Here is a 56,860-nt window from a genome sequence, read left to right as displayed (position 1 = left end):
CCCATTCTCGGTGCCGAGGGAGCCCACCCGCAGCGTCTCGATGGGAAGCTGCGCGTAGTCGATGGGGGAGGCCGGCGAGGCCATGTTGAAGACGAAGTCCACGGGCCCGTTGAAGCTGAACGGCTCGGTGATGTCGTGGTGCAACGACACGAAGCGCTTGTTCATCCGGAGCCCGGCGAGGTTGCGCTCATCACCGGTGATGAAGTTGTCGACACTGATGACCTCGGAGGCTCCATCCGCGAGCAGCCGCTCGCACAGGTGAGATCCGAGAAAGCCCGCTCCGCCTAGAACGACCGCCCGCTTCCCATGGAATCGATTCATGTGCGTAGGCTGGGGCCGGGCACCGGGCCGAGGGAGCGGCGGTCGATGACCCCCCTAGACCCTTCGTTGATTTTCCTACGGACCGGGCGCCGGCCGCGTCCGTCAGAAGGCAGCGGCGACGTTCTCCTGTTCACGGCTGGAGCATGAGGCCACGTAGGTCGCTTGCCTGGACGCTGGCTCGATCACACTTCGCCCTTCCACTCACCCAGACACAGCGAGGCAACATCAGATGGAGGCGGGAATGTCGAACGCGACGATGGCGGCGGCGGTGATCGCCGGGCCAAAGGGCGCGCGGGTCGAGCGCGTGGCGCGGCCTGAGCCGGGTCCGAACACCGTGCGCGTGAAGCTCGAGGGCTGCGGGTTGTGTGGTTCCAACCTGCCCGTCTGGGAAGGGCGCGAGTGGTTCAAGTACCCGATGCAGCCCGGAGCTCCCGGTCACGAGGGCTGGGGCGTGATCGACGCCGTGGGCAGCGGCGTCACTGGCTTCAAGGTGGGCGATCGCGTGGCCACCCTGTCCTCGGCGGCCTATGCCGAGTACGACGTGGTGAACACGGACTCGGCGGTGTTGCTGCCGCCGTCGCTCGCCGGAAAGCCCTTCCCGGGTGAGCCGCTCGGCTGCGCGATGAACATCTTCCGCCGCAGCGACATCCAGCCCGGACAGACGGTGGCCATCATCGGCATCGGCTTCCTCGGGGCGCTGGTGACGCGGCTGGCGGCGAACGCTGGAGCGCGGGTCATCGCCATCTCTCGTCGGCCCTATGCGCTCGAGCTGGCCCGTGCGTACGGTGCCACCGAGTGCATCCCGATGGATGACCACCACAAGATCATCGATCGCGTGAAGTCGCTCACGAATGGCGCCTTCTGCGAGCGGGTCATCGAGGTCGTCGGCGAGCAGTGGCCGCTCGACCTGGCCGGCGAGCTCACGCGCGAGCGCGGCAAGCTCATCGTCGCGGGCTACCACCAGGACGGGCCGCGCCAGGTGAACATGTGGCTGTGGAACTGGCGTGGGCTGGACGTCATCAACGCGCACGAGCGTGATTCCAAGGTCTACATCGAGGGCATCCGCATGGCGGTCGACGCGGTGGCCTCCGGCAAGCTGGACCCGTTCCCGCTCTTCACGCACCGCTTCGGGTTGGACGAGCTCAACAAGGCCTTCGAGACGATGCGCAGCCGTCCCGAGGGCTTCCTCAAGGCGCTCATCACGGTATGAACGGACACTCCATTCAGAAGACAGCGCCCCGTCCGAGGCTCGGCTTCCTCGGCGTGGGTTGGATCGGCCGCAACCGCATGGAGGCCATCGCCCAGAGCGAGATGGCCCAGGTGGTGGGCATCGCGGACCCAGTGCCGGCCGCGGCTGAGGAGGCTCAGAAGCTCGCGCCAGGCAGCCAGCGGGTGGACTCGCTCGACGCGTTGCTCGAGCTGGGGCTCGACGGACTGGTCATCGCCACACCCAGTGCGTTCCACGCGGAGCAGTCCGTGCGGGCTCTGGAGCGCGGCGTGGCGGTGTTCTGCCAGAAGCCGCTCGGTCGCTCGGCGGAGGAGACGAAGCGCGTGGTGGACGCCGCGAGGGCCGCGGATCGGCTCCTGGGCGTGGACCTCAGCTACCGCTTCACCACGGGGATGCGGCAGCTGCGCGAGCGCATTCAGGGCGGCGCGTTGGGTGACATCTACGCGGTGAACCTCGTCTTCCACAACGCCTACGGCCCGGACAAAGCGTGGTTCTACGATCCGAAGCTCGCGGGTGGCGGATGCGTGATGGACCTGGGCATCCACCTGGTGGACCTGGCCTTCTGGGTGCTGGGCTTCCCCGAGGTGCGCCGCGTGTCGAGCCAGCTCTTCGCGCAGGGGCGCACGCTGGGCAAGCGCGGTGAGGCCGTGGAGGACTACGCCGCCGCGCAGCTGGAGCTCTCCAGTGGCACGGCCGTCCAGCTCGCGTGCTCATGGAAGCTGCCCGCCGGGTGCGATGCCGTCATCGAGGCCTCGTTCTATGGGACGAAGGGCGGCGCCGCGTTCCGCAACGTGAATGGCTCGTTCTACGACTTCACGGCGGACCTGTTCTGGGGCACGCGACGCGAGCGCCTCGCGGATCCGCCGGATGCGTGGGGAGGCCGCGCCGCGGTGGACTGGGCCACGCGCCTGGCCCATGGGGCCCGCTTCGATCCGGAGTCCGAGCGTCTCGTCCAGGTGGCGAGCGCGCTTGATCGCATCTACGGCTGAGTCCGGGCCGTAGCCGAGCACCCGCTGGTGTCACTCGCCAGCGGGCTCGGGTTTCGGACGCTCGATGAGGCCCGCCCGGTCGAGCAGCTTGCGCACGCGTGCGGTGAATGCCACGTGCTCGGGGTTGCTCGCCGTCATGGGCTCGGGGGAGAGGATGAGGAGCCAGCCCAGCGCGCCCACCGGCTCGATGCGCACGGGCGCGGGCAGCGGCGGCACCTTGCCCAGGCGACGCGACAGGTACGTCAGCCAGCCGACCCGCACTTCCCCCTTCCGCCTCTCCACGAGGTCCACCATTTCCGATGAGCTGACCATGGCGAAGTCGGGGTCCCACGCCGTGGCCATGCAAGTGAGCACCTCGGTCAGTACCGGCACGCGCAGGAGCCGCTCCAGTATTGCGCCCTGCCTGGGTGGCTCGAGCAGGCACAAATTGGGCCCCCCCCAAGGGGAGTATTTGCCGCATGAAAGGTGGAGGTCGGTGGCCTCCCTCTTCGCGTTCCACACCATTTGTCTGAAGCCCAGATCCTCGATGACCTCCTTGCCGACGTCCGTGCGGTGCCTGCCATGCAGGAGGAACGTTTCCAGTTCCTTCATCTCCGGGTGGACGGGCCAACCTGGCAGCTCGCGAGGGGAACCTCGGCCCGCCCGGTACCATTGGGTGAAGGATGGGTCACACCGCGCCAGCATGTGGAAGAAGAGTTCAGCTCGCCGGGCACACTCCAGAGCGGTCTCCTTTCTCGGTCCCCAATACGCGCCCACGTAATAGTCTTCTTTCATGGGTACTCCTCAGCTTTTTACGGCGTTGGTCGCGTATGGATGACAGTTGTGTTCTTCCATCCGTTTCTCGCGAATTCCTTACGAAGGAAATCCGCGACCTTGGCATCGGCGACATGCCACGTTAGTGGCATCCCCAGTTGTTGTGCCATCTTCGATTGGTTCTCGGCTTGTTGCATCATCTCGTTGAACTTGCCGGATTTCCTGTACCAGTACTTAGGCGAGCCATCCGCGTTGAAGAAGGAGCAGTAGCCAGGACCCTTGGCTTCCAGCAGTTTCCCGGCCTTGATGCCGTCGAACTCCACCCTCCCAATCATGTAGACCCACCAGGCGGGCCGTCCCGTTACCTGCTCCTGGTAGTCCAGGGAGCGTTTCGAAGAGGTGGTGGGCTTCTTGTACGTCCACCTGCCGGCTCCTTGCGTCGAGGCTGTCTTGGAAGGATTCCCCGCCTTGCTCTCGCTGCCGGTGTTCCCCTGGCGTCGACCCGCCATGTGGAGGACGGAGAGGGCGTTCAGGTCCAGGCCCACGGCGGTCGTCGTGCCTCCCGCCACCACGGCTCTGCTCAGTACCATCTCGCCCTTGGCTGTGAGCGACAGCCTCGGCAGCTCCGCTCCGAGCCCGCTGATTCGTCCCACGGTGGCCTTCGTGCCCCCGAGCATCATGAGGACGTGCGTGGACAGGCGCGCGGCCTCGCGTACCTGATCCTCCCGGGACATGGCGCCGTAGCGCGCGAAGTACTCAGGTGAAGAGGTGATGAGGAGCGCCACCGTGTCGGGCAGTTGCGCGAGGTCCTCCACAGTTCGGATGGGGTGGAGGATGGACTGCGCCAGGGCTACCGCCATCTCCGCCATGGCCTCCTGGGCCCCGTCGAGCGCGGCGTTGAGTGGGTCTCTCCCCAATCCCAACTCGGCCAAGGGTGGGCTGTCCGCGCGTCGTAGGGCTTCGGTGACTGGGTAGAAGACGCCACCGTGCGAGAAGTAGAAATCGCCCACCACGAGGCGGCCCACCTTCCACTCGCCCTTCACAAGAGCGAGTGGGCCCAGGCGTTGAAGAGGAGTGCCAGTGAGCGCGGCCACCAGGTATCCGTCTGGGCGTACCAGCACCAGGAACCAGAAGCGCTCGGCACGCCACTGCAAGTCCGCATACTCCACGCGCTCGCCACCCTCGAGCACCTCGCGTAACAACCAGGACAGCACTCGGCGCGGGGCGAAGCTTCCCTGCGTCACGGGCGTCTTCGCCAACTGACCAAGCAGCTGACGTGCCTGCTCCTGGTAGAGCGCCGCGCCCGCCGGGTGCCATGCCTCTTCCGCCAGGCCGCTGGCTTCCTGTGCCACCTGGAAGGCGTCCTTCGTCGGCTCGGGGAAACCGCCCGCGCCTCCTGGCTCCGCTGATGAGAGTGGAGCGGTTGGCTGCGAGGGGCCGACGCCATGGCGCAACGAAGAGGGTCGCGAGTGGAGTCCGAAGCCGCTCGTCAGGCTCCCTCGTGGATGGCCGGTGGCGCACCCTCCGAGACACATGGCCACTGCCAGGATCAGGAGGAGTGCTCCGCGTTGACGGCTCGGCGTAAGAGGCGCCGCGGAGAAGGCATGCACTTCAGTGAGACGAGTGGCCATTCTGTATCCCCCACAATTGCCTGCCTGCTCACCTGACAGCAGGCTACTCCCCGCTGGGACGCATATCCCCCTGACGCTCGTACTCGGTGTCACTCTGGCCACCTGTGAACGGAAGGGAAGAAACGTCGCGGGCGTTCAGGTCGCGACCATGCAGACCCCTTTTGTCTCTCGTGGAGCGCTGTGGCGTGCGATGGGTTTCCTCCGCCCGCACCGGCGCGCGGTCGCTACCATCCTCCTGCTCGTCCTGACCTCCGCGGGCTTGAGCGCGATCGAACCGCTGGTGCTCAAGCATGTCTTCGACCAGCTCGGCTCGGGTGGCGCCTTGAAGGCCGTGCTCATCGCCGTGGCGGGCCTGGTGGGCATCGGCCTGGCGCGTGAGGTCCTCGGCGCCACGTCCAACTGGCTCACCTGGCGCACGCGCATCGCCGTGCACTTCTCTCTCAACGAGGCCACGGTCACGCGTCTGCACCGGCTCCCGCTGAGCTTCCACCGCGAGGAGGGCGTGGGCGCCATCATGACGAAGCTCGACCGTGGCATGCAGGGCTTCGTGGGTGCCATTACCGAGCTGGCCTTCAACGTCATCCCAGCGGCGACCTACCTCATCGTCTCCGTGACCATCATGTTCCGGCTGGACTGGCGTCTGGCGTTGCTCGCGCTGGCGTTCGCGCCCATTCCGGTGCTGATCGCCCGCAGGGCGGCACCCGTGCAGACTCAGCGTGAGCAGACGCTCATGGACCGCTGGACGAAGATCTACGCCCGCTTCAACGAGGTCCTCTCGGGCATCGTGACGGTGAAGAGCTTCGCCATGGAAGAGCGGGAGAAGCAGCGCTTCCTGCACGACGTGCGCGAGGCCAATGCCGTGGTCACCCGCGGCGTGGCCTTCGACGCGACCGTGGGCGCCAGCCAGAGCATCACCGTGCTCATCGCGCGTGTGGCGTCGATCGGCTTTGGCGGCATGCTCGTGCTTCGCGGGGAGATCACCGCCGGTACCCTGGTGGCGTTCCTCGGCTACATCGGAGGTCTCTTCGGTCCCGTTCAGGGCCTGAGCGGCGTGTACAAGACGCTACGGACCGCTTCCGTGGCGATCAACCAGGTCTTCTCCATCCTCGATGCCCAGGATCATCTCGGTGACGCTCCGGATGCCGAGGAGGTTACGGGCGTGCAGGGCGAGGTGGAGTTCGAGAACGTCCACTTCACCTACCCGTCCTCGTCGGGCCCCAACAAGCCGCTCATCAACGGCATCACCCTCAAGGTCAAGCAGGGTGAGACGATCGCCCTGGTAGGCCCGAGCGGCGCGGGGAAGACGACGCTGATGAGCCTGCTGTGCCGCTTCTACGATCCGGTGGAGGGCGTGGTGCGCATTGACGGCAAGGACATCCGCTCGCTCAAGCAGATGTCGCTGCGGCGCCACATCGGCGTGGTGCTGCAGGACTCGCTGCTCTTCAACGAGAGCGTGCGCAACAACATCGCCTACGGGCGGCCAAACGCCTCGATGGAGGAGATCGAGGCCGTGGCTCGCGCCGCGCATGCGCACGAGTTCATCACGCGCCTGCCGCAGGGTTACGACACCGTGGTGGGCGAGCGTGGCAACCGCCTGTCCGCGGGCGAGCGCCAGCGCATCTCCATCGCGCGCTCGCTCCTGAAGAATCCGCCGATCCTCATCCTGGACGAGCCCACCAGCGCGCTCGATGCGGAGAGCGAGGCGCTCGTGCAGGAGGCGCTGGGCAAGCTGATGAAGGGCCGCACCACCTTCGCCATCGCGCACCGGCTCTCCACGGTGGTGGACGCGGACCGTATCCTCGTGCTCAAGGGCGGGCAGATCATCGAGGAAGGCAGCCACTCGCAGTTGATGCGCCTGGATGGCTACTACGCCTCGCTGGTGCGCCGGCAGACGCGTGGATTGCTGCCCGAACTGCCCTCGTTCCCCGAGCCGCACCGCCCCACCTCCGCGGTCGCCTAGAGCGCCGAGTCAGCCTGTTCTTCACGAGGCCCCGTTCAGGGCGCGTGTGGGGTCCCCGACGGGCCGCACGGCGCTCTGTCCGGGGCCTTCGTGTTGCATGCGCTTGTATGTGTTTCAAAGTGACATGAGAGGTAGGGTCTGGAAAACAACGTTTCGGGTGGGAATGTGTTCGCTCTCGTGACGATTTGCCCCCTGGTTCTAGGCCTCCAGTACCATTGCGCGTGCACTCGGTGCGCGACGTAAACGACAGTGCGATGGAACCGCCGGACCAGGGGTACCGCCAAGCAGCACGGTGCTTACTCTTCCCGCGGAACGAAGGAGCCGTCGCACATCGGGCTGGCTCCTGACCACGCAACCACCAGAGCGCGCGCGGATAGGGCGCTGCGGCTGTCGGGAGGGAACATGAGGCGCAAGCAGGTACTCATCACCGGAGGCGCGGGCTTCATTGGTTCGCATCTGGCGGATGAGCTCATCGCACACGGTTATCGCGTCAGGGCTTTGGACGCGCTGCTCCCGCAGGTGCATGGGGAGAGCCGGTCGCGCCCGTCCTACCTCAACCCGGACGTGGAGCTCATCGCCGGTGACGTGCGCGACCGCGAGGCCGTCAGGCGCGCGCTCGAAGGAGTGGACGCGGTCTATCACTTCGCCGCGGCCGTGGGCGTGGGCCAGAGCATGTACGAGGTGGAGCACTACACCTCGGTGAACAACATCGGCACCGCCGTGTTGATGGAAGCACTCATCGAGCGTCCGGTGGAGCGGCTGGTGGTGGCCTCCAGCATGAGCGTCTACGGCGAAGGGCTCTTCCGGACGCCGGACGGTCGCCTTGTGCCCGGCACCGACCGCACCCTGGAGCAGCTCCAGTCCGGCGACTGGGAGCTCCGCGGCGCCAACGGCGAGCTGCTCTCGCCGCTGCCCACGCCCGAGACCAAGGTTCCGGCGCTCTCATCCGTGTACGCGCTCTCCAAGTACGACCAGGAGCGGCTGTGCCTCATCACGGGCCGCGCCTACAACATCCCCACGGTGGCGCTGCGCTTCTTCAACGTCTACGGCCCGCGCCAGGCGCTCTCCAACCCCTATACCGGGGTGCTCGCCATCTTCGCCTCGCGGCTCATCAACGGGAACTCGCCGCTCATCTTCGAGGACGGCATGCAGCAGCGCGACTTCGTGAACGTGCACGACGTGGCGCTTGCATGCCGCCTGGCGCTCGAGGTCCAGGACGCGGCCGGTCACGTCCTCAACATCGGTAGCGGCCAGGCGGTCACTGTTCGGGATGTGGCCAAGGCCATTGGCGAAGTGATGGGCAAGCCACACATCCGGCCGGCCGTGACGGGCAAGTACCGGATGGGCGACATCCGCCACTGCTTCGCTGACATCTCTCAAGCCCGCAAGGTGCTGGGATACGAGCCGCAGATCGGCTTCCAGCAGGGTCTGGCCGAGCTGGCGCAGTGGCTCGAGGGTCAGGTGGCCACGGACCGTGTGGCCGAGGCGAGGGCGGAGCTCGAGGCTCGAGGGTTGACCGTATGAGCAAGACACGAGCGGGTCATCATAAGAACGGTCACGAGAAGCGGGTGGTCATCTTCGGTGGCGCCGGGTTCATTGGTTCCAACGTGGCGGACCACTACCTGAGCGAAGGCCGCCGGGTGTTGGTGTTCGACAACGTCTCGCGTGCTGGCGTGGAGCGCAACCTGCGCTGGCTCAAGTCGCGCCACGGCGAGCTGCTCAGCGTGGAGGTGGCCGACATCCGCGATGAGAAGGCGGTGAGGCGGGCGGTGCGCGGCGCCGAGGAGGTCTTCCACTTCGCGGCCCAGGTGGCGGTGACCACCAGCCTCGAGGGCCCGGTGCACGACTTCGAGGTGAACGCGCGGGGGACGCTCAACGTCCTGGAGGCCCTGCGGGCCATGCAGGAGCCGGCCCCGCTCATCTTCACCTCGACGAACAAGGTCTACGGCGGGCTGTCGGGGATGGAGTTCGCCAAGAACGGCCGCCGCTACGAGCCTCGGGATGAGGCGACGCGCTCTCACGGCATCAGCGAGCGATGCCCCCTCGACTTCGAGAGCCCCTACGGCTGCTCCAAGGGCGCGGCAGACCAGTACGTGCTCGACTACGGGCGCTCCTTTGGGCTGAAGACCGCGGTGTTCCGCATGAGCTGTATCTACGGTCCGCGGCAGTTCGGCACCGAGGACCAGGGCTGGGTGGCGCACTTCCTCATCCGGGCGCTCGAGGGCAAGCCCATCACCCTCTACGGTGACGGCATGCAGGTGCGCGACATCCTCTTCATCGAGGACCTGGTGCGTGCCTTCCGTCTCGCGCAGGCGAACATCGACCAGCTCCGCGGACAGGCCTTCAACATCGGTGGTGGTCCGGAGCGCACCGTGAGCCTGCTGGAGCTGCTCGACCTGATCGCCCAGCGCACCGGGCGCAGCCCCGAGGTCCGCTTCGAGGGGTGGCGCACCGGCGATCAGCGCTACTACGTCTCCGATACCCGCAAGTTCCAGCAGGCCACGGGCTGGGCGCCGCAGGTGGGCGTCGAGCAGGGCGTGGCCCGGCTGCACACGTGGCTGGAGGCGATGGCGGAGGAGCGGGCACGCCAACCATCCGCAGGAGGAGCTGCGCTTGAAGCGTTCGCAGGGTAGCCCGAGCGTGAGTCTGTCGCCGCCCGTCCGGCGGGTGTTGATGACCGCCGATACGGTGGGCGGCGTGTGGACGTACGCTCTTGAGCTCTGCCGGGTTCTCGCCGAAGACGGCGTGCAGGTGGAGCTCGCGACCCTGGGCGCACCGCTGTCCCTCGCGCAATGGGCGGAAGCGCGCGAGGTTCCGGGCCTGTCCATTCACGAGAGCAGCTACCAGCTCGAGTGGATGGACGACCCTTGGGAGGATGTCCGCGCCTCGGGGGAATGGCTCCTCGAGCTGGAAGCGCGGCTCTCCCCCGACATCATCCATCTCAATGGGTATTGCCACGGCTCGCTTCCCTGGAAGACGCCGGTGCTGGTGGTGGCGCACTCGTGCGTCCTCTCGTGGTGGGAGGCCGTGAAGGGAGAGTCCGCCCCCGAGCGCTACGCGCGTTACCGAGAAGAGGTTGCGCGGGGGCTGCGCGCGGCGGATCGCGTGGTGGCGCCCAGTGAGGCGATGCTCGCCGCCGCCGAGCGGCTCTACGGCCCCTTTCGCGCGACGCAGGTCATTGCCAACGCGAGGCGGGCGGAGTCCTTTCCTCCGGGGGAGAAGGAGCCCTTCGTGCTCGCCGCCGGCCGGCTGTGGGACGAGGCCAAGAACCTGGCGGCGCTGGATGCCGTCGCGCCGCGGCTCCCGTTCCCGGTGCGGGTGGCGGGGGAGACGCAGCACCCGGGCGGTGGGGATTCGGCCCGGGCTCATCATGTCCAGCCGCTCGGGCGGCTGACACCTTCGGAGCTCGCCGGGTGGATGGCGCGAGCCGCTGTCTATGCGCTGCCTGCGCGCTACGAGCCCTTCGGTCTGTCCGTGCTGGAGGCCGCCCTCGCCGGATGCGCACTGGTGCTCGGTGACATTCCGAGCCTGCGCGAGGTGTGGGGCGATACCGCGCTCTTCGTGCACCCGGAGGATGGGGACGGGCTCGCCGAGGCGCTGAAGCGCTTGATGGCGAGTCCCGCCGAGCGCGAGCGCCTCGCCGCCAGGGCCCATGCCCATGCACTGACCTTCACGCCCCGCCGCATGGCGGAGGCCTACCTGGAGCTCTATGCCGCGCTCCGCTCGCGGCCCTCGGAGACGCGGGTCCTTCCCGCGCTCCACGCTTCTTGAAGACCGGAGAGCCAACCGCCGATGCGTATCGTCTTCTTTTGTCACTCCCTCCTATCGGATTGGAATCACGGCAACGCACACTTCCTGCGTGGCGTGGTGACGGATCTCGCACTGCGTGGTCACGATGTGCGTGTGTTCGAGCCCGTGGATGCGTGGAGTATGCAGAACCTCCTGGCAGAGCCCCTCGGGGCGGAGGCGCTGGGCGAGGTTCGCACCGTCTATCCGCACGTGGTTCCCGAGCGCTATGCGCTCGACACGCTGGACTTGGATCGCGCGCTCGAGGGCGCTCACCTGGTGATCGTCCACGAGTGGAGCGCGCCGGAGTTGGTGAAGCGGCTCGGCGAGCGGCGCAAGGCGGGCGGAACCTTCCGGCTGCTCTTCCATGACACGCACCACCGCAGCGTGAGCGCCCGGGAGGAGATGGCCCGCTACGAGCTCACCCACTACGACGGCGTGCTCGCCTTCGGTGAGGTCATCCGGCGCATCTACCTGGACGCGGGGTGGGCCCGCCAGGCGTGGACGTGGCACGAGGCCGCCGACGCGCGCGTGTTCCACCCGCAGCCGCACGTGAAGCCTGAGAGAGACCTCGTCTGGATTGGCAACTGGGGTGACGACGAGCGCACCGCGGAGCTCCACGAGTTCCTGTTGGATCCGGTGAAGGCGCTCGGCCTGAAGGCCCGCGTCCATGGCGTGCGCTATCCGGACACCGCCCGTGCGGCGCTGGCCGAGTCGGGCATCGAGTACGCCGGCTGGTTGCCGAACCACCGCGCGCCCGTGGCCTTCGCCCAGGCGCGTGTCACGGTCCACGTGCCTCGCCGGCCCTACACCCGGGCGCTGCCTGGCATCCCCACCATCCGCCCCTTCGAGGCGCTCGCCTGCGGCATTCCCCTGGTGACGGCGCCCTGGTCGGACGCGGAGGGGCTCTTCACTCCGGGCCAGGACTTCCTCGTTGCCAATAATGGCCAGGAGATGCAGCGACACCTGCAGGCGCTGCTCGCCGACGAGGGGCTGCGGCGCGAGCTCGCCGAGCACGGCCGGCGCACGGTGCTCGCGCGTCACACGTGTGGACACCGGGTGGATGAGCTCCTGCTCATCTGCCAGCAGCTCGGCATCGAGGCTTCCGAACTGAACCCGATCACACGGGAAAGGGTCATCGCATGAGCAAGGGTCTTCGCATCGCCTTCTTCGGCTCGAGCCTCGTCTCGGCTTACTGGAACGGGGCGGCCACGTACTACCGGGGCATCATCCGCGCGCTGTATGACCGCGGGCACCGCGTCACCTTCTACGAGCCGGATGCCTACGAGCGCCAGCAGCACCGCGACATGCCGGACCCGGACTGGGCGCGCTCGGTTGTCTACTCCGCGCAGGGGACGGAGGAGCTGGATCGCTGCCTGAAGGAGGCGGCTGACTCGGACGTCGTGGTGAAGGCGAGCGGCGTCGGCGTGTTCGACGCGCTGCTCGAGGAGCGCGTGCTGGAGTTGCAGCGCCCCGCTACCCAGGTGGTGTTCTGGGACGTGGATGCGCCTGCCACGCTCGAGCGCGTGGAGAAGGACCGGAACGACCCGTTCCGAGCGCTGATTCCCCGCTACGACCACATCCTCACCTATGGCGGCGGCGAGCCGGTGGTGTCCGCCTACAAGGCGCTCGGCGCGAAGGAGTGCGTGCCCATCTACAACGCGCTGGATCCGAGCACCCACCACCCGGTGGCGGCGGACCCTCGCTTCGCGGGGGACCTGGCCTTCCTGGGCAATCGGCTGCCGGACCGCGAGGCCCGTGTGGAGGCCTTCTTCCTGAAGGCCGCCGAGCTCCTGCCGCAGTCGCGCTTCCTGCTCGGAGGCAGCGGGTGGGGAGACCGTGCGCTGCCGGAGAACGTGAAGTACCTCGGCCACGTCTACACGCAGGACCACAACGCGCTGAACTGCTCGGCCCGGGCGGTGCTCAACATCAACCGCGATAGCATGGCGCGCTTCGGCTTCTCGCCGGCCACGCGTGTCTTTGAGGCCGCGGGGGCGGGTGCCTGCATCATCACCGACGCCTTCAAGGGCGTGGAGCTGTTCCTGGAGCCAGGCCAGGAAATCCTCGTGGCGCACTCGGGCGAGGAGGTCGCCGAGCACGTGCGCAAGCTGAACGAGACCGAGTCGCGGCGCATCGGCCAGGCGGCGATGAAGCGCGTGCTGTCCGAGCACACGTACGCGCACCGCGCCTCGAAGGTGGAGGAGGTGCTCGGCTTCCAGAAGAGCGGTACTCGCGAGCGGGTGGCTTGAGTCATGAAGACGGAGACGGAGCGGATGCAGATCGTCATTCTGGGGCTGTCCATCACGTCGAGCTGGGGCAACGGACACGCCACCACCTACCGGGGGCTGGTGCGCGAGCTGGTGCGGCGCGGGCATGACGTCCTGTTCCTCGAACGGGACGTGCCCTGGTACGCCTCCAACCGCGACATGCCACGGCCTCCCTTCGGGCGCACCGAGCTGTACAGCAGCCTCGATGACCTGAAGGAGCGCTTCACGAGCGAGGTGCGCCGCGCGGACCTGGTCGTGGTGGGCTCGTACGTGCCCCAGGGCGTGGAGGTGGGCAACTGGGTGCAGCACACGGCTCGCGGTGTCTCGGCCTTCTACGACATCGACACGCCGGTGACGCTGGCGAAGCTCGCGCGCAAGGACTTCGAGTACCTCACGCCCGAGCTCATCCCGGGCTACCAGCTCTACCTGTCCTTCACGGGTGGCCCCACGCTCGAGCGTATTGAGCGCGAGCTCGGCTCCCCCGCGGCTCGGCCGCTCTACTGCAGCGCCGATCCCGAGCTGTATGCGCCGCAGCACCGCGAGCCCCTCTGGGACCTCGGGTATCTGGGCACGTACAGCGATGACCGGCAGCCGGTGCTGAACCGCCTGATGCTCGATGCCGCGCGGGAGTGGAGCTCGGGCCGCTTCGTGGTCGCCGGGCCCCAGTACCCGGCGGACATCCAGTGGCCCTCCAACGTGTCGCGCGTGGAGCACCTGGCTCCGCCCGAGCACCCCGCCTTCTACAACTCCCAGCGCTTCACCCTGAACGTCACGCGCGCGGACATGGTGAGAGCAGGCTACTCGCCGAGCGTGAGGCTCTTCGAGGCAGCTGCGTGCGGCGTGCCCATCATCAGTGATGAGTGGGCAGGGCTCGACACGCTCTTCGTCCCGGGGAAGGAGATCTTCATCTCCCACTCAGGCGAGGAGACGCTGCGCTTCCTCCGGGAGGTCTCGGAGTCGGAGCGGCAGGCCATGGGCATGAAGGCGCGCGAGCGGGTGCTGGCCGAACACACCGCGGCGCACCGGGCCGAGACCCTGGAGCAGTACGCTCGGGCGGTGAGCTCGGGTCGGAAGCCGTAGGGCTTCGGTTACAACATCAGAGGCGCGCGCTGCTCGGCGGCGGCGCCCGGGCGTTGAGGACGAGAGGCGGGACTCATGAAGATCGCGGTCATTGGAACGGGATACGTGGGGTTGGTGGCAGGCACCTGCTTCGCTGAGTCGGGTCATGACGTCACGTGCATCGACGTGGACCTGAAGAAGATCGAGGCGCTGAAGCGTGGGCAGATCCCCATCTACGAGCCGGGGCTCGAGGAGCTGGTCCACCGCAACATCGCCGCGCGGCGGTTGCACTTCACCGACGATCTGAATGCCGCGGTGGGTCCCTCTCAGGTGGTCTTCATCGCCGTGGGCACGCCGGAGGGCGAGACGGGGCGCGCGGACCTCCAGTATGTGCTCAACGCCGCCGAGCAGGTGGGCCGGGCGTTGCGCCACTACACCGTCATCGTGGACAAGAGCACCGTGCCGGTGGGCACCGCGGACAGGGTGTCCGCCGCGGTGGCGCGCAACACCCAGTACGAGTTTGACGTGGTGTCCAACCCCGAGTTCCTCAAGGAGGGCGCCGCGCTCGAGGACTTCCTCAAGCCGGACCGGGTGGTGATTGGCACCAACTCGGAGCGGGCGCGGAAGATCATGGGCGAGCTGTACGCGCCCTTCGTGCGCACGGAGAACCCCATCCTCTTCATGGATCCGCGCTCGGCCGAGCTGACGAAGTACGCGGCCAACGCGATGCTCGCCACGCGCATCTCCTTCATGAACGACATCGCGGCCCTGTGCGAGCGCGTGGGTGCGGACGCGGAGATGGTCCGCAAGGGCATGGGCTCGGACAAGCGCATCGGCTACTCGTTCCTGTACCCGGGCATTGGCTACGGCGGGAGCTGCTTCCCGAAGGACGTGAAGGCGCTGATGGCCACGGCCCGGGACGTGGGCCTGGAGTTCGACCTGCTGCGCGCGGTGGAGAACACGAACGCGCGACAGAAGCGCTGCCTGCTCACCAAGGCGCTCAAGCACTATGGTGATGTGTCCAACCGGACCTTCGGGGTGTGGGGTCTGGCGTTCAAGCCGAAGACGGACGACATGCGCGAGGCGCCTTCGGTGGAGCTCATCGAGGGCCTGCTAGGCAAGGGCGCGCGCGTGCAGTGCCATGATCCGGTGGCGACGGAGGTGGCGCAGCGCTACTTCGGCGACCGCGTGCTCTACGCGCCCACCTGCTACGACGCGGCGGAGGGTGTGGATGGGCTCTTCTTGGTGACGGAGTGGAACGAGTTCCGCCATCCGGACATGAAGCGCCTCAAGGCGCTGATGAAGAGCCCGGTCATCTTCGATGGCCGCAACGTGTTCGACCCGCGGCGCGCGCGCGACGAGGGCTTCACGTACTTCGGTATCGGCCGCGGCCAGTAGGCACCGCGCTCACTCGGTGTACAGCGTCACGCCGAGCCCAGGCTGGAAGGTGCCGATGACGGTGCCGTCCACGTCGGGCACGAACGCCAGGCCGAACAGCAGGGTCGTGTTCACGGAGAGCTGAGGGGCGAGCCAGTACTCCAGGCCGCCACCCGCCGCGATCGACAGTGCGCTGGCGCTCGAGTCCGTGCTCCCGCTCTCGGAGCCCACCTGGTTGATCGCGCCCTCCAGCGCGAAGAAGGGGCGAAGAGCCTTGCCTGGAGTGCCTCCATAGGCGTTCAGACCGAGGCCCAGCGACAGGCCCGTGATGGACGCTTCCTGTACCGAGGCGAAGGCGAAGCCGGCGTTCAGGTTGACGCCCACCGAGTCACTGAAGAAGTAGCGGAGGCCCAGGCTCGAGCTGGTGCCCGCTGAATCTCCCAGGGCCAGGGTGCTGCCGAGCAGGTTGGCACGGATGCCGAACAGGCCCGTGCGCGGCCCCACCGGGAGCGCGGGCGTGGCCGGAGCCGCCGGAGTCACTTCCGGGGGAGTCGTGGGCGCCGCAGTTGAGGGGAAGTCGGGAGTCGCGGGCGTAGCCGAGGGGGTTTCACCTGCCTCGTCCGTGGCGGTCTTGGATTCATCCGGCAGGATTTCGCCCCTCGCGATGGCCTGCTTCTGGGCTTCCTCCTTGGCCGCTTCCGACGCCTTTTGCTGGCGATAGCGCTCGACTTCGGCGGCGCGTTGCGCGGCGGTCTTGCCCGTTGTCGCGCAGCCGGTGGCGGTCAGGACGAGCAGGGCGATACTCAGGTTCTTCATTGGGGTGTGTCCTCCAGGAAAGGCGCGTGCACATACCATCCACGCGCCTGGGAGGACCACCTGCTCCGAGTACTCCCTCTCCCTCTGGGAGAGGGTGGGGGTGAGGGTATCTGAGCCCGTTCTTCAACCCATCGTCCTCAGTGTGGACAGGGGTTTCAACCCGGGTTCACTCGCTACCCTCACCCCGTCCCTCTCCCGAAGGGAGAGGGATTAGTGACCCGCGTCCTTCGCGGAGCTCTTCGGTGGCGGCGCACCATCTTCGCCTCCGACGTCTCCGCCCTCGACCAGCTCCTTGTCCTCTTGCAGGAAGTCCTTGGCCACCTGATCCACGTCTTCGGGCTTGAGTCCGGTGAGCACCACGCTGGCGGCCCGCGTCCGGCTGACGAGCGCCGTCTCGCCGAGCGCTCCGTGGATGCGCATGAGCGCGATGTGGATCTCCGGGTCGAACGGGTCCGCGGCCAGCGCCTCCAGATACGCCTGTCGCGCCTTCGGGTAGTCCTTGCGGAACAGCAGGATGCGGCCCAGGTGCACGTTGGTGCTCGGTGAGCCCGGGTGCACGCGCAGCGAGCCGCGCAGTACCTGCTCGGCCTCGTCCAGCCGCCGCAGCTCCAGCAGCGCCAGCGCGTACTTGTTGGACACGGACTCGTACTTGTCGCCCACCAGCTTGTGGGCCTTTGCGTACTCCTCGGCGGCGGCCTTGATGCGGTTGCGCTCGCGCATCAGCTCGCCCAGGTGCGCGAACTTGCGCGCCGGCACCTCCGTCACCTCCGCGAAGTCGCCGAAGGAGATTTCACGCCCCTTCTTCTTCTCGTCCTGGTCCTTGGCGTTCTCCTTGAGCACCACCTCCTCGCGCGGCAGCAGCTCCTGAGGGAAGGGCTGCTTCTTGATGTGCGCGAGCCAGCTCTTCTCGAACAGCGCGAAGGGCATCCCCGTGGCCGCCTCCACCGCCTTCCTGTCCTGCTTGCCGTCGCGCAGGCCGAGGATGATCTCCCGCAGGCCCTTGTTGCCCTGCGTCGAGTACACGTAGTCGATGGCGTAGTAGACCTCGGCGAAGGCGGTGGCCGCGTCCTCGGCCGTGGGCAGCATGGCGATGGACGGGTGCATCTTCTCGAAGGGGATGAGCTTGTCCTCCTTCACCCGCCGGCCCAGCAGCGCCAGCGTCGAGGGCGTCATCGCCAGCCCTGGCTTGCCGCGCCAGCGCGACTCCAGGAACTTGGCCAGGCCCTCGTGCAGCCAGATGGGCACCGTGTTGTGGCTCATCTGGCTCACCACCAGGTGGATGTACTCGTGCGCCAGCGTGTCCTGCCAGTCGTAGCCCCGCGCCACGGCCTTGGGGCTCGTCACCATCAGCTTGTTGAACTTGCAGATGGCGATGGTGCCCGTGGTTTGGATCTGCTGGTAGGTGAGGGTGCTGACCTTCGACAGCTCGCGCGCGTTGTTCACCACCTCCACGCGAATCTTCCCCGGAGGCCGGTGCCCCAGGTCCTCGGCGAGCGCGCGGTGGATGGACTCCAGTGTCTCCAGCGCATAGGGCGCCAGCACCTCGTCCTTCCCCTTCGGGTAGTAGAAGATGAAGTGCTCGCTCTCCACGCGCACGTGGTCCTTCACGATGTCGCGCGTCTCCTTCGCCAGCCGCAGGTAGCTGCCCGGCTTGTCCTCGATGTTCGCCGCTCGCAGCAGCTCGATGGCCTCGTCGTAGCGGCCCTCCTCGAAGGCCACCCGGCCCTGGAAGTACTTGAGCGGCTCGATGTCCTCCGGGACGATGCTCTCCAGCGCCTGCAGCTCGCGCCGCGCGCCTGGCACGTCCCACCCATCCAGCGCTGCCTCCACCTTCCCCAGCCGCTCCTTGGCCTCGTTCTTCAGCGACTCCTGGGCCTGGGCGCCCGTGGCCAGCGACAGGGAGAGGGCGAGGGCCAGGACCCTCATGGTGCTCGCAACCCGGGTCATCACTTCACCAGCTCCTCGTAGTAGCGCTTCACCTGGTCCCGGTATTTCTCCGGCGTCCCTTCCTTCATCGCGTCCAGCAGATCCTTCCGGAACTCCTTCGGCGCCTGGTAGGCCTCCTCGTCCGGAATCTCCACCTTGTCGCGGGGATCCCTCCCGTTGCCCTCGCTCTTCCCCATGCCCATCGGCAGCGGCAGCCCACGTCCCTTGCCCCGGCCCTTCTGGCTCTCCTTCATCTGCTGCTGGAACTGCTTGAGCCCCTCGAGTGCCGCCTGCTGCTCGCCGTAGCCCCGGTTCGGGTCCTTGCCCTGCATCCGCTGCGAGGCCTCGCCCATGCGCCGGCCGATCTCCTCCATCTGGTCCCCAGCCTCCTGCCCGAAGATGGGTGCCATCTGCTCCATGTCCTGCATCTGCTGGCGCAGCTCCCGCGCCTTCTGCTCTAGCGATTGCTGCTGCTGGGCCAGTTGCTGCAACTGCTGCTTGTCCTGCTGGCTCATCTGCGAGCCCGGCGGCGGGAAGAGCGACTGCAGCTTGCGGTTCACGTCCTCCACCGACTTCGCGTCCTTCTCCAGCCGCTCGGCCAGCTCGGCGGACTGCTGCCGCACGTCGTCGGGGTTGCCGTACAGCTCGTCCAGCGAGCGCTGCTGTTCACCGTAGCTGGCGAGCTGTTGGGCCGCCTCGGAGGCCCGCTGTGCCGCCTCGGCCGCCAGGTCGTAGTCGTCCACCTTCAGCGCGTTCCTTGCGTTCTCCAGCTCGGCCTGGGCCTCTTCCAGCGGACGCGAGGCCCGGCTGTTGAGATCCTCGGGCCGCAGCTTCTCGTAGTCCTTCTGCACCTGCTCGAGCTGGCGCTGCAGCTCATCCTTCATGGCCTTGCCGCGCTCGGCCAGCCGGTCCTTGTTCTGCTGCCGAGCCTGGTCGCGCAGGGCCTTGGTGGCATCGGCCACGCGCTGCTGCTCTTGGGCCGTCTGCTCCAGCTCGTTCATGAAGTCGCCGAACTTCTTCGCCAGCTCCGGGTACTGCTCGTTGCCGAACTCGTCCTGGGCCTCGTTCAGGCCGTTGAGCATCTCGTCCATCTGCATGGACAGCTCCTGCAGCTTGGCGAGCGCCTCGTCCGTCTTGCCCTCGCGCATGAGCCGCTCCACGTCGTCGAGCGCGCTCTGCATGTCCTGGTCCTTCATCATCTCCTGAAGGGCCTCGGCGTTGAGGTGCTCGTCGCGGATGCCCTGGCGCATCTCGGCCATGCGCTGCATCAGCTCCTGGATGCGGTTGCGCACCTCCTGAATCTGCTGCATCACCTGCTCGCGCACCTGCTCATCCGGGTTCTGCTTGTACTGCTCGATGAGGTTGGCCAGCTCACGTCGCTCGGCGGCCAGCTGCTTCGCCAGCTCCTGCAGCGCCTCCAGCTTCTGCCGGTCCAGCAGGGACTCCAGGTAGAGGATGTCCTTCTCCAGCTCGGCGATTTCGTCTTCCACCAGGGCGCCCAGGCGGTTCCCGGTGCCAAAGTCGTCGCCCGCGCGGCGCTGCTGGGTACGCAGGTAGATGCGGCGCAGTTCCGAGGTGGCGCGCACCCGCTGGCCCAGCGTCTCAGAGATGTTGGCGAGCGCGGTGATGAGCTCGGCGGGGGTGTCCCGCTCGCGGCGCAGTTCCTGGGAGAGCGCGCGCATGTCCGCCACCAGCGTCAGGCCACTGGTGTCCACTGCCTGCCCCGAGGCCACCTTCTGCGGATCCTTCACCCGATCCCGGTCCGCTCCCTCCAGCCGGTCGGCCAGGTGGTCCACCATGCGGCCCCAGAGGGCCTCGGCCTTCTCCAGGGCGGCGCGACGGTGCTCCGCGGCGCTGTAGACGCGCAGCACCTGGGTGCGGCTCACGCCCCGCTTGGGGCCCTCCACCGCGTCGTTGTCCTTCGCCTCGACGTAGTAGGAGATGCGGTCTCCCGGCTGCACCTGCAGCGTGCCCAGGTTCCAGGTGTAGGTGCCCTTGTCCCGCCGGCCATCCTCACGGGGCAGCGGGATGCGCGTCTCCTCCTTGGCGCCCGGCGTGCGGAAGACGAGCGCCAGGCCATTGAGGCCGTAGTCGTCACTGGCCTCGTACTTGAGCGTCACCTGCTGGCCCGGGTCGATTTCAATCTCCGCCGCGGGCGTGAGGAGCTGGACCTGGGGTGGGGCGTCTGCCTCCACGTTGAGCGGGATGTCTGGCCCGGTGGCGATGGGCTTGCGGCTCGTGCCGTAGAAGACGAAGTGGTAGGTGCCCGCCTTCTTCGCGATGAAGGTGCCGGTGAGCTCGCGCTTGTCGTTGACGGTGAGCGGGAGCGTCTCGCCATTGACGACCAGCTCCGCGCGCTCCACCTCGCGGTCCGAGCGCGTCTTGAGCTGCACCTCGGTGCCGGCTGGCGCGCTCACCTCGCCATTGGTGCCCGGCACGGTGCGAGGGGCGAGCCCGGTGTAAGCCGGGTAGCGGTACGTCAGCTCGATGTCGCCGGTGATGGGCTCGCGCTGCTCGGCCAGGGGGGCCAGGCGCGCCGACTCGAGCGCCTTGGTGAGTCCCGCGCGCCAGGAGGTGCCCGCCAGGCCCAGCACCACTGTCATCACGAGCGCCACGCCGCCCAGCACCAGGGCGGCGTGCTTGAGGCGGGTGTCGTCCACCACCGTGCCCACGTCCACCTGGTCCGCACGCAGGTCCATCTGCCGCAGGAAGGCCTCGGCGAGCTCCTCCGAGTACTGAGCCTGGGCGCCCTGCTCGCGTGACAGCTCCACCGCGGCGAGCACGTCCAGGGACAGAGCCGGCTGGCGTTCGCCGATGAGGCGCGCCGTGCGGAAGTCATCCCCCACGGTGCGCAGGGAGAGCCAGACGCCGAAGACGCAGGCCACGAGCGCGCCCGCCACGGGGGAGAGCAGCAACAACCAGCGACCAGCGGCCGGGGCGACGAGCGCCAGGAAGCCACCCGCTCCTCCCAGTACGAGCAGGGTGGCGAGGCCCAGCATCGCGCCCTGGAGCCAGAGCTGGCGGCGTTGGCGGGTACGTACCGCGGCGAGCAGTCGCTCCACGCCATGCGAGCGGGGCTCGGCGAGAGGCTCCGACGGCGGAGCGGGAGGCTGCGGGGGTGGCGGAGGTGGGAGCTCCGGGCCTGGGGTCTGCGGGGATTCGAGATTCACGCTGTCACGTCCGCTCGGTCGTGTGGCAACCCATGGCCGGGCCACCTATTTCCCAAATCTGTAGCAGGCCCAGGCGCGCGGCGCGTCCCCCAGGACTCCGGGCGGGTGGCTTCTCCGCCCCGGTGTCCGCAGGTGGAAGCTTGCCGGGTGGGCTCAGCCGACAGGGAGTCAGCGGCTGGCGCTCTTGCGCGAGTCGGCCTCTTCCCCCTCCGTCACCGGCACCTGCTCGTCCTCCTTGTGGGGGGCGGTGCCGTTGGGGTTGTCGGCCGAGGGCTCACCGGCGCCCAGCTCCTCGGCGAGCGCGGTCAGCACCTCCTGGGCGGCCTGGAGGCGAGCCCGGGGCAGGCGGGTGATGGCCCGCTCCACGGCAGCCTCCACCGTGCCCGTGGTGGGCACGTCCATCCCGCGGCCCGCTTCCGTGAGGGAGAAGAGAGCCTTGCGACCGTCGAGCGGATCCGACTTGCGCTCGAGCAGCCCGCGCTTCTCCATTCGCTTGAGGACACCCGTCAGCGTGCTGGGGTGTACGTGCATGATCTGCGCGAGCCTGCCCGCGGTGATGCCGGGGAAGCGGCCCACGAGCCGTAGCACCAGCCGCTGTGGGCCGGTCAGCCCGAGCGTGGACTCCATGCGCTTGGACGTGGACTGCAGGCCGTGATCCACGGCCCACAGCAATCGCATGAACTCCAACACTTCCCCCAGAGGGGGCCTCTTGCTCTTGTCCGCGTTGAGCTGCTCGCCGAGCTCTTCGTTTGGCTTCATTTCTACACTGTCCCCTGAATTCTACCTTGCTGTCGCCCGTCTCTGTCCTTGGACAGGTAGTGCGTGCGGGCTCTACCTGCTTGCAAAATCAATCATCGGACCGATGTCCGCGAGCCAGGGCGCACCAGCGCCTGGCTGGGGACGGACCATGTCATTGTTTGGTTCCCTACTTTCCTTTTTCAGCACCAAATGAAGGATGACGCATTGCGTTATGGCGTCTGGCCAGACGGAGGAAGCCCGCCTGCTGGCTCGCCGTCGTGGCGGGCCTGCTGCAGCACCTCCAGCGCCTTTTCCAGGACCTCGTCCCGGCCGGCGCGCAGCCCCGCGAGCGTGGGGCGTACGGGCACGTCCGGTTGCAGGCCTACGCGCTGGAGTGGACGGCCATCGGCATGGAGGATGGTGGCGCCGCTGAAGATGAAGGTGATGCCGCCGGGCAACACCGTATCCGTGATGTCGCCGTTGGCGCCCGCGGTGGGGCTGCCCACGAAGAGGGTGCTGCTCGTCTCCTTCAACATCATGCCGGTGCTCTCCGCCTGGCTGATGGCCCGTCCGTCGATGAGCGTCACCACCCGGCCCTGGTAGCGAGGAACGTCCGCTTCGGGGACGGCCGACGCGTAACGGATGCGCGTGCCCATGCTGTCACCCAGGAGCAGGCTCACTTCTGCCTGGGACAGGAGTCTGGCACCGCGCGCGTTGAGATAGGGCGCCAGGGGCCACAGCGTCCCATTCGGGTAGCCGCGCAGGTCGAAGACGAGGGCGCGCGTGTCTCCGAGCTGCTCGAACATCCCGGGGACGTCCGCCGGCTTCAGGAGGGAGAGGGACACCAGTCCCACGTTGCCCGGAAGCCGCCGGTACGCCGGGCCTCCCTCGACGGTCGCCAGGTCGAAGTTCTGGAAGGCGTAGCTCACCTGCACCTGCTTCGTGCGGTCCTGGGCGTCGCGCACGGTGAGGGTGCGGGTGGAGCCGTCCTTGCCCGAAAGGGCGCGGCGCAGAATCTGGATGCGCAGGTGCTCGGGTGTGGAGGCGCTGATGTAGGGGGCAATCCGTTCTAGCAGGGCTGGCAGGGGCTCTCCGTCCACGGCCTCCAGCACGTCTCCCACGGTGAGCCCCGGCGCGGCGGACGGCACCTGGACCTTCACCACCACGGACTTGCCCTCGACCGGGAGGGCGGAGAAGGGCGCGGTGACGTTTCCCCAGAGCCGGAGGTATTCGGGATGGTCGCGCAGGTAGTTGTGGCCATCCTGGACGAGCGCGGCCATCTCGGCCACCGCGTGTGCGTACTCCGCGGCGTCTCGCGCGGCCTCGAGCTTCGGGAGGAAGCGTACGAGCGCCCCATTCCAGTCCGCATCGAGCAGCTCCAGGTTCGGATAGAAGAGGCGGATGACGTTCCAGAGTCGGATGGCCGCGAGCTGTCGGAGCGGCCGGGTCGGGTAGGGGCTCTCGTCGTAGGTCTTGTCCGGCTGCCACACGGCGGGAGGCAGCTCCGCGAGGTTCATCTTCCGCGGCTTCGCCCGGACCAGGCGCACCTGCTGGAGCGCGGTCTCCAGGGCCACATCCTTCGTGGCACTGGTGGTGGGCTCGGGCACCCGGGCGTCCGCCACAAGGCGGACGGTGAGCTCACTGGTGCGCACTCGTGCGATGAGCCCCTCGCCCAGGGAGACGCGCATCGATTCTCCTCCTGGTGAAGGGCCGAGGTCCCCCTCGGTGATGAGGCGCGCGAGCCCCTGGGCGTGGAGTGCTGGCACCAGGGGGGGCACGGGGGAGCGGGCATCGAGGAGGAAGACGAGAGGCGGCTTGCGGCCAGGCGTGCCGGTGAGGACATCCGTGGTGCCGAAGGAGAATCGGACCTCGTAGGCGGAGACGTCGTTGCGCTGGGCGCGGTAGCCGATGCGCTCCACCTGTCGTTGCGCGGGCCCGTGCAGTCGGCCCTCGAAGAGGAAGGGGCCGATGACGGAGAGCGCGTTCTTGATACGGCCGGGGGCGTTCGGGTCCTTCAGGTGGAGCGCGCGCAGGTCCACCACCACCGCCTTGGCTTTGGGTATGTCCGCTTCCACGGCCGAGCGCTCGGAGCGGATGCTGCTCAGTCCTCCGGCACCGGCCACCGCGCCGAGGTTCAGGACAAGCACCGCGCCCTTCTCCCAGCGACGGAGGGGCTGGGGCGTCACTTCGGGCAGCGCCGTTGCTTCCGGGGCTTCCCTGGGGTCGAGTCGTGTCGCCGGGTCCTCCAGCACGTCCAGCATCACTTGCACGGCTCGGGCGTAGGACTCCTGATCTGGCGCGGTCTCCACGCGGGGCAGCGCCGCGAGCAGCGCCGCGTCCCAGTCGAGTTCGGGAGTGGTGAGCAGCTTGGGGTGGCGGTAGCGCACCTCGCCCCAGAGCTCGGCAAGACGGTGCAGGCGCTGGAGGCGCACGGTCTCAGGCTCCGGGGCTGCCTGTTCCCCGGCCATCGCGGGGAGTGGACGGACGGCGGAGAGGGTGGCGAGCAGCAGGACATGGAGGAACCTCATGTGCCTCCTCGATGGGATAGGGGCGCTCACTCTAATGCTCCGTCCCATTCGCGGGTCGAGGGCCCTGGAGGTACTGGGGTAGGTTCTCCCCCATGCTGAAGACCCCGATCGGACGTCTGCGTGCCGTTGCCCTGCTCGAGGGCGTCTCCTTTGTCGTACTCCTTTTCATCGCCATGCCGTTGAAGTACCTGGCCGGCATGCCGCTGGCGGTGAAGCTGGTGGGCTGGGCGCACGGGCTGCTGTTCGTGCTCTTCATCCTCGCCCTTGCGGAGGCCGCCGTGACGCACCGCTGGTCGCTGCTGCGCGTGGTGGGTGCGTTCATCGCGTCGCTGCTGCCCTTCGGGACGTTCGTGCTCGACGCGCGGCTGCGCCGTGAGGAGCAGGCCGCCGTGGAGCCGGCCACGAGCTGAGGCAGCGCGCCGGGCCTGTCACTGCGTCCCTGCGCTTAGATGGCGAAGTCGCCGAGGAACACCTTGGCCATGCGCACGTCGGCGTGGACGTGATCGCCCTCAACGACGCCCAGGTTCTCGAACTCGGCGCGAGGCACCTCGACAGTCACCGTCTCTCCGGAGGGAAGCTTGAGCAGCACCTTCACGTAGCCACCCACGGACTTGAACCGCTCGACGAGCACCGTGCTGGGTCCGCTGGCGCCGTTGGCTGGCCTGATGATTTTGATGTCATGCGGGCGGACGAACGCGTGCACCGCCTCGCCCTCCCGAGCGCTCTGAGGCGCCTCCACGACGAGGGTGCCCACCTCGGCCCGGCCCGAGCGGACACGTCCGCGCAGGATGCTGGTGCCGCCCACGAAGGAGGCGACGAACGGCGTGGCTGGCTGGTCGTAGATTTCCTCCGGTGACCCGGCCTGGGCCACGCGCCCGTCCGAGAGCACCACCACGTGCTGCGAAATCTCTAGCGCCTCCTCCTGATCATGGGTGACAAGCAGGGTGGTGACGCCCGTCTGCTCATGGAGGGACTGGAGCCACTCGCGCAGCTCCACGCGCACGCGGCTGTCGAGCGCGCCGAAGGGCTCGTCCAGCAGCAGCAGCTTGGGGCGGATGGCGAGCGCCCGCGCGAAGGCCACGCGCTGCCGCTGTCCTCCAGAGAGCTGTCCGGGGTAGCGCTGTCCCAGCTCCTCCAACTGCACCAGACGCAGCATCTCGTCCACACGTGCTTCGATGTCGGCACGGGGCAGCCGGCGCGTCTCCAGCCCGAAGGCGATGTTCTGCCGCACCGTCATGTGCTTGAAGAGCGCGTAGCTCTGGAAGACGACCCCGATGCCGCGCTTCTGCACGGGCTGGTGGGTACACTCCACGCCCTCGATGCGCACGGAGCCCGAGTCCGGCAGCTCGAGCCCGGCGATGAGGCGCAGCAGCGTGGACTTGCCCGCTCCCGAGGGCCCCAGCAGCGTGGTGATGGCTCCAGACGGTGCCTGGAACGACACATCCGAGACGGCGGGAGTCCCCCCGGTGGTGAATCGCTTGGTGAGGTGCTCGACGATGACGCTCATGGGGACTCGGCCCTCCACTCGACGTACTTCTTGACGGCCAGGGTCACCAGCGCGAGCACCGTGAGCAGTGAGGCCACGGCGAACGCACCGGAGAGGTTGTATTCGTTGTAGAGGATCTCCGCGTGCAGCGGCAGGGTGTTGGTCACCCCGCGCACGTGGCCGGAGACGACAGACACGGCGCCGAACTCGCCCATCGCGCGCGCGTTGCACAGCAGCACGCCGTACAGCACGCCCCACTTCACCTTGGGTAGCGTCACACGCAGGAAGGTGCGCCAGCCGCTCGCGCCCAGCGTGAGGGCAGCCTCCTCCTCGTCCTGCCCCTGGGCCTGCATGACGGGCAGCACCTCGCGCGCCACGAAGGGGAACGTTACGAACACGGTGGCCAGCACGATACCGGGCACGGCGAAGATGATGTGGACGTCATGCGCGTCCAGCCAGGCGCCGAACCACCCCTGCCGGCCGAAGAGCAGCACGAAGATGAGCCCCGCGATGACTGGCGACACGCTGAAGGGCAGGTCGATGAGCGTGAGGAGCACGTCGCGGCCGGGGAAGCGGAAGCGGGCGATGAGCCACGCGGCGGCGAGCCCGAAGACCAGGTTGAGCGGCACGGCGATGGCGGCGGCCAGCAGCGTGAGCCGGATGGCGGACCAGGTCTCGGGCTCCTGGAGGGTGGCAACGTACGTGCCCACGCCCTTCTGCAGGGCGTAGGTGAAGACGGCCACCAACGGCACGACGACGAAGACGCCCAGGAAGGCGAGCGCCAGGCCAATGAGCAACCAGCGTACGGGCGCCGGGCCGGAGACGGTGCGCCGGTGCCGGCGCGGAGCGTACGAGGTTGGGTGCATGGCAGGCGTCCTATCCGGTCCGAGCCTCGAGCCGGCGTTGGCTCCAGCGCTGCAGCAGGTTGACGGCGAGCAGGAGCGCGAACGAGGCCGCGAGCATCACCCCGGCGATGGCCGTCGCGCCGGCGTAGTCGTACTGCTCGAGCCGGGTGATGATGAGCAGCGGAGCAATCTCCGTCTTCATGGGCATGTTGCCGGAGATGAAGACGACGGAGCCGTACTCGCCAATGGCCCGCGCGAAGGCGAGCGTGAAGCCGCTGAGCAGGGCGGGGAACACACTGGGGAAGAGGACGCGGGTGAAGACCTGCCAGGGCGTGGCACCGAGCGTGGCGGCGGCCTCCTCCACGTCGGCGTCGATGTCCTCGAGTACAGGTTGCACGGTGCGCACCACGAAGGGCAGCCCGATGAAGGTGAGCGCCACCACGATACCCAGGGGCGTGAAGGCCACCTTGAAGCCGAGCGCCTCCAGGTACTGCCCGTACCACCCGTTGCGCGCGTAGAGGGTGGTGAGCGTGAGCCCCGCCACGGCGGTGGGCAGGGCGAAGGGCAGGTCCACCAGTGCGTCCACCAGCGCCTTGCCGGGGAAGCGGTAGCGCACCAACACCCAGGCCACGAGCAGGCCGAAGACGGCATTGGCCAGCGCGGCGAGCAGGGCCGCGCCAAAGCTGAGCCGGTACGCCGCGAGCACGCGAGGTGAAGCCACTATCTCCCAGAACTGCGCCCAGGAGAGGGTGAATGTCTTGAGGAAGAGGCCGGACAGCGGCAGCAGGACGATCAGGGCCAGGTACAGCCAGCTGAGCCCCAGGGTCAGTCCGAAGCCCGGCAGGACGCGGCGTCGTGCGCTCGGGTTCATGGAGGCGGCTCCGATCATTGCGCCTGGGGGACGTAGACCTGATCGAAGGCGCCGCCGTCGTCGAAGTGCTTCTTCTGTGCCTGCTTCCAGCCGCCGAACACCTCGTCGATGGTGAACAGGCTCACCGTGGGGAAGTGGCTCGCGTGCTTCGCCGCGACCGCCTGGGAGCGGGGCCGGAAGTGGTGCTTCGCGGCGATCTCCTGGCCCTCCTCGGAGTAGATGAACTGGAGGTAGGCCTCGGCCGCGGCGCGGGTGCCCTTGCGCTCGACGTTGCGGTCCACGATGGCGACGGGCGGCTCGGCGAGGATGCTCACCGAGGGGACGATGATCTCAAACTGGTCCTTGTTGCCCACCTCCCGGGTGAGCAGGAAGGCCTCGTTCTCCCAGGCGATGAGCACGTCACCGAGGCCGCGCTCGGCGAAGGTGGTGGTGGCGCCGCGCGCGCCCGAGTCCAGCACGGGCACGTTCTTGAAGAGCTGGGAGATGAACTCGCGCGCCTTCGCCTCGTCACCGCCAGCCTTGCGCAGCGCGTAGCCCCATGCGGCCAGGTAGTTCCAGCGCGCGCCCCCGGACGTCTTGGGGTTGGGGGTGATGACGGACACGCCGGGCTTGAGCAGGTCCTCCCAGTCGCGGATGCCCTTGGGGTTGCCCTTGCGCACCACGAAGACGATGGTGGACGTGTACGGCGAGCTGTTGTGGGGCAGCCGCGACTGCCAGTTCTCCGGCACGAGGTTGCCCTTGTCGTGCAGCATGTCGATGTCGTACGCGAGCGCGAGCGTCACCACGTCCGCGTCCAGCCCGTCGATGACGGCGCGCGCCTGCTTGCCGGAGCCGCCGTGGGACTGCTTGATGACGAGCTTCGTCCCGTTCTTCGCCTCCCACTGCTTCGAGAAGGCGGCGTTGAGGTCCGTGTAGAGCTCGCGCGTGGGATCGTACGAGACGTTGAGCAGGGTGACCGCTTCCGGTTGCGAGCCGCTTGGCTTCGAGCAGCCACTCACCGCGGGCACGGCGGAGAGCAGAAGGGTTAACAGGGTGACAGTGCGCTTGAAGGGGGACAATGACTTCATGAGGTACCTCGATGCGGAGGGAGGCGGCGAGGTCTCGGTGAGTCGAGTCTCTTCAAGCTCGAAAGCCCACCATCCCCTCGCGGGTAGTGGGCTCTCCAGAGCACGCAGCCGTCAGCCTTGGGGCCTCCGGCGGGCGAGCGCCCACCCGTGGTGCCAACAACGACAAGGCTTCATGGGGCGGGGGATGAGCATGAACGGGCAAGAAAGTGCCCGGGAGGCATCCGCTTGTCAAGCGGTTCGTCCGCTATAGCGGATGGCGAGGCCTCTCGTGGCGCTCGGGGTGGGGGACTCTCGGTCCGTGTAGGGTGTAACGAAAGAAATCCAGGGGGACTGCTCTGGGGGGTGGGGGCGTGGTATTCGAGAGCGCGTCGGCGGTGCCCGTGAGCCAGGGCCCGTGTTGCAGACATGGATGGGGGGATTACGGGAGGCACGATGTGGGCGAACTCGGAAGTCTGTGAATGGCGGTCGGGCTGGGGGAGGGGACGATGATGGACTGGCGACTTCCGAAGGGCGTGACACGCATGGTGCTGGTGCGGCACGGACAGCCAGTGGAGGAGACGCGGGGCCGCTGCTACGGACGGCTCGACGTGGGGCTGTCCTCCACGGGGGTGCTGCAGGCCGAGCGCGCCGCGCGTTTCCTGGCCGAGGCGCCCCTGCTGCGCATCTACACGAGCCCCCGTCAGCGGGCGCGGGAGAGCGCGGCACCCCTGGCGGAGCTGAAGGGCATGGCGGTGGATACGGAAGAGGCGTTCCGGGAGATCGACTTCGGTCTCTTTGAGGGCCTCACGTATGAAGAGGCGGAGAAGCGCTACCCGGAGATCTACGCGGAGTGGATGGCGCATCCGGCCCGGGTGCAGTTCCCGCAGGGCGAGAGCTACTCGGAGATGCGCGAGCGGGTGCGGTCCGCGGGCCGGGCGCTGCGGACCCGGCACGCGGGCGAGACGTTCGTGTTGGTGTCGCACGGTGGCGTGAACCGGACGTTGCTGGCCGAGGCGCTGGGCATGCCGGACGACAACCTGTTCCGGCTGGAGCAGGGCTACGCCGCGGTGAACATCATCGACTTCTACGGCGACGAGCCCATCGTGAAGATGATGAACGTGACGTTCGGCTAGAAGCTGGCGTCGAGCTGGATGCGGGCAAGGTGTCGCCCCTCTCCCGTGGAGCCGAAGATGTAGAAGTAGTCGCCTTGCAGTTTGAAGGCGTGGCCGTTGAGGTAGAGATTGACGCCTGCCCCGAGCTGTTTGCCTTGGGTCCGGGCGAGCTGGATGAGCTGAGGGTCGGTTCCGCTCCGGGCGAAGAGCTTGTCCCACCGCGCGGTCACCTCCAGCTGCCGGGTCACCATCATGCCGCCCTGCACGAAGTAGCCGTAGCCCGAGCGGGTCGACTCGCGGGTGACGGTTCCGTTGAGGGTCCGCTCGAGCACGTCCTCGCTGGCCTCGCGCCACAGGCCCTCGGCGAGGAGCGAGAAGCCCCGGTACTTGAACACCAGGTCCGCGGCCAGGTGGGTGTAGTCCGTCGTGCCGGCGGTGAAGGCCGTGCCGATGGTGCTCTGCGCCCGCGAGGTTCGGAAGTTGTAGGCGCCCGCGACACCCAGGCTCAGCCGAGGCCTCGCCGCGCGGGTCAGGTCTCCCTCCTGATCATCATCGAAGGTGCCGAAGGGCCGCAGCGTGAGTCGGAGGACGGTGAGCGGTCCGGGCTCGTACGCAGCGAAGCGGTTGCGCCCATCGCCCCCTCCGATGAAGAGCTGGTAGCCGAGCAGCTCCTTCAAGCCAAAGAGGTTGTTGGACGAGAACATCACGCCCACATCGCGGTCGAGGTTCAGCTCGCGCACCACCAACTGCCGGTCGACGAACTGCAGCGCGAACTCGCGGATGGTGCGGGCGCGATCGAAGGGCACGAAGAACTGGCCGACGCGGATGTTCAGGTCCCGGAAGCGGGTGTAGTCCACGAAGGCGTCGAAGATGGGCGTGCTGCTGCCCGCATCGAAGTCGTTGCCGCCGAAGGCGAGCTGGATGGTGTAGCGGAGCTCCGGCGTCAGCACGTTCCCGAACGCCGTAAGACGGACCGTCCTGATCTGAATCTCGTTGGTATCGCTCTCGCCGGCGTGGAGGAACGTGTTGCGGAACTGGAGCCGCGCCCGGATGCCGAAGGAGTAGCGGTCGTCGGCCGTCTTCACGAGGATTCCGCGTCCGGGCTCCGCGATGATGATGGGCGATGGGTTGGCCGGTGCATCCGTTGTTGGCGCGGGCCCCTGCGCGGCGGCGCTCCCGATACCAAGGCACAGCGTGAGAAGGATGCTGAATACACCCGGGGCGTGCTTCGAGATGTTTGGAGGCATGAAGGATTCCGAGAGGCCTACGACTGTTGCGACGTTCGTTCCCTACCGCTCCGGCGCACGGTTCGCGCCAGGACGGCAACTCACTCAAGGGGGGACGGACGACAACAGCGGCAACAGGCCTTCATCATGGATGTGTCCAATATAACGGATGTCTCCTAGGGCCAACAAGCGTTAACTTGTCCGCTATAGCGGATGAATCCTGTCTCCATGACTCTCGGGTAGGCTGGCCCTCCATGGAAGCCGCTGCTGCCCGAGTGCCGCACTCTGCCCGGCTGTTACAGGAGTACCTGGACCAGGACGTCGTCCCGCGCGAGATGGCCATTGCGCGCTTCATGCGCGGCATGATGGTGCTCGGCTGTACGGCCTCGCTGCTGCTCATGGGCGTGATTGGCAAGGGCCTGTCGCTGAGCCTCGCGGGACTGACGGGCGGGCTGTGTATCTATTACGCCCTCATGCTGCGGACACTGCAGCAGGGCGGCTTCCACCCGGCGATTCAATGGGTGGACAGCGCCATCACCGTGTCCATTCCGGCGGTGGCGTGCGCCACGGACGTGTACTTCCACGGGGCCGAGTACGCACTCACCACGCCCCCGGCGCTCGCCTGGGGCGCGCTCATCGTGGTGTGCGCGCTGCGGGCGGGCAAGACGCTGGCGTACGCGGCGGCGGCGCTCGCCGCGGTGGAGTACATGGCGCTGTTCCTGCTCGTGATACAGCCGCGGCTCCCGCCCGAGCCCCTGAGCACCCTGACGTTCCCCATGGTGCTGCTGCGCTGCGTGTTCCTCTTCGCCTATGGCCCGCTGGCGGCGACGCTGGCCGGCCTCATCGTGAGCAAGGCCGAGGACGCGCTGCGCGCCATCCGCGAGAAGGACGTGATGGGGAAGTACTTCCTCCACGAGCGGCTGGGCTCGGGCGGCATGGCCGAGGTGTTCCGCGCCACCTACAGCCCGGAGGGCGGCTTCGAGAAGCAGGTGGCCGTCAAGCGCATCCTCCCGGCCTACGCGGACAACGAGGAGTTCCTCGCCATGTTCCGGCGCGAGGCCGAGCTGGGCTCGCTGCTCATCCACCCCAACATCGTGCAGGTGCTCGACCTGGGGCGGCACCAGGGCACCGTCTTCCTGGCCATGGAGTTCGTGGATGGCATGCCACTGAGCTCGCTGCTGCGGCGTCTCCCCGCGAGGCGGTTGCCTCCGGCGGCGGTGGCCTACCTCGGCGCGGAGGTCGCCTCCGCGCTGGCGTACATGCACGGGCGCACGGGCCCCCGGGGTGAGCCGCTGGGCCTGGTTCATCGGGACCTCAACCCGCCCAACGTCCTGTTGTCGCGCATTGGCGAGGTGAAGCTGTCGGACTTCGGCATCGCACGGGCGGCCAATCAGCTCTCCATCACTCGGGCGCAGACGGTGCGCGGTAAGGCGGGCTACATGGCGCCGGAGCAGGCCTATGGCCAACCCCTGGACGGTCGCGCGGACCTCTTCGCGCTGGGCCTCACCCTGCACGAGGCCCTCACGGGTGAGCGCGCCCTGCAGGGAAACAGTGAGACGGCGCTGATGGTCGCCGCCACCAAGCAGGAGCTGCTGCCTCCCTCCCACTTCGTGCCCGGCATCTCGCCCGCGCTCGACGCCATCATCATGGGGTTGCTCGTGCACGACCGGGAGCAGCGCACCCCCTCGGGCGAGGTGCTGCAGCAGCAGTTCCTGGCGCTCACGGGCTCCGAGGCACCCCATCCCCATGGCCGGCGGCAGCTGGTCGATGCCATGCGTCTGGTCATGACCCAGCCCTCCGTGCCCGTTCAGCCCCTCCAGCTCACGCCCGACATGGCGCTCACGGAGAAGGCCGAGTCGCCGCTTCGGCCTCGTGCTGTCCGCCGGTAAGGGACGGCGAGGAGGTGGGAGAGAGGAGGCCAGGGACTCTGGCAACCCTCTCTCCCGAGCGCTCAGGGTTTCGCCGGCGCAGGGGCGGTGACGCGAACCTCGCCCATCTGCACCAACGCCTTTTCCGCCTTCAGCGTCGTTGGGCCCTGAAGCGTCAGGTACGGCTTGAGCTTCAAGAACTGCTTCTTGCCGAAGCCTTTCACCCGCACCAGCTCCTCAATGCGTTTGAAGGCCCGCTTCTCCCGCCAGGTGACGATGCGTTGCGCGGCCTTCGGGCCCACGCCCGGAAGCAGATCCAACTGGGCCACTGTCGCCTCATTCAGGTTCACCACGCCTGTGTACTGGGTCCGCGTCTTCGGGCTCGCCGCGCCCGCGCTCCCAGCCCCGAGCAGCACCAGTCCCAGCACCGCGGCCGCCCACATCCCCCTCGCGCGCCCGCTCACGAGTGACCTCCCACCGGCAGCGAGTCCAGCCCACCGTCGACCCCGTAGCGCCCGCCGCCGCCCGCCTGCACCGTGTCCTTCTTGTCCCCCGCCTCGCGCACGTGCAGCTTGCCGTCCAGCGGCAGCACATCCAGCAGCACGTTGAGCGAGCCGTCCTTGTTGACGAAAGCACTCCCCGCCCGCACCCAGATGCTCCCTCCCTTACCCTCGCGGATGGAGAACACCGCCAACCGCTTCCCCGCCGTCAGCATCGACTACCTCTCTGCTTCACCTTCGCGCCTCCATTGGCGCGCTCGCTGGACTCCAGAGCAGACGTCATGCCAGGGGCTCTTCCCTCGGAGCTCGCCCCCTTGGAGCGTGCAGGTGCGATCAGATCGTCCCGAGGGCGGGACGGCGTGGGTTCGCCGGACAACCCTCACAGGGGCTGTCCGCGCTCCAGGAGACACCTGCGCGCCCAGGGTGCTGGCGGGTTCCTCGCGTGGTATCGAGGATACGTTTAGGGCCGGAGACTCATCGACGAGGAGGCGCACGCTCATGCGCTCTGCGGTTCTTGCGGTGGTGGTGCTGTGTTCCCTGGCCGGTTGTTCCGCTGACAAGGGACGGCTCCGTCCCATTGAGGCTCCCCAGGTGATCCTCTCGAGTGACGGCCGCGTCGCCGCTGCCGAGGACGGGGGCGTGCGCCTCGTGGCGAGCGGGGACTCCTGGAAGGGCAACCCCTTTGATCTCGTGCGCTACCTCGCGCCGGTGGAGGTCGTCCTGGAGAACAACAGCGGCCGGACCCTGCGCATCCAGTACGAGGACTTCGAGCTGGTGGGGGAGGCGCACTACGCCGCGCTCGCACCCCATACGCTGGCCGGGCTCGAGCCCAGCTCGGGCTCCGGGGTTCGGATGCCGTCGCCACCTCCCACCTACAGCCCGTATGGACGTTTCAACGAGGAGCCCCGCGTCAACTGCTATACCTGCCCGCCCTCGGGCGCCTCGCGGCTGCCGTCGGAGGACATGCTGCGGATGGCCTTCCCCGAAGGCATCCTGAAGGATGGGTCCTCCTGGACGGGGTTCCTCTATTTCCAGAATCCCGGTGCCCATGAACGCCGGGCCACGCTCCAGGCCCGTCTGGTGGACGCGACCACCGGAGAGCGGTTCGGCACGCTGAGCATCCCCTTCCGGGTGCACGGCTCCTCCCGCTGACAAAGGGGGGACTGGCCGCTCCCGCCCTCCATGCACACCCTGCGCGTCACTCGTTCGTGTGCTGGAGGGCATTTCCGTGCACCTGAAGTTCTCCGTGCTCGCCTCACAATTCCTCGACGATCCTCAGGCCGTGCGACGCTCGGTGTGCTGGCCGGTGCTGGTGTGGGAGGCGCCTCCTGTGGGAGTGCGTCCCCTCTTTACTCGCAGCACGCTGACCGGGCTCTCGCTGCACCGGCCCACCGTGGCCGAGCCGCTGGTGCTCGAGATGCGCAAGCGCCCTCAGGGCGTCCTCCCCGAGGCCTCGGGCATCACGCTGGGGCGCACACCCGACAACGACATCGTCGTGGAGGACCCCACTGTTTCTCGGGTGCACGCCACCTTCCGGGAGGAGAAGCAGACGGGCGTCTGGTACGTCTCCGACAGCGGCAGCCATAACGGCACCTGGCACGACGGCACCCTGCTCATCCCCGGGCGGCCCGCGCCGCTCTTCGATCGCGCCTCGCTGCGCTTCGGGGACATGCTGGCCACCTTCCTCCACTTCTCCGCCTTCAATCAGTTCATCCTCGATTGGCTGGCCCGCCATTCCCGGGCCGCTCGGGGGGCGTACGTCAGCGAGGGTGGCTTGACGCGCGGGGGTTGAGCCCCTAGGAAGGCCTGCCGCCGGAGAGAGCGGAAGGCGGGTTCATGCGGTGGTCGCACCTCGCCGGGCAGTGGCTCTGCCTGGCGCTCAGCACGAGCGGGTTCGCGTTTGCCCAGCAGGCAGCGGAACCTCCTACTCAGGACACAGCCAGCTCGGAGCCCTCCGAAGGCGAGCCCCTGCTCGTCCCCACCGTGGAGGTGGAGGAGGCGCCCGTTGCCGCCGAGCCCCCAGACTCGGCGACCAGGCGTGACCCGAGCGGCGCCCTCACCCTCATCCGCGTGGACGAGTTCGGCGGCGCGGCCCGTGACACCGCGGCGATGCTGTCCACCGCGCCTGGCGTCACGCTGCAGGACCTGGGGGGCTACGGGCAGAGCAAGAGCGTCGTGGTGCGAGGCGCGTCCTCGAACGGGACGCTGGTGCTGCTCGACGGCATTCCCCTCAATGGGGCGGGTGGAATCGCGGACCTGTCTCGCGTGCCCGCGGCCCTGGCCGAGCGCTTCGAGGTGCTGCGTGGCGGCGCGGGAGCGCGCTATGGCTCGGGCGGGCTGGGGGGCGCCATCAACATCATCACCCGCCGTCCCGGCGCGAACGCGCGTGTGGCGGGGGAGCTGTCCTACGGCAGTTGGGACTCGGGGCTCGGTTGGCTGTCGGCCTCGGGGCCGCTCGCGGGAGGCGAGGCGCTGCTGCTCCTCCATGGGGGCACCTCCAGTGGGCGCTTCCCGTACCTCTTTGATCCAAGCCCCACGCTGCCCGGGGACGCGCTGCTCGAGCGCCGGCGCACCAACAACGACGCGCGTGGGGCAGGGGGACTGCTGAGGCTGCGGCGCGAGCTGGGGAAAGGCATCTCCGCGGATCTGCTGGGCGAGCTCTCCTTCGACGAGCGAGGCCTCGCCGGCACCGCGCAGAACCCGAGCGAGGATGCGCGCCAGTCCGGAGGGCGCGGCTCGGCGAACCTGCGCCTGTCGGGCACGCTGCCGGGGGGAGTCCAGACGAACGCGCGCGCGTACTTCCGGAGGGAGCGGGTGGCGCTGTCCGGCGGCGGGCCCTGGAGCGAGGCGGACCCGCAGGTGCAGCAGGTGGGCGGGGTGGAGGTGGAGGGGCAGGTGCTGCTGGGCGGGTGGCACTCGGTGTCCGCGCTGCTGGGCGTGGGCGGTGAGTCCGTGACCGCCGCGGAGACGACCGAGGACTCGGAGGGCGAGCCGACGTGGTTGCGCGCCAGTGTGATGGCGATGGACGAGGTGCTGCTGTGGGACGGGCAGCTCACCGTCGCACCCTCGCTGCGCGTGGAGCAGGCGGGCCCGTACACGCTGCTGTCCCCGAAGGTGGGCGTCACCGCGTTGCTGCCCTTGGGCTTCGAGCTGCGCGCCAACGCGGGCCGCTCCCATCGTGCGCCCTCGTTCCTGGAGCTGTACGTGCGTCAGGGCACGCTGCTGCCCAACCCGGACCTGCGCCCTGAGCGAGCGTTGTATGCGGACGCGGCGGTGGTGCACCGCTCGGAGGTGTCCTTCGCCTCGGTGGGGGGCTTTGCCAGCCTCTACGAGGACCTCATCTCCTACGAGGCCTATCCGCCCGGCGCGGCCAGGCCGTACAACTTCGCCAATGCACGTGTGATGGGGCTGGAGGCCGAGGGCGAGTGGCGGCCCCACCGGCTGCTCTCCGGCGCCTTCAGCTACACGCTCACCCTGTCGAGCGACTTGCAGCGGGATGGGCGCTTCTACCTGCGCGAGCTGCCCTACCGACCGCGCCACAAGCTGGCCGCGCGCGTCCTGGGGGGACCCCGATGGCTCACGGGGCGCGTAGAGTGGGTGGCCCAGTCGGCGCACTTCCTCACTCGGGATGGTGCGATGTCGCTGCCTGGGCGCGCCTTCGTCCACGCGGGCGTGTCCAGCACCTTCGGCTCGGGCACGGAGCTCACGGTCTCCTGTGAGGTGAAGAATCTCTTCAATGCTCGCGCCGAGGACTTCGTTGGTTACCCGCTCCCTGGCCGCGCCGTGTATGTGTCGGTGGCGGGGGCATTCGAGAGGGAGGCACGATGAGAGGAGGAGCCTTCGCGGTTCTGTTGCTGGTGATGGGGTCTGCGCTGCTGGTCGGGTGCCCGTCGGATGAGTTCCTGTGCTCCGAGGGGTTGACCCGCTGTGACAATACGTGCGTGGACCTCTCCAGCACTTCCTCCGACTGTGGTGCCTGTGGCGTGGCCTGCTCCGTCACAGAGGTTTGTATCGAGGGCGCCTGCCGCTGCCGCGCGGGGGCCTCGCTGTGTGGTGGGCAGTGCGTTGTCACCGCCTCGGATCCGTCCCACTGCGGCGGCTGTGCGGGAGCAGGGGGCACGGCGTGCGCTCCGGCTCAGGTATGCGAGCAGGGGCAATGCAAGGACTCCTGCACCGGGGCGGATTTCGAGCGCTGTGAGCGCTCGTGCGTGGACCTGGACACGGACGCCTTCAACTGTGGTGCCTGCGGAGACGTGTGCGCGGACTCCCGGAGCTGCCGGGGGGGCGTCTGCACTTATGACGTCGTCGCCGCGTGCTTCAACACCGGGCAGGTGGTGGGCATCCATGCGGGGGCGGACGTGAAGGGGCCCGCGATGGCGGTGGGGACCAGTCCCCTGACCGTCGCGCGCATGCAGGATGTGCTGCTGGTGCTGGATGCCTCCTCGCGGCTGCTTCAGGCCCGGCTCACCGACTATGGCGAGCTGCAGGCTCGGAACACCACGGGCCAGGTCCCCAATCACCTGCTCGTCGAGGAGCCTTACGTCTACATCCTCAACTCCACGAGCAACACCCTGCAGGTCCTCCAGCGAGAAGAGAAGTCCTCCTTCGACCATCGCCCGCAGTTCCCCCATGGCATCACGCTCACCGACGTGGGCAGCGTGAACTTTGGTGCGAACACCAACCCCTATGCGTTCGCGTTGCAGGGCTCGGATGCCTACGTCACGCTGCTGGGCAACCTTCAGACGGCTCCCTCCGCGGGTGGCAAGGTGGTCCGGGTCTCGCTGACGGACCCCACCCGGCCCGTCATTACGGATACGTTCGAGCTGCCCAAGGGCGACGCCCTGAATCCCTTTCCGGGTCGCACCACCGTTGCCGCGCCCGCGGGGATCGCCACGCGCCGGGGCTGGATGTTCGTCGCGCTCGGCAACCTGGACTCTCGGGACTTCTCCGTCGGAGGCCCCGGCTTCCTGGTCCGCATCAATCTCACCACCCGCGCGATGCGCCTCATCGCGCTCGGCGAGGAGTGTCTCAACCCGTTCTGGGTTGTCCCCGTGGGCGAGCGGCTGCTCGTGAGCTGCGGTGGCGCGGCGACCTATGACCGCAACTTCAACCTCATCGACGTGAGGGGGACCGGGCTGGTGCTGCTCAATGCGGAGGACCACGTGGTCGCCTCGCATGCGCTGCGGTGCCCGGAAGGGACCTCATGCCTGCTCGCCTCCGCGGGCCGGTTCTCCGTGGTGGGCAACCGCGCCTACGTGGGCGACAACAACGCGGGCCGCGTCTTCGTCATTGAGGTGGTGGGCGACTCGCTCGTGGAGCGGCGTGGGCTGGGGCCTGGCTCCGAGCCGCCTCTCCTCGTCTGCCCTCGGAGCAATGGGCCCTCCCTCGTCGGTGACGTCGTCGCGATTCCCTGAGCCTCTTCATGAAGACCCGTCTCGTCCCGTTCGTCCTGCTCGCCGCGCTGTGCCTCGTCACCGCGGCGCATGCTGCCCCTCCGAAGGGCGGTCCTCGCTTCCTGGGCCCCAAGCCTCCCGAGAAGGTGAAGCGCGTGGTGACGCTCGCCCCCTCGTTCACGGAGACGGTGATGGCGCTCGGCGCGGGGAGCACCCTCGTGGGCGTCTCCCGCTTCGACGAGGCGAAGGAGGTGGCCGGGCTGCCTCGCGTGGGCGGCTTCATTGATCCGTCCGTTGAGGCCGTGGTGGCCCTCGAGCCGGACCTCGTGCTTGTTCAGCCGGGGCCGGGCAATCAGCGGTCCGTGGAGAAGCTGGCCGAGCTCGATATCCCCGTGCTGTTGCTGCCCCTGCACACTGTGGCCGATACCCTGGCGGCGCTCCGTGCCGTGGGCAAGGCGCTCGGGAAGGACAAGGAGGCCGACGCCATGGTCCAGCGCATCGAGTCCACCCGCGTCCGAATCCGTGAGGCCTCCAAGACGCTCGAGTCGCCGCGCGTCCTGTTCGTCTATGGCTTCACGCCGCTCGTCGTCGCTGGACCCGGCTCCTTCGCGGACGAGCTGCTGCGCGATGCGGGCGCTCGCAACGTGGCGGCGGACGCGGGGGGGGCCTACCCCGTGTACCCCGTCGAGCGCGCGGTGGGTGTCTCTCCGGACGTGGTGGTGGATGCCTCGGACGTGGACATGGGCAAGGACAAGCTCCGCACGCTCCTCTCTGAGTCCCGCTGGGTGGAGGTGCCGTCGATGGCGCTGCTGCAGCCGGGGCCTTCGCTGGGCCGCGGGCTGGAGGAGCTGTTCCGGCTCTTGCACCCCACTGTGAAGCCCGATGCGAAGCCCGATGCAGGGACTGCGCGCTAGCCATGCGTGAGCGGGGCAAGGGCTTCACGTTGGCGCGGGCGCTCGGGCTCTGCGGGGTGTTCCTCGTCCTGGTGCTCGCGGCGTTCCTCGTGTCCGTCCGCTTCGGGGATCAGTCCATCTCCCTGTACACGGCCTTTTTCGGGAAGCCCACGTCCACGGACGCTCGCATCTTCTGGTCCGTCCGAATGCCGCGCGCCGTGCTGGCGGCCCTCGTCGGTGCGGGACTCGCCGCCTCCGGGACCACGCTGCAGGGCGTGTTGCGCAACCCGCTGGCGGATCCCTTCATCCTCGGAGTCTCCGGGGGCGCGGCGCTCGGGGCCACCTTGGCTTTGGCCGTGGGGCTCGCCACCGTGGGCGAGGTGGCTCCGAGCCTCGGGGGCGGGCTGGCGCGCCTGTCCGCTCCGACTCTGTTCGCCTTCGTGGGCGCCGTGGCGGCCACGCTCTTCGTGCTCGCCGCGAGCCGGGGCCATGCGGGCCGTACGCCTGATTCTGCGCTTCTCATCGGAGTCGTCTTCAATTCTTTCGCCTCCGCGGTCATCACGCTCATCAAGGCACTCTCCGATCCGAACCAACTGGGGGAGATCTTCCACTGGCTCGCGGGAACCCTCGGCCATGAGCGCGCCGGCACGCTCGTTCTGTCTGTGCTCCTCCAGGTCGCGGCCATCGGCGTGATGCTCGCGCTCTCGGGGCGGCTCAACCTGCTCACGTTGGGAGATGAGGACGCATCCTCGCTCGGTGTGTCCGTGGCGAGCACGCGGCGGTTGCTGCTCCTCGCCGCGAGCGCCAGCGTGGCCGGCGCTGTGGCGCTCTCGGGGCTCATCGGCTTCGTGGGCCTCATCGTTCCGCACTTGCTGCGGCTCGCCTTTGGGCCGGACCAGCGGCTGCTCGTGCCGCTCTCCGCGCTCGGGGGCGCGGCGTTCCTCATGCTCGCGGACCTGCTGGCGCGGCTGGCCTTCCCGCTGTTTGGGGGAGAGCCTCCGGTGGGCGTGGTGACGGCGCTGCTCGGTGGTCCGCTGTTCCTCTCGCTCCTGTACCGACGCGGGCGGCTCATGGCGGGCTAAAGGTCGCTGTCAGGAATGAATTTCCGACGCGTCTTTTCTCGATGAAAGGAGCGGTGACCATGACGACGGTGACGACGCAGAGCCCGATGAACCTCAAGCACCTGAACGACGCTGATACTGGCATCGACGCGCTCTCGCGTACCGGTCTGGATACCGCTCTGGACCTCCTGCTCGGCCTGGAGCTGCTTCTCGGCCGACCGCCCGGACTCTGATCTCCCGCGTCCTCGTTCCAAGGCGAGGCACGGACTCAGAGGCCGGGCTCCCAGAAAGGGACCCGGCCTTTTGCTTTTCCGGGTCCTGCTCTCTGCCCCGTTCGTCTATCGGCGAAGGACACCGCGCTCTCAATGCGGAAAGACGGGTTCGACTCCCGTACGGGGTACTCGCAGCACGCCGAAGTAGCCCAACTTGGTAGAGGCCCCAGATCGAGAGTCTGGTGGTTGCGGGTTCGAATCCCGCCTTCGGCACTCGCAGTTGAAACACACGCCGCGGTAGCCCAACCTGGTAGAGGTGCTGCGCTCAGAACGCAGAGGTTGCGGGTTCGAATCCCGCCCGCGGTACTCTTCATTGTCGTCCATTCTCCACGCGAGGCTTGCTCCTGGTGTGAGGTGGACGGAGCATTTGACAAAGCCTGCCCCGCCGCCGTATCCGCGCCCCTCTTCGGTTACTCCACGTGAGGAGCAGGACGCGCATGAAGACAGCAACGATGGGTTTGCGAGGGGTCGGTCGCTTCGTATGGGTCCTGGGCGCCTTGTCGCTGGGGCTGCTGGGCACCGGCTGCACTCAGGAGTGCGTCGATCCGTTCGACTGCGTCACCCAGAACGGCACGCCTCCCAGGGGGCGGGAGTACGTGTGTGAGGACAACCGCTGTGTGGAGCGGGACGTCCCGGATGCGGGCTCCGAGCCGACGGACGGAGGCAACGAGCCAACGGACGGAGGCAACGAGCCGACGGACGCGGGCACCGACGCGGGAGTCGCGTGCGCGGACCTGCCGCATGACGCGAAGCTCGGCACGCTGCAGCTTCAGACGGGCTACGCCGCCGCCGAGTCCGCCGCGCTCCCCGAGGGAATCAGCGCGGTGACGGCCCTCCAGAGTGGCACCGACTTCAAGCTGTATGGCCTGAACGGGATCGACAACAGCATCTACGAGCTCGGCACCTGGCCGAACGTTGTCGCCAGCACGACGCCCCTTCAGCCCGTCATCCCCGAGGCAGATCGTGGCAGCGGCACGTTCTTGAGCGGCTTCCTGGCCAATGACGGCACGCGGCTGCTCGCCGGCTACACGAAGTCGGGTCCCATCGAGAACATCCCTGGCTCGGTCCTGGTGTACGACACGGCCAGCCCGGATAAGTCCGCCCACGTGTCCGCGAACGGCAACTTCTCCGCAGTTGGTGTCTCCGGGGCCTTCCTGTTCAGCGGCCAGGGCGTCCAGGGGTCCTCCGAAGGGGGGAGTGGTATCTACGCGCTGAAGACCGCGTCCGCTCCCTTCCAGGGAGTGAAGCTGGCGACCTTCCCGGTGGCGGCTCCCTCCAGCGGCTACACGGCGGCGACGAGCCAGGAGATCGCCGTGCTCGGTTACAGCGTCCCCAGCCCTTCGGGCCCGTTCGACCCCTACATCAACCACCTGCTCGCGGTGGCTCCCGCGACGTACACGCCAGCGCTCTCGGGCGGTACGACCCTGGCGCTTACCGCGGAGAATGCTCCGGAGATCTACGCGGGCAGTGACCTCTTCGCGGTGGCGGGCTTTGGTCAGGGCGTGGCGCTCCACCGTGCCCACTTCGATGAGTCGTACAAGACGATCACGAACGATGTCTCGCGCATCGAGCTGACGACGGGCATCGACCCGAAGACCGTCATCAAGGGCGAGCTCTCGCCCGTGCTCACCACCCAGAACACCTGCACCAACGTGGTGTTGATGGCTCCGCAGGGCACGAATCTGCTCGTGGGTGTGACGGACAAGAACGGCAGCCGGCTCGTTCTCCTTCAGAAGCAATAGCCATGGGAACTCACTGCACCCCGGCGCGCTGGAGCGCCTGTTTCGTGACAGCCCTGCTCGCCACCGGCTGCGGAGGTCCCTCTGACGAGGAGAACCCAAAGACTCCGGTGGTCTGCGCGAGCGAGAACAACCCGTTCGCCGACAAGGTGGTGTCCTTCTCGCCCGGTCCGTTCGCTGGCTTCGGCCAGGATGGCTATCCGAACATCGTGCTCGGACCGCCCCATGGGGGGGGCTCCGGCATGGGCTCGCTGGACGTGCTCTCGCTCGGCGAGGGGGGGCAGATCGTCCTCGAGCTCACCGACATCGGCGTGGAGGACGGGCCCGGCGTGGACCTGCTCGTCTTTGAAAACCCCTTCGGCAACTTCACGGAGACGGGCTTCGTCTCCGTGAGCGAGGACGGTCAGACGTGGCACGACTTCCCCTGTGCTCCCACGGACAGGGCCAACGGCTCCCCTGGCTGCGCGGGTGTGAAGCACGTGTTCTCCTCGCCGGAGAACGGCATCAGCCCCACGGATCCTTCCGTGGCGGGCGGTGATGGCTTCGACCTGGCTACCCTTGGCGTTGCCCGGGCGCGCTTCATCCGCATCCGTGACAGCGGGGAGAACGCCTATGGGTCCACGTCGGGCGGGTTCGACCTGGACGCCATCGCGGTGGTGAACGGCTCTCCCGTCTGCGAGTGGAAGTGATGGGCGACTCCCCAGAGGGCGCGAGGACTCCGTGGGTCCTTGCCGACTACCCCGAGGATCCACCGGCCGGGGGCACTCCGCGGTCCCTGAAGGATTCAACTCCGGGTATCAATCTGCGGCTCGTATGCGAACGAAGCGCCCGGGTCGTGTAATCTCCCCGCCGCGATGTGGCAGATCATCATCAACGGCCCGGGTTACTTCGACACTGCCTACGAGCTGCCTGAGGGCGTCACGCACCTCGGCCGCGCGGATGAGAACGACATCGTCCTCGGCGGGGACCTCGTCTCGCGACGCCATGCCCGCCTCGTGGTGGAGGGGGACAGTCTGCTTATCGAGGACCTCGGCAGCCGCAACGGCAGCCGCGTCAATGGCGCGCCCCTTCAAGGCCGCCTCAACCTGCACCCCGGCGACACCATCTCCCTGGGCGAGAACACCCTCTCGGTGCGCCAGCCCCACCAGGCGGAGACTGCCGCCACCGAGATGGTGGACCTGGGCGCCGGTGGTGTGCGCCGCTTCGGCCACGGGGATGACGTAGGGTCCTCCGTCATCCTCGCCAAGAACATCAAGAACGTGGACCTGTTGCGGGCGCTCGACAACTTCTCGAGCCCCTTCGATAGCGTCCCCGCCACTGCCGCCCCCCTCGCTCCTGCGCCTCCCTCGCCTCCTCGTGGCGCCTACGAGACGCTCGTCCTCCTCTTCCACGTCGCGGAGGCGCTCGCCACCGCGTCGAATCTGACGGCCTTCCTCGAAGTCACCATGGACCGGGTGCTCGAGCGCATTGGAGCCACCACCGCCGTGGTGCTGCTGCGCCATCACACCGGGGTGCTGGTCCCCGCCGCCGTGCGCCACCGCGGCAAGCTCGCCAAGGGCGAGGTGCCCGTCTCCGATGGCATCATCGAGGAGGCCCTGCGCCAGGGTCGCGCGCTCCTGGTGGGCGACGTTCGCGATGACCGCCGCTTCGCCGGCCGCGAGAGCGTCATCCTCTATGGTGTGGACCGGGTGCTCTGCATTCCCATTGGCATCGAGTCGCCCTTCTCCGGCGTCCTCTACGTCAACACCTCCGCGAAGAACGACACCGAGCTGGAGGTCATGCTCGACGCTTGCACCGCTGTGGCGCACCTGGTGGCCACGGGCGTGCAGAAGTTCCCCGGTGCCTCGGCCGGGCAGGCCTCGCGTCACCACCTGGAGCGCTTCCTCTCGCCCGAGGTGGCCGAGCGCCGCGCCGTCGAGCTCCAGCAGCGCCCGGGCGGAAAGCTGCCCGGACTGGAGGAGCGCAACATCACCGTTGTTCACGCCGAGCTCGTCGGCTTCGGCGCGCTGTGCGCCCGCATCGGCGCCGAGCGCGCCACCGTGCTGCTCAACGACTTCCACGCGCGCCTGGGGGGCCTCGTCTTCAGCTTCGAGGGCACCCTGGAGGCTTTCGTCGGCGAGTCGCTGCGGGCCCTCTTCGGCACACCCTTCTCCAAGCTGGATGATCCGGTGCGTGCGGTCCGCGCCGCGCTCGCCCTGCGCGCCGATTGGGAGCGCTACATGGCCCGCCGCCCCATGGACGAGCGGTGCGAGCTGCGCATCGGCATCACCACCACCCGGGCTCTCGTAGGACTGGTGGGCCCCGAGTCCCGTCCCTCGTACACCGCCGTGGGCGAGGGCGTGCAGGTTGCCTCCTGGCTGGCCGGTACCGCCATGCCGGGCCAGGTGCTCATCACCGGCAAGACGCTGGCTGTCATCGGCGCCCGCTTTGACGTGGTTCCTCTTGGCGAACGCCTCATCCGCCCCCCTCGCGACAAGGTCGCCGCCTTCGAGGTGGTGGACGAGGACATCCCCCAGCTCACCAATCCCGGTGTGCGCTGAGGTAGGACTTTGTGGTGGAAAGTTGGGATTGAGGCTCGCGCTCGGACCCGGATCAATGCGAGCATGGATGCCCCCCCTGCGAGCATGAGCGCCCCTCGTCCGGCATGAACCCGTCGTCATCGAACGCTCGACTGCGTCCATTTCGGCCGGTGCCGTTCGGTCGTTACACGCTGCTGACCCAGCTCGCTACCGGCGGCATGGGAGAGATCTTCCTCGCCCGCCTGGAGGGGGTGCAGGGCTTCGAGAAGCTGTGCGTCATCAAGAAGATCCTGCCGCAGCTGGCGGAGGACCCGGAGTTCGTGGAGCGCTTCGTGGGCGAGGCGCGCACGCTGGTGAAGCTGTCGCACGGCTCCATCGCCCAGGTGCTGGACATGGGGCTGCACGAGGGCGAGGCGTACATGGCCCTCGAGTACGTGGACGGCAAGGACCTGCGCAAGGTGGCGGCGCGGGCGCGCGACAGGCAGAAGCCGCTGCCGCTCACCTTCGTGCTGTTCGTGATGGGCCGGGTGCTGGACGCGCTCGCCTACGCGCACCGCAAGAAGGGCGATGACGAGGGGGAGCTGAACCTCGTCCACCGGGACATCTCGCCGCAGAACATCCTCATCTCCTACGAGGGGGAGGTGAAGGTCATCGACTTCGGCCTGGCCAAGAGCCGGCTGAGCGCGGCGAAGACGAACCCGAGCATCATCCTCGGCAAGTTCCTCTACATGTCACCGGAGCAGGCTCGGCACCTGCCGGTGGATCGCCGCAGTGATTTGTACGCGGTGGGCCTGTGCCTCTACGAGCTCATCTCCGGGAGGAACCCCTTTGATCAGCTGCCTCCGGGCGAGCTGATGTCCGCCGTGAGCCAGCCGAGCATTCCGCCGCTGAGCCAGGTGGTGCCGTCCGTGCCGCCCGAGCTGGAGCAGCTGGTGATGAAGGCGCTGGCGGTGGACCCCGCGCAGCGCTTCCAGACGGCAGAGGAGCTGCGCGCGAGGCTGAACGCCTGCCTGCTGGAGATGGATCCCTCCTCGGGGCCCGAGAGCGTCAGCCGGTCCATGCACGAGCTGTTCGGCTCGGAGTACCAGGCCGAGCGGCGGTTGCTCGCGAGCTTGCGCGAGGTGGGGCGCGCGCCCGAGCCGGAGCCCGTGGTGATCGGCATGCCGGAGGGAGTGCCACCGAGGCCCACCTCGACGCTGCCTCCGAAAACCATCCGGCTGGATGGCCCCGTTGAGCCGCTCTCCTTCAGGCCCACGCCGCGCGCTCGCGAGGGGGGCCCGGTGCGCGAAGAGGGTGAGACGCGGCCGGCGGTGACGGTGATGGAGGAGCCTACGCGGCCCGCCGTCGCCGTTGAGGCCATCGAGGAGTCCAGGCGCGAGCGACACTCACCTCCGGGCGGCTCACCTACGGTGGATGTGTCGGGGCTCACGGCTCCTTCGGTGCCGCCCAGGCCTGTTGCGCCTCCCGTGCTGTCGGCGGAGCCGGGCTCTGGCACGGGACGAGGCACGGGGGCGCACCGGGCCGTCGCTCCCTCCGTGCCTCCGGTGCTGTCGGCGGAGCCGAGCTCTGGCGCTCGGCGAGGCACGGGTGCGCACCGAGCCGTTGCTCCCTCCGTGCCCCCGGTGTTGTCGGCGGAGCCGAAGGCTGGCCAGGCGTGGGCGTCCGAGCTTGGCTCCCAGGCAGAGACGTTGCCCTCCGTGCCCGCGGCGGTGCCGGCGCCCCCGGAAGTGGTCTCCATCGAGGACACACCGATGTGGTCGGAGCCGCTCCGCACGGACGAGGGGCCGCGCTCCCTCGCGTCGTCGCCGGAAGCGCGCGAGGTTCCCCCAGTACTCTCCGAGACGGAGGAGCTCGGGCTGGAGGCCTCTTCGCCCGAGGCGGCTGATGCCCGGCTCGCGAATACGGATGAGATACCGCTCGATGGCACCGAGGACGCGGGCGAGAGGTCCGTGGACGTGGGCCTGGAGGACACTCAGCCGCGCATCCATCTTCCGCGCGAATTCCATGAGGACACGCAGCCACGCGTGTCTCTGCAGGACGTCTATCGCCAGGACACGCAGCCGCGCGTGGTGCTCGATGAGTCGCTTCTCCGCGACTCGCCGGAGGAGGAGGTAACGCAGGAGGCCAAGAAGAAGCCTCGTCGTCGTGTGACGTCGACGGGTGTTTCCGTGGTCTCCCCGCGTCAGATGACGTCCTCCTCGCACAGGGCCGTGCCTCCACCCGGTCAGGACAAGGAGATCACCCGTCGCACCTCCGTCCCGACCCGGCCGGGGCTTCCTTGGGGGCGGATCATCGTGGTGCTCGCGTTGCTGCTGACGGGCGCTGGCGTGGGGGCCGCCGCCTTCTTCCTGCAGCACCCCGCGGACCCGGAGCTGGTGGAGCCTCCGCCAGCGCGTCCGCTGAGCCCCTCGGTACGCAAGACGGCCCCCTCGCCGTCCGTCGCCACTCCGCCCGCTCCTACTCCTGAAGCCGGGGCACCTTCCCCCGCCGCTGGGACCGCCCCTGTCCCGGGGGATACGCAGCCGGCCCCTCCTGCTCCCAAAGAGGCGCTCGCCGCAGCTCCCGCTCCCGAGGAGGAGGCAGAGACCCCGGACGCAGGCTCCTCCACCGCCGAGCTCTCTCCAGAGGAGACCCTGCTCGCTCCGCTCGACGCACCGTCTCCCACTCCTAGTAAGCGTCCACCGGCGCGCAAGCGCGCTACGCGCAACCCATCGACTCTGCAGAAGGAGTGGGCTCGCACGCGCAGCGCCTACAAGGCGCTCACCCGCGTCTATGCGTGCGAGAGCCTCAACTTCCTGTGCAGCCGTTATGAGGATCTCGAGGCCGAGGTGGTGGGCATGGGCGACGTTGAGAACCCCGAGCTGCTCAGCAAGGTGAAGGCGCTGTACCGGGAGATCCAGAAGAGGAAGGGCGGGCCCTGACGCTCCTCGACATCCAGGGACTCAGCGCTGGTTACGGGCCCACTCCCGTGCTGCGGGACGTGGACTGTGTGGTGCGCGCTCGAGAGCTATGGGTGGTGCTTGGACCCAACGGCACGGGGAAGAGCACGCTGCTGCGCGGTGTGCTCGGGGCGATGCCGTGGACGCGTGGAGTCATCCGGCTGCTGGGCCGCGAGCGCGGGGAGTGGGAGGCGAGGGCGCTCGCCCAGAACGTGGCGTGGGTGCCGCAGACCGTCGAGCCCGCCGAGGGCTTCAGCGGGCTGGAGCTGGTGCTGATGGGGCGCAGTCCGCACCTCGGGCTGTGGGGCCTCACCTCGGCGAGCGACGAGGCGCTGGCGCGGGAGGTGTTGGAGGAGCTCGGGGTGGCGTACCTGGCGGAGCGCCCCTGCGAGGCCATGTCCGGAGGCGAGCGCCGGATGTTGCTGCTGGCCCGCGGGCTGGTGCAGCAACCGAAGCTGCTGCTGCTCGACGAGCCCACCGCGTTCCTCGATGTGGCTCACCAGGTGGGAGCGCTGGAGCGAGTTCGAGTGCGGGTGGACGCGGGCCTGGGCGCGGTGGCGGTGCTCCACGACGTCAACCTCGCGGCGGCCTTCGCCACCCACGTGCTGCTGATGCGCGACGGGCATGTTCTGGCGCAGGGCCCCGTGTCGGACGTGCTGCAACGCGAGCGACTCGAGGCCCTCTACGGCGTGCCCATGGAGATGGCGAGCGCTCCCTCGGGAGCGCGCCTGTTCGCGCCTCGCGCGCGTTGGACGGCCGCGAGGGATTAGCGCGAGTCTTGGTTCTTGAGCTGATCCATGGCCATCTTCCTGGCGTTGTCTGGACCCCCGCCCACGCCCAGCGGGGCGTTCCGACGCTCTCGGGGAATCTCCTGGGGTCGGTTACTGAGGTAGGGCCCTCCCTGGCCTTCACCTTCCCGGCTCTCGCCGTAGGTGTGCTGCTCCTGCCAGTTGTCAGGCGTGGCGAGCCCCGAGCCTGCTCCACCCGTACCGGACTCCTGACCGCTCTGCGACTCCGAGGCGGACGGGCTCTTGTACTTCTGTTGGATGGGCGTGTACGGCTTGCCCACCTGCTGCCCATCCTCCGTCTGACGGGAGACGCAGCCCACGGCGAGCGCCCCACCCACGCCCAGAACGATCGTCCATTCCAACCAGCGCTTCATCGTCTCTCTCCTGGCGGAAAGCGGTTTCCTGCTGTCCCTTGAAGGTAGGAACTCAGAGGCGGGCGACCACGCCAGGAGGCAGCGCTCGACTGGTTGGCCGCTGGGGATGCCTCGCCTGGGCTACGCTGCGACGTCCAAGGTCCAGCCATGCTTCGTTACGCCCTCACCCTGTTTCTCAGCGCCTTCCTGCTTTTTGGAGTGCAGCCGCTCGCGGGGAAGTACGCGCTGCCGTGGTTTGGCGGCACGCCGTCGGTGTGGACGACGTGCATGCTCTTCTTCCAGCTCATGCTGCTGGGCGGCTACGCCTATGCGTACGTCAGCGTCCGCCGGTGGAGCCCGAGGCGGCAGGCGCAGGTGCACCTGGGGCTGCTGGGGTTGACGGTGGCGGTGTTGGCTGGGCGCGCGCTGTGGACGGGCTCGCCGGTCGCCCCCGGTCCCGAGTGGCGCCCCGCGGCGGACGGCATCTCCACCGCGAGGCTGTTGGCCATGCTCGCGGTCTCCCTGGGGCTGCCCTTCTTCACGCTGTCCACCACCGCGCCGCTGCTGCAGAGCTGGTTCAGCCGGGTCCGGCCGGGCACCTCGCCCTACCGGCTCTATGCCCTCTCCAACACGGGCTCGTTGCTGGCGCTGCTGGCGTACCCCTTCCTCGTCGAGCCCTGGCTGGGACGCGGGGTGCAGGCGTGGGCGTGGGCGGCGGGCTTCCTCCTGTTCGCCGTGGGCTGCGCGGTGTGCGCCTGGGAGGTGCTGCGGCGGGGAGAGGCTCGGGTGGCAGGGGAGGAGGTGGTGGCGGACGGTGGGCCCGCTCCGGGCGCGGGGCGCATCCTGGCCTGGCTGGGGTTGAGCGGGGGCGCCTCGGTGCTGCTGCTGGCCACGACGAACCAGCTCTCGCAGGACGTGGCCGCCGGGCCCTTCATCTGGATGCTGCCGCTGGCCCTGTACCTGCTCACCTTCATCCTCGCCTTCGAGCGGGAGGCGCTCTACTCGCGCCCCCTCACCGCCTTGCTGTTGCTGGTGACGGTGGGCGGGGTGACGAGCACGGCCTTCGCGCGGGCGCACGTGTCCCTTCCCCTGCAGGTGCTCGTGCACTCGGGAGCCCTCTTCTCGGGAGCGCTGCTTTGCCACGGAGAGCTGTACCGGCTGCGGCCCGCGCCACGCCACCTCGGCGCCTTCTACCTCTGGGTGTCCGCCGGAGGCGCGCTCGGCGCTGCCTTCGTCCACCTGGCGGCCCCCTTCCTCTTCCGCTCCTACCTGGAGTACCCACTCACGCTCGGAGTCTGCTGCGTGTTGGCGGCGCTCCTCTTGCTGCGCCAGGCCTCGGAGGCGTCTCGCGCTCGACTCGTCCTCCGTCAGGCTTCGGCCCTTCTGCTCCTGCTCATGGCCGGCAGCCTCGGCCTCGCGGTGACGGATGGCCAGGATTCGATTGCCTCAATGCGCGGCTTCTTCGGCGTCATGCGCGTGGTGGAGACGGGAAGAGAGGAGCCGCGAGCCCACAAGTTCACGCTGCTCCATGGCAACGTCCTGCACGGCTTCCAGTACGCCCGGCCCGAGCACCGGCGGAGGCCCACGTCCTATTTCACGCCCGAGAGCGGGCTGGGGCTGGCGCTCACCGAACAACGGCATCTCAAGCAGGCCCAGGGACTGCCACCCTCGTTGCGCGTGGGGGTCCTGGGCCTGGGCGTGGGGACGACGGCCGCGCTGGGACGCGCCGGGGACTCCTTCCGCTTCTATGAAATCGACCCCCAGGTCATCGCCCTGGCCCGCGGCGAGGGCGGCTACTTCTCCTTCCTGGACGACACGCCGGCACGGGTGGAGGTGGCACAGGGGGACGCGCGCATCCTGCTCGAGCAGGAGTTGGCGAACGGCCAGGCCCAGGGCTTCGACGTGCTCGCGGTGGATGTTTTCAGCTCGGACTCCATCCCGGTGCACCTGTTCACCGAGGAGGTGATGGACGTCTACCGGCGGCACCTGGGGCCCGGGGGGGTGTTGGCGATGCACATCAGCAACGCGCACCTGGACCTGCTGCCCGTTGCCCTCGCGCATGCGCGGGCCTCCGGCTTGCACGCCACGCTGGTGGAGAAGGGCTCCACGGACGATGCGCGGGCCACCTCCTGGCTGCTGCTCAGTCCGGACCCGAACTTCTCCCGCGGGGAGACCTTCCTGCGCGAGGGGAAGCAGGTGCACCGGTTGACGCTCTCGGGGCCGCCGCGGGTGCGGTGGACGGACGAGCGCAGCAGCCTGCTGCCGCTGGTGGCGGCCTTCGGGATGGATCGCCGCGGCATTGTCGAGGAGTCGGCGGTGGCTCCTCCCTCGGTGGCTGCTCCCGCCGGGCCCTGACGCGCGCAGTGTCCGCTGGAGGAAGGCCCGGCGAGAACACGTCCCCCTGTCGGGGGCGGGCGTGAGAGGTTGTCCTTTTCAACCTCGAGTGTCCGTGGGCTGATGAACACCTCTTCGCAGGAGGGTGGTTGGGTAGGCCGCCAGTTGATGCGGCTGGAACGGTGGGTGCTGACGCTGCTGGCGGCCACCAATCGCATCCGGTTGCCGGGGCCCTCGGTGCTGCCGGTTGCGGGGGCGGTGGTGGGCCTCTACAGCGGCCTGGCCGCGGGCCTCTTCGCCAACCTCATCGCGCTCGTCAGTGGCCTGGTGCTGGGCTTCCCGAGCCTGATGGACGATCGGAAGGAGCTGGCCGAGGCCTTCGCCGAGGCGCGCTGGCACCTCGAGTACCTCATCGTCGGTGTTCCCCTGGGCCTGAGTGCGCTGGTGCTCGCGCGCATCATCTTGCCCGGCGGCCCGAGAGATCAGGTGAAGCGCCGCTTGGAGGTGCTGGGGCTGCTGGTGCTGGGCGCGCTGTCGCTCTACTACCCGCTGGTGGCGATGGCGGCGGTGAACTCGGTGCTGGGGCAGGCGGAGGACGTGGGGCGGAGCATCCAAGAATTGCAGCCCTGGCTGTTGCCGTTGCTGCCCATGGTGGGGGGCCTGGTGGTAGGGCGCGTGTTGATCAACCGTCCCGAGACCCACGGCCACGGTGTGCCCGAGGTGGTGAAGGCGGTGGAGCGCGAGGGCCGGCTGTCCGGGCATGACGGGGTGATGAAGCTGGTGGCGAGCGCCATCACCATTGGCACAGGGGGCTCGGCTGGGCGCGAGGGGCCCATCGTGTTCGGAGGCGCGGCGTTCGGCTCGGAGGTGGGGCGCACGCTGGGCTTCACCCGGCGCGAGCTGGCCATCCTCCTGGCGAGCGGCGCGGGCGCGGGTATCGCCGCCTCCTTCAATGCCCCCATCGCGGGTGCCATCTTCGCGATGGAGATCATCCTGCGCGAGTTCCAGCTGCGCGTCTTCTCTCCCATCATCCTCGCCAGCGTCACCGCCACCATGGTGGGCCGTGGCGTCATGGGCAACGCCGCGATGATTCGGCGCGTGACCTACAGCATGGTGAGTGGCTGGGAGATCGTCTTCTACGCGATGTTGGGGCTGGTGATGGGGCTGCTGGCGTACGCCTTCATCCGGATGATGCACGGCGCCGAGGAGTTCTTCGAAGGGAAGAAGCCGGGGGGGCTGAGCGCCTTCCTGGGTCGGCAGCCGAGGCCACTCCGGGCGGCGCTGGGGGGCCTGGTGGTGGGGTGCCTGGCGCTGATGCACCCGGTGGTGTGGGGCACGGGGCACGAGTACATCAACGAAGCGTCGGCGCGGGCGCTGTCGCTGACGCTGCTGGCCTCGGGCTGCTTGCTCAAGCTGGTGGCTACGTCGCTGACGCTGGGCTCAGGAGGTTCAGGCGGGACGTTCTTCCCGATGACGGTGATGGGAGCCCTGGCAGGCGGGGCCTTCGGGGAGGTGCTGCACGCGGTGTTGCCCGCGCTCACCGCGCCGAGTGGCGCCTACGCGATGGTGGGCATGGGCGGCGCGGTGGCGGCACTCACGCGCGGGCCGCTCACGGGGCTGATGATGGTGTACGAGCTGAGCGGCAACTACGCCATCATCCTGCCGCTGATGGTGACGTGCACCATCGCCTCGGCGTTGTGCCACACGTTGGTGGAGCGGCGAGCGGGAGTGGATCCGCACACGTTGCGGCGCACGCCGGTACGCGCGCTGGTGGCGTGGGTGGAGCCGGTGGGGCCAGATCTGCCAGCGCCAGCGCTGCGGGAGAGGCTGCTTACCGCGCCCGTGGCGGCGCTGCCCGTGCGAGGCGCGGACGGGAGACTGCGAGGCGTGGTGACAGCGAGCACGCTGGGTGAGCGGTGGCGCGAGGCAGGCGATGCGTCCACGGTGGCGGCGCTGGCGGACCTGGCCCATCCGGTATCCGAGGACACGTCGGTGGGCGATGCGCTCGCGGCCATGGACACGCAACTCGTGGACGCCCTGCCGGTGCTGGGAGACGGACAGGTGGGCGTGGTGACGCGCGTGGGGCTCGAGCGCTTCCTGCGCGGGGAGCGGCGTAAGCCCCGAGCCGAGCCCGCCTTCTCCGCGACGGAGATTCCCCGTTAGGAACCCGTGGCGGGCGCGTGGCCTCGTGGCTCCTCAGTCATGCCCTGTTATCCTGCCTTCATTACATGTGTCTGGGGGGAGTGCATGGGCTGGCGACTCACCTTTTTCTCGACGTTGTTGCTAGCTGTATGTACGGGATGCCCCCATGCATGGGGGCGGCGAGGCACCATCGAGCAGGCTGCGGCGCAGGACATCGACGAGATGCTGCACGAGGAGGACTGCCCGCTTGATGTGAAGACCTGGAAGAAGCTCTGTTCGATGCCCGGGAACTGGGAGTCGAGCCAGTGCCCGAGGGAATGCCGGATCATCTATCCATGAAATGGCGTATGCCGCTCGCCATCCTTCTCGGCCTTTTGCTGGCGGCCCCGCTGGCCGGGCTGGTGTACGCGTCGTTCAGCGGGGGGCTGTGGCGGGCTCCAGCGCCGGCGATGATTCCGATGCTCTCTCCCGGAGAACGTCAGGGGCTGATGACCTATGGACGCCACTGTCAGCGGAGCAATGAGTGTGAGCCTCCGCTGGGCTGTCTCTTCAATACGCGATTCATGGCGAGCTACTGCACCGATAGTAGGTGCGTGACGGACCAGGACTGCTCGGAAGGCTTCGCCTGTCGCGTCATGCCCGCGCGGGATGGCGTTTCCCGAGTTCGCATCTGCGCGCTCGTAGGGGTCCGAAACGAGGGCGAGCCTTGCCTGGCCTCATCCGACTCTCGAGAGTCCGCATGTGGGCCAGGACTTATCTGTCAGGGACGCTGTGGTCGCCCATGCCGGTTGGACGAGCCCATGAGTTGCCCTGAGGGCTTCTTCTGCAATGACGGCCTCGACGGTCCTTCCTGCTTGCCCTCGTGTGAGGGCAGGGCTTGTCCGGAGGGTCAGCAGTGCATTCGCGTCGACGAACGTGTGTCGGTATGCGCGGTGATTCATGGCCAGAACTGCCAGCAGAAGTCCTGTCCTGAGGGACTGCAATGTCTGGTGGATGAGCCGCCGAATCATCCGGGCGAGGCCTGGATGGAGTGCGTCGCGTTCTGTGGCCAGAGCAAGGGTTCTTGTCCAGAAGGGCTCGTTTGTCACCAGACCCTGTGCCGGACTCCCTGCGTCCCGAACGTGCCTGGCACGTGTGCACCCCACCAGAAGTGCCACCGCGACTCGGAGGCTCAACCCTGGAGGTGCGAGCCAGACCTCTGAGCTTTGGGTGGTGTACTGCGACGGAGATTCCCCGCTAGGAACCCGTGGCGGGCGCGTGGCTGCCTGCGGGGCTGATGTCGAGCGCTATGACCAGCAGCAGCACCACGCACGGCATGGCCATGGAGGGGGCGCCGAAGTGCAGGAAGAGGAGCGAGCCGACCGCGCTGCCGAACAGGAAGGCGAGGGCGAGGCCCAGGTGCAGTCGGGTGCGCTCGAACTGCTCGGCGGAAGGCAGGTCCAGCACCTTGCGCCAGAGGCCGAGCAGGCCGCGCTCGCGGGCGCCGTCTCGCACCCAGACGACCATGCGCACCAGCTGGATGCCGATGTCCGTGAGCACGCCGGTGAGGTGGGTGGTGCGCACCACGGCGCCAGAGACGCGGGTGACGAGCGCGTTCTGCAGGCCCATGGCGAAGGACAGGCCCCACATGAGCGTGGGCTCGTCAGCGTCGGGGTGCTCGTGCGCCCACAGCCCCACCGCGCCGAGCGTCACCGTCTCCACGAAGAGCGCCGGGGTATGGCGTCCTCTGTGCCGGTGGCGCGAGGCATCCAGCAGCGCCGCGGCGGTGATGGCACCCAGGACGAAGGCGAGCACCAGCCTGCCAGCCATGAGGACTCCGTCCCACTGACCTCGGGCGGCGGCCTCGCCCACCGCGGCGACGTGCCCCGTCATGTGGGTGGTGTGCTGACCGAAGGCGAAGAAGCTGGTGGCGTTGACCGCTCCGGCTGCCCCCGCCAGCAGCAGGGCCAGCGTGGAGTAGGCGAAGCGGCCACGACGGGACGTCGCTGCGCTGAAAGGCATGGCTCGCAAGGGCCTCCCCGGCGGAGGCCTTCGCGAAGGGTGTACCACTTCCCCAGCTTCCGTGCTGGCTCCCCACGGCAACGCGAAGGTCCGGGTTCCTCGCTGGGGTTCCAGGCGGGCGCGAGTGGCCTATCCCGGTGGCCACTCCATGGGGCGTCCGCCCAGCACGTGCAGGTGGATGTGGAACACCGTCTGTCCGGCGTCGCGGTGGGTGTTCATCACCAGCCGGTAGCCGCTGTCGGCGATGCCGCGCTGGCGGGCCGTCTTCGCGGCGGTGAGGTACAGGTGACCCACCACCTCGCGATGGTCCACGGAGAGGTCGTTCACCGTGGGGATGTGCTCGGTGGGGATGACGAGCAGGTGCGTGGGGGCCTGGGGATTGATGTCCTCGAGGACGAAGCACAGCTCATCGCGGTGGACGACCCTTGCGGGGACGTGGCCGTCGCGAATCTTACAGAAGATGCAATCGGACATAGACGTCCCGGCTTAGCAGTGCCGGGAGTGGGGGGAAATAGCCCCGGAAGGTGGCTCTCCGCGCCGGCTTTGGTGAGCGCCAGCCACACTCGGAGTGCGCCTCCCACACCCAGCGTCAGGAAGAGGAGGGTCCGGGCAAGGAGACGGTCGGTGGGGGCGCGGGGGGTGGGTTGGGAGGCGAACGTGGAGGGAACACCACGCAAAAAGTCCGGCGGGTGATATTCCACCCTTGCCGATGAACTCTATCCGGGTATCTCAGCTCCTCGAAGACCGCGAGTATGACCTCCAGCTCACCCTGGTGGCGGGCGAGCGAGGGTTAAACCGCCGCATCAACTCCTCGCGTATCCAGAAGCCGGGACTGGCGCTCACGGGCTTCACCGAGCACCTCCATCCGCACCGGGTCCAGGTGTTCGGCAACACGGAGGTTTCCTACCTGCTCACGCTCCCGC

General features: G+C 68.4%; 47 protein-coding genes and 3 tRNA genes (2 of these 50 cut by a window edge). 32 read left to right on the top strand and 18 right to left on the bottom strand.

What is annotated here, in order from left to right:
* Positions 1–321: the beginning of a UDP-glucuronic acid decarboxylase family protein gene (locus F0U60_RS46935; RefSeq protein WP_395810367.1), read on the bottom strand. It extends 687 nt beyond the left edge of the window; 321 of the gene's 1,008 nt are visible here — the first part of the coding sequence; the start codon lies at positions 319–321; its stop codon lies beyond the left edge, outside the window.
* Between the two features lie 241 nt (positions 322–562).
* Here F0U60_RS46935 and F0U60_RS46930 point away from each other — a divergent pair, with 241 nt between their 5' ends.
* Complete coding sequence (locus F0U60_RS46930) at positions 563–1,531, top strand: zinc-binding dehydrogenase (protein ID WP_395810365.1); 969 nt, start codon at positions 563–565, stop codon at positions 1,529–1,531.
* Positions 1,528–2,538: a Gfo/Idh/MocA family protein gene (locus F0U60_RS46925; RefSeq protein WP_395810363.1), complete on the top strand. Its 1,011-nt coding sequence runs from the start codon at positions 1,528–1,530 to the stop codon at positions 2,536–2,538. The genes F0U60_RS46930 and F0U60_RS46925 overlap by 4 nt, the downstream gene beginning before the upstream one ends.
* Before the next feature lie 30 nt (positions 2,539–2,568).
* Here F0U60_RS46925 and F0U60_RS46920 read toward each other — a convergent pair whose 3' ends face one another.
* Positions 2,569–3,312 (bottom strand): Imm52 family immunity protein, encoded by a 744-nt coding sequence (locus F0U60_RS46920; RefSeq protein WP_395810361.1) that lies wholly within the window; start codon positions 3,310–3,312, stop codon positions 2,569–2,571.
* A gap of 17 nt (positions 3,313–3,329) precedes the next feature.
* Positions 3,330–4,643, bottom strand: coding sequence for a Tox-REase-5 domain-containing protein (locus tag F0U60_RS46915; protein WP_395810359.1), 1,314 nt, complete (start codon positions 4,641–4,643; stop codon positions 3,330–3,332).
* 469 nt (positions 4,644–5,112) lie between these two features.
* Between F0U60_RS46915 and F0U60_RS46910 the strand changes: the two genes are divergently transcribed.
* The 8 genes from F0U60_RS46910 to F0U60_RS46875 all read left to right on the top strand — a co-directional run bounded on the left by F0U60_RS46910 (position 5,113) and on the right by F0U60_RS46875 (position 15,392).
* Positions 5,113–6,882, top strand: a complete 1,770-nt coding sequence (locus tag F0U60_RS46910) for an ABC transporter ATP-binding protein (protein ID WP_395810357.1) — start codon at positions 5,113–5,115, stop codon at positions 6,880–6,882.
* Between the two features lie 402 nt (positions 6,883–7,284).
* Positions 7,285–8,406, top strand: coding sequence for an NAD-dependent epimerase/dehydratase family protein (locus F0U60_RS46905; protein ID WP_395810354.1), 1,122 nt, complete (start codon positions 7,285–7,287; stop codon positions 8,404–8,406).
* Entirely contained in the window at positions 8,403–9,515 is a 1,113-nt protein-coding gene (locus F0U60_RS46900) for an NAD-dependent epimerase/dehydratase family protein (RefSeq protein WP_395810352.1), read from the top strand. Before F0U60_RS46905 ends, F0U60_RS46900 begins: the two co-directional genes overlap by 4 nt.
* A 40-nt stretch (positions 9,516–9,555) precedes the next feature.
* Entirely contained in the window at positions 9,556–10,653 is a 1,098-nt protein-coding gene (locus F0U60_RS46895; RefSeq protein ID WP_395825747.1) for a glycosyltransferase family 4 protein, read from the top strand.
* A gap of 21 nt (positions 10,654–10,674) precedes the next feature.
* On the top strand, positions 10,675–11,814 hold the full coding sequence (locus F0U60_RS46890) for a glycosyltransferase (protein ID WP_395810350.1): 1,140 nt from the start codon (positions 10,675–10,677) through the stop codon (positions 11,812–11,814).
* On the top strand, positions 11,811–12,917 hold the full coding sequence (locus tag F0U60_RS46885) for a glycosyltransferase (RefSeq protein WP_395810348.1): 1,107 nt from the start codon (positions 11,811–11,813) through the stop codon (positions 12,915–12,917). Before F0U60_RS46890 ends, F0U60_RS46885 begins: the two co-directional genes overlap by 4 nt.
* Positions 12,918–12,920: 3 nt before the next feature.
* Complete coding sequence (locus F0U60_RS46880) at positions 12,921–14,015, top strand: glycosyltransferase (RefSeq protein ID WP_395810346.1); 1,095 nt, start codon at positions 12,921–12,923, stop codon at positions 14,013–14,015.
* A 75-nt stretch (positions 14,016–14,090) separates the two neighbouring features.
* Positions 14,091–15,392, top strand: a complete 1,302-nt coding sequence (locus F0U60_RS46875) for a UDP-glucose dehydrogenase family protein (RefSeq protein ID WP_395810344.1) — start codon at positions 14,091–14,093, stop codon at positions 15,390–15,392.
* A 9-nt stretch (positions 15,393–15,401) separates the two neighbouring features.
* On the opposite strand, the gene F0U60_RS46870 is transcribed toward F0U60_RS46875, so the two are convergent.
* From F0U60_RS46870 to F0U60_RS46850, 5 genes are all read right to left on the bottom strand, one after another.
* A complete protein-coding gene (locus F0U60_RS46870; protein ID WP_395810342.1) occupies positions 15,402–16,187 on the bottom strand; it encodes a hypothetical protein in 786 nt (261 codons plus the stop codon).
* A 210-nt stretch (positions 16,188–16,397) separates the two neighbouring features.
* Positions 16,398–18,134 (bottom strand): peptidase MA family metallohydrolase, encoded by a 1,737-nt coding sequence (locus F0U60_RS46865; protein ID WP_395825744.1) that lies wholly within the window; start codon positions 18,132–18,134, stop codon positions 16,398–16,400.
* A complete protein-coding gene (locus F0U60_RS46860) occupies positions 18,134–21,283 on the bottom strand; it encodes a DUF4175 family protein (protein ID WP_395810340.1) in 3,150 nt (1,049 codons plus the stop codon). Before F0U60_RS46860 ends, F0U60_RS46865 begins: the two co-directional genes overlap by 1 nt.
* A 168-nt stretch (positions 21,284–21,451) precedes the next feature.
* Positions 21,452–22,042: a MarR family winged helix-turn-helix transcriptional regulator gene (locus tag F0U60_RS46855; RefSeq protein WP_395810338.1), complete on the bottom strand. Its 591-nt coding sequence runs from the start codon at positions 22,040–22,042 to the stop codon at positions 21,452–21,454.
* A gap of 209 nt (positions 22,043–22,251) precedes the next feature.
* Positions 22,252–24,549, bottom strand: coding sequence for a S41 family peptidase (locus F0U60_RS46850; protein WP_395810335.1), 2,298 nt, complete (start codon positions 24,547–24,549; stop codon positions 22,252–22,254).
* A 92-nt stretch (positions 24,550–24,641) separates the two neighbouring features.
* On the opposite strand from F0U60_RS46850, the gene F0U60_RS46845 reads away from it, so the two are divergent.
* Entirely contained in the window at positions 24,642–24,959 is a 318-nt protein-coding gene (locus F0U60_RS46845) for a DUF3817 domain-containing protein (RefSeq protein WP_395810333.1), read from the top strand.
* Between the two features lie 35 nt (positions 24,960–24,994).
* Here F0U60_RS46845 and F0U60_RS46840 read toward each other — a convergent pair whose 3' ends face one another.
* From F0U60_RS46840 to F0U60_RS46825, 4 genes are read right to left on the bottom strand one after another with little or no spacing between them, the layout of a single operon-like run.
* Entirely contained in the window at positions 24,995–26,056 is a 1,062-nt protein-coding gene (locus F0U60_RS46840) for a sulfate/molybdate ABC transporter ATP-binding protein (RefSeq protein WP_395810331.1), read from the bottom strand.
* Positions 26,053–26,901: a sulfate ABC transporter permease subunit CysW gene (gene cysW / locus F0U60_RS46835; protein WP_395810329.1), complete on the bottom strand. Its 849-nt coding sequence runs from the start codon at positions 26,899–26,901 to the stop codon at positions 26,053–26,055. Before cysW ends, F0U60_RS46840 begins: the two co-directional genes overlap by 4 nt.
* A 10-nt stretch (positions 26,902–26,911) precedes the next feature.
* Positions 26,912–27,751: a sulfate ABC transporter permease subunit CysT gene (cysT, locus tag F0U60_RS46830; RefSeq protein WP_395810327.1), complete on the bottom strand. Its 840-nt coding sequence runs from the start codon at positions 27,749–27,751 to the stop codon at positions 26,912–26,914.
* Between the two features lie 14 nt (positions 27,752–27,765).
* A complete protein-coding gene (locus F0U60_RS46825) occupies positions 27,766–28,818 on the bottom strand; it encodes a sulfate ABC transporter substrate-binding protein (RefSeq protein ID WP_395810325.1) in 1,053 nt (350 codons plus the stop codon).
* Positions 28,819–29,276: 458 nt separating this feature from the next.
* Between F0U60_RS46825 and F0U60_RS46820 the strand changes: the two genes are divergently transcribed.
* The gene (locus F0U60_RS46820) at positions 29,277–29,930 is read left to right on the top strand and encodes a histidine phosphatase family protein (protein ID WP_395810323.1); all 654 of its coding nucleotides are present in this window, start codon (positions 29,277–29,279) and stop codon (positions 29,928–29,930) included.
* Here F0U60_RS46820 and F0U60_RS46815 read toward each other — a convergent pair.
* Entirely contained in the window at positions 29,927–31,156 is a 1,230-nt protein-coding gene (locus tag F0U60_RS46815) for a porin (protein WP_395810321.1), read from the bottom strand. The genes F0U60_RS46820 and F0U60_RS46815 overlap by 4 nt on opposite strands.
* A 233-nt stretch (positions 31,157–31,389) precedes the next feature.
* On the opposite strand from F0U60_RS46815, the gene F0U60_RS46810 reads away from it, so the two are divergent.
* Complete coding sequence (locus F0U60_RS46810) at positions 31,390–33,024, top strand: serine/threonine-protein kinase (protein WP_395810319.1); 1,635 nt, start codon at positions 31,390–31,392, stop codon at positions 33,022–33,024.
* Between the two features lie 62 nt (positions 33,025–33,086).
* Here F0U60_RS46810 and F0U60_RS46805 read toward each other — a convergent pair whose 3' ends face one another.
* Both F0U60_RS46805 and F0U60_RS46800 read right to left on the bottom strand, forming a co-directional pair.
* The gene (locus tag F0U60_RS46805; protein WP_395810317.1) at positions 33,087–33,467 is read right to left on the bottom strand and encodes a ComEA family DNA-binding protein; all 381 of its coding nucleotides are present in this window, start codon (positions 33,465–33,467) and stop codon (positions 33,087–33,089) included.
* Entirely contained in the window at positions 33,464–33,718 is a 255-nt protein-coding gene (locus tag F0U60_RS46800) for a hypothetical protein (protein ID WP_395810315.1), read from the bottom strand. The genes F0U60_RS46805 and F0U60_RS46800 overlap by 4 nt, the downstream gene beginning before the upstream one ends.
* A gap of 283 nt (positions 33,719–34,001) precedes the next feature.
* On the opposite strand from F0U60_RS46800, the gene F0U60_RS46795 reads away from it, so the two are divergent.
* The 15 genes from F0U60_RS46795 to F0U60_RS46725 all read left to right on the top strand — a co-directional run bounded on the left by F0U60_RS46795 (position 34,002) and on the right by F0U60_RS46725 (position 49,089).
* Entirely contained in the window at positions 34,002–34,655 is a 654-nt protein-coding gene (locus tag F0U60_RS46795) for a hypothetical protein (protein WP_395810313.1), read from the top strand.
* Positions 34,656–34,731: 76 nt separating this feature from the next.
* Entirely contained in the window at positions 34,732–35,295 is a 564-nt protein-coding gene (locus F0U60_RS46790) for an FHA domain-containing protein (RefSeq protein ID WP_395810311.1), read from the top strand.
* Positions 35,296–35,339: 44 nt separating this feature from the next.
* Positions 35,340–37,331, top strand: coding sequence for a TonB-dependent receptor plug domain-containing protein (locus F0U60_RS46785; protein ID WP_395810309.1), 1,992 nt, complete (start codon positions 35,340–35,342; stop codon positions 37,329–37,331).
* Entirely contained in the window at positions 37,328–38,917 is a 1,590-nt protein-coding gene (locus F0U60_RS46780) for an MXAN_6577-like cysteine-rich protein (RefSeq protein ID WP_395810307.1), read from the top strand. Before F0U60_RS46785 ends, F0U60_RS46780 begins: the two co-directional genes overlap by 4 nt.
* An 8-nt stretch (positions 38,918–38,925) precedes the next feature.
* Positions 38,926–39,810, top strand: coding sequence for an ABC transporter substrate-binding protein (locus F0U60_RS46775; RefSeq protein ID WP_395810305.1), 885 nt, complete (start codon positions 38,926–38,928; stop codon positions 39,808–39,810).
* Positions 39,811–39,812: 2 nt separating this feature from the next.
* A complete protein-coding gene (locus F0U60_RS46770; RefSeq protein WP_395810303.1) occupies positions 39,813–40,871 on the top strand; it encodes a FecCD family ABC transporter permease in 1,059 nt (352 codons plus the stop codon).
* Positions 40,872–40,930: 59 nt separating this feature from the next.
* Positions 40,931–41,083: a hypothetical protein gene (locus F0U60_RS46765; RefSeq protein ID WP_395810301.1), complete on the top strand. Its 153-nt coding sequence runs from the start codon at positions 40,931–40,933 to the stop codon at positions 41,081–41,083.
* A gap of 94 nt (positions 41,084–41,177) precedes the next feature.
* Positions 41,178–41,250 (top strand) — tRNA-Glu (locus F0U60_RS46760).
* 10 nt (positions 41,251–41,260) lie between these two features.
* A tRNA-Leu gene (locus F0U60_RS46755) sits at positions 41,261–41,335 on the top strand.
* An 18-nt stretch (positions 41,336–41,353) separates the two neighbouring features.
* A tRNA-Leu gene (locus F0U60_RS46750) sits at positions 41,354–41,428 on the top strand.
* A 131-nt stretch (positions 41,429–41,559) separates the two neighbouring features.
* A complete protein-coding gene (locus F0U60_RS46745) occupies positions 41,560–42,864 on the top strand; it encodes a hypothetical protein (RefSeq protein ID WP_395810299.1) in 1,305 nt (434 codons plus the stop codon).
* 2 nt (positions 42,865–42,866) lie between these two features.
* Complete coding sequence (locus F0U60_RS46740; RefSeq protein WP_395810297.1) at positions 42,867–43,550, top strand: cell surface protein; 684 nt, start codon at positions 42,867–42,869, stop codon at positions 43,548–43,550.
* A 165-nt stretch (positions 43,551–43,715) separates the two neighbouring features.
* On the top strand, positions 43,716–45,401 hold the full coding sequence (locus F0U60_RS46735) for an FHA domain-containing protein (protein ID WP_395810295.1): 1,686 nt from the start codon (positions 43,716–43,718) through the stop codon (positions 45,399–45,401).
* A 104-nt stretch (positions 45,402–45,505) separates the two neighbouring features.
* Positions 45,506–48,301 (top strand): protein kinase, encoded by a 2,796-nt coding sequence (locus tag F0U60_RS46730; protein WP_395810293.1) that lies wholly within the window; start codon positions 45,506–45,508, stop codon positions 48,299–48,301.
* Positions 48,302–48,348: 47 nt separating this feature from the next.
* A complete protein-coding gene (locus tag F0U60_RS46725) occupies positions 48,349–49,089 on the top strand; it encodes an ABC transporter ATP-binding protein (RefSeq protein WP_395810291.1) in 741 nt (246 codons plus the stop codon).
* On the opposite strand, the gene F0U60_RS46720 is transcribed toward F0U60_RS46725, so the two are convergent.
* On the bottom strand, positions 49,086–49,481 hold the full coding sequence (locus F0U60_RS46720; RefSeq protein WP_395810289.1) for a hypothetical protein: 396 nt from the start codon (positions 49,479–49,481) through the stop codon (positions 49,086–49,088). The genes F0U60_RS46725 and F0U60_RS46720 overlap by 4 nt on opposite strands.
* 147 nt (positions 49,482–49,628) lie before the next feature.
* Here F0U60_RS46720 and F0U60_RS46715 point away from each other — a divergent pair, with 147 nt between their 5' ends.
* The 3 genes from F0U60_RS46715 to F0U60_RS46705 all read left to right on the top strand — a co-directional run bounded on the left by F0U60_RS46715 (position 49,629) and on the right by F0U60_RS46705 (position 54,275).
* A complete protein-coding gene (locus tag F0U60_RS46715) occupies positions 49,629–51,815 on the top strand; it encodes a fused MFS/spermidine synthase (RefSeq protein WP_395810287.1) in 2,187 nt (728 codons plus the stop codon).
* A gap of 102 nt (positions 51,816–51,917) precedes the next feature.
* Positions 51,918–53,957, top strand: coding sequence for a chloride channel protein (locus F0U60_RS46710; RefSeq protein ID WP_395810285.1), 2,040 nt, complete (start codon positions 51,918–51,920; stop codon positions 53,955–53,957).
* Positions 53,958–54,041: 84 nt separating this feature from the next.
* Positions 54,042–54,275, top strand: coding sequence for a hypothetical protein (locus F0U60_RS46705; protein WP_395810283.1), 234 nt, complete (start codon positions 54,042–54,044; stop codon positions 54,273–54,275).
* An 897-nt stretch (positions 54,276–55,172) separates the two neighbouring features.
* On the opposite strand, the gene F0U60_RS46700 is transcribed toward F0U60_RS46705, so the two are convergent.
* Positions 55,173–55,937 carry a YoaK family protein gene (locus tag F0U60_RS46700; protein WP_395810281.1) on the bottom strand — a complete coding sequence of 255 codons (765 nt, stop codon included), beginning with the start codon at positions 55,935–55,937 and terminating at the stop codon, positions 55,173–55,175.
* Positions 55,938–56,066: 129 nt separating this feature from the next.
* Entirely contained in the window at positions 56,067–56,411 is a 345-nt protein-coding gene (locus F0U60_RS46695) for a histidine triad nucleotide-binding protein (RefSeq protein ID WP_395810279.1), read from the bottom strand.
* A gap of 235 nt (positions 56,412–56,646) precedes the next feature.
* Here F0U60_RS46695 and hprK point away from each other — a divergent pair, with 235 nt between their 5' ends.
* Positions 56,647–56,860 carry the beginning of an HPr(Ser) kinase/phosphatase gene (gene hprK, locus F0U60_RS46690; RefSeq protein WP_203411901.1) on the top strand. The gene runs 752 nt beyond the window's last position, so only the first 214 of its 966 coding nucleotides appear in the window; its start codon is at positions 56,647–56,649; its stop codon lies beyond the right edge, outside the window.

The organism is Archangium minus (genome assembly GCF_044360475.1).
GTDB classification, from domain to species: domain Bacteria; phylum Myxococcota; class Myxococcia; order Myxococcales; family Myxococcaceae; genus Archangium; species Archangium minus.
Note: the sequence above shows the minus strand (reverse complement) of the source record. Positions and strands in the feature narration are given on the sequence as shown.

Coding starts and splice junctions, on each gene's coding strand:
- F0U60_RS46765 (WP_395810301.1), top strand. CDS start 40,931: ATGACGACGGTGACGACGCAGAGCCCGATGAACCTCAAGCACCTGAAC.
- F0U60_RS46890 (WP_395810350.1), top strand. CDS start 10,675: ATGCGTATCGTCTTCTTTTGTCACTCCCTCCTATCGGATTGGAATCAC.
- F0U60_RS46895 (WP_395825747.1), top strand. CDS start 9,556: ATGACCGCCGATACGGTGGGCGGCGTGTGGACGTACGCTCTTGAGCTC.
- F0U60_RS46870 (WP_395810342.1), bottom strand. CDS start 16,187: ATGAAGAACCTGAGTATCGCCCTGCTCGTCCTGACCGCCACCGGCTGC.
- F0U60_RS46930 (WP_395810365.1), top strand. CDS start 563: ATGTCGAACGCGACGATGGCGGCGGCGGTGATCGCCGGGCCAAAGGGC.
- F0U60_RS46885 (WP_395810348.1), top strand. CDS start 11,811: ATGAGCAAGGGTCTTCGCATCGCCTTCTTCGGCTCGAGCCTCGTCTCG.
- F0U60_RS46770 (WP_395810303.1), top strand. CDS start 39,813: ATGCGTGAGCGGGGCAAGGGCTTCACGTTGGCGCGGGCGCTCGGGCTC.
- F0U60_RS46845 (WP_395810333.1), top strand. CDS start 24,642: ATGCTGAAGACCCCGATCGGACGTCTGCGTGCCGTTGCCCTGCTCGAG.
- F0U60_RS46735 (WP_395810295.1), top strand. CDS start 43,716: ATGTGGCAGATCATCATCAACGGCCCGGGTTACTTCGACACTGCCTAC.
- F0U60_RS46720 (WP_395810289.1), bottom strand. CDS start 49,481: ATGAAGCGCTGGTTGGAATGGACGATCGTTCTGGGCGTGGGTGGGGCG.
- F0U60_RS46850 (WP_395810335.1), bottom strand. CDS start 24,549: ATGAGGTTCCTCCATGTCCTGCTGCTCGCCACCCTCTCCGCCGTCCGT.
- cysW (WP_395810329.1), bottom strand. CDS start 26,901: ATGCACCCAACCTCGTACGCTCCGCGCCGGCACCGGCGCACCGTCTCC.
- F0U60_RS46810 (WP_395810319.1), top strand. CDS start 31,390: ATGGAAGCCGCTGCTGCCCGAGTGCCGCACTCTGCCCGGCTGTTACAG.
- F0U60_RS46730 (WP_395810293.1), top strand. CDS start 45,506: ATGAACCCGTCGTCATCGAACGCTCGACTGCGTCCATTTCGGCCGGTG.
- F0U60_RS46740 (WP_395810297.1), top strand. CDS start 42,867: ATGGGAACTCACTGCACCCCGGCGCGCTGGAGCGCCTGTTTCGTGACA.
- F0U60_RS46910 (WP_395810357.1), top strand. CDS start 5,113: ATGGGTTTCCTCCGCCCGCACCGGCGCGCGGTCGCTACCATCCTCCTG.
- F0U60_RS46865 (WP_395825744.1), bottom strand. CDS start 18,134: ATGACCCGGGTTGCGAGCACCATGAGGGTCCTGGCCCTCGCCCTCTCC.
- F0U60_RS46780 (WP_395810307.1), top strand. CDS start 37,328: ATGAGAGGAGGAGCCTTCGCGGTTCTGTTGCTGGTGATGGGGTCTGCG.
- F0U60_RS46715 (WP_395810287.1), top strand. CDS start 49,629: ATGCTTCGTTACGCCCTCACCCTGTTTCTCAGCGCCTTCCTGCTTTTT.
- F0U60_RS46745 (WP_395810299.1), top strand. CDS start 41,560: ATGAAGACAGCAACGATGGGTTTGCGAGGGGTCGGTCGCTTCGTATGG.
- F0U60_RS46815 (WP_395810321.1), bottom strand. CDS start 31,156: ATGCCTCCAAACATCTCGAAGCACGCCCCGGGTGTATTCAGCATCCTT.
- F0U60_RS46710 (WP_395810285.1), top strand. CDS start 51,918: ATGAACACCTCTTCGCAGGAGGGTGGTTGGGTAGGCCGCCAGTTGATG.
- F0U60_RS46925 (WP_395810363.1), top strand. CDS start 1,528: ATGAACGGACACTCCATTCAGAAGACAGCGCCCCGTCCGAGGCTCGGC.
- F0U60_RS46875 (WP_395810344.1), top strand. CDS start 14,091: ATGAAGATCGCGGTCATTGGAACGGGATACGTGGGGTTGGTGGCAGGC.
- cysT (WP_395810327.1), bottom strand. CDS start 27,751: ATGAACCCGAGCGCACGACGCCGCGTCCTGCCGGGCTTCGGACTGACC.
- F0U60_RS46695 (WP_395810279.1), bottom strand. CDS start 56,411: ATGTCCGATTGCATCTTCTGTAAGATTCGCGACGGCCACGTCCCCGCA.
- F0U60_RS46905 (WP_395810354.1), top strand. CDS start 7,285: ATGAGGCGCAAGCAGGTACTCATCACCGGAGGCGCGGGCTTCATTGGT.
- F0U60_RS46785 (WP_395810309.1), top strand. CDS start 35,340: ATGCGGTGGTCGCACCTCGCCGGGCAGTGGCTCTGCCTGGCGCTCAGC.
- F0U60_RS46700 (WP_395810281.1), bottom strand. CDS start 55,937: ATGCCTTTCAGCGCAGCGACGTCCCGTCGTGGCCGCTTCGCCTACTCC.
- F0U60_RS46775 (WP_395810305.1), top strand. CDS start 38,926: ATGAAGACCCGTCTCGTCCCGTTCGTCCTGCTCGCCGCGCTGTGCCTC.
- F0U60_RS46795 (WP_395810313.1), top strand. CDS start 34,002: ATGCGCTCTGCGGTTCTTGCGGTGGTGGTGCTGTGTTCCCTGGCCGGT.
- F0U60_RS46840 (WP_395810331.1), bottom strand. CDS start 26,056: ATGAGCGTCATCGTCGAGCACCTCACCAAGCGATTCACCACCGGGGGG.
- F0U60_RS46705 (WP_395810283.1), top strand. CDS start 54,042: ATGGGCTGGCGACTCACCTTTTTCTCGACGTTGTTGCTAGCTGTATGT.
- F0U60_RS46855 (WP_395810338.1), bottom strand. CDS start 22,042: ATGAAGCCAAACGAAGAGCTCGGCGAGCAGCTCAACGCGGACAAGAGC.
- F0U60_RS46880 (WP_395810346.1), top strand. CDS start 12,921: ATGAAGACGGAGACGGAGCGGATGCAGATCGTCATTCTGGGGCTGTCC.
- F0U60_RS46820 (WP_395810323.1), top strand. CDS start 29,277: ATGGCGGTCGGGCTGGGGGAGGGGACGATGATGGACTGGCGACTTCCG.
- F0U60_RS46920 (WP_395810361.1), bottom strand. CDS start 3,312: ATGAAAGAAGACTATTACGTGGGCGCGTATTGGGGACCGAGAAAGGAG.
- F0U60_RS46800 (WP_395810315.1), bottom strand. CDS start 33,718: ATGCTGACGGCGGGGAAGCGGTTGGCGGTGTTCTCCATCCGCGAGGGT.
- F0U60_RS46825 (WP_395810325.1), bottom strand. CDS start 28,818: ATGAAGTCATTGTCCCCCTTCAAGCGCACTGTCACCCTGTTAACCCTT.
- F0U60_RS46900 (WP_395810352.1), top strand. CDS start 8,403: ATGAGCAAGACACGAGCGGGTCATCATAAGAACGGTCACGAGAAGCGG.